This window comes from Acinetobacter sp. 1566109, assembly GCF_000582255.1.
Taxonomy (GTDB): domain Bacteria; phylum Pseudomonadota; class Gammaproteobacteria; order Pseudomonadales; family Moraxellaceae; genus Acinetobacter; species Acinetobacter nosocomialis.
In genome coordinates, this window is the sequence record NZ_JEYB01000016.1 from 1 (window position 1) to 57671 (window position 57671).

Annotated in this window: 55 protein-coding genes and 1 pseudogene (1 of these 56 running past the window's edge); 33 read left to right on the forward strand and 23 right to left on the reverse strand. The window is 39.0% G+C overall.

Features of this window, described 5'->3' with window-relative positions:
- Positions 1-119 (reverse strand): DUF1328 domain-containing protein (locus J582_RS12920; RefSeq protein WP_032048039.1); only part of this gene is annotated, 119 nt, incomplete at its 3' end.
- Positions 120-312: 193 nt separating this feature from the next.
- On the opposite strand from J582_RS12920, the gene J582_RS12925 reads away from it, so the two are divergent.
- The 3 genes from J582_RS12925 (at position 313) to J582_RS12935 (ending at position 3424) form a co-directional block, all read left to right on the forward strand.
- Entirely contained in the window at positions 313-771 is a 459-nt protein-coding gene (locus J582_RS12925; RefSeq protein ID WP_006581539.1) for a YcgN family cysteine cluster protein, read from the forward strand.
- A gap of 109 nt (positions 772-880) precedes the next feature.
- Entirely contained in the window at positions 881-2053 is a 1173-nt protein-coding gene (locus J582_RS12930) for a PQQ-dependent sugar dehydrogenase (RefSeq protein ID WP_032048040.1), read from the forward strand.
- A gap of 105 nt (positions 2054-2158) precedes the next feature.
- Positions 2159-3424: a replication-associated recombination protein A gene (locus J582_RS12935; protein WP_009504337.1), complete on the forward strand. Its 1266-nt coding sequence runs from the start codon at positions 2159-2161 to the stop codon at positions 3422-3424.
- A gap of 17 nt (positions 3425-3441) precedes the next feature.
- Here the strand turns inward: J582_RS12935 and J582_RS12940 are convergent, their stop codons facing one another.
- The 5 genes from J582_RS12940 to dapA form a co-directional block, all read right to left on the reverse strand.
- The gene (locus tag J582_RS12940) at positions 3442-4278 is read right to left on the reverse strand and encodes a formate/nitrite transporter family protein (protein WP_004711340.1); all 837 of its coding nucleotides are present in this window, start codon (positions 4276-4278) and stop codon (positions 3442-3444) included.
- A gap of 298 nt (positions 4279-4576) precedes the next feature.
- Complete coding sequence (locus J582_RS12945) at positions 4577-4780, reverse strand: hypothetical protein (RefSeq protein WP_002053827.1); 204 nt, start codon at positions 4778-4780, stop codon at positions 4577-4579.
- Positions 4781-4973: 193 nt separating this feature from the next.
- Positions 4974-5693 (reverse strand): phosphoribosylaminoimidazolesuccinocarboxamide synthase, encoded by a 720-nt coding sequence (gene purC / locus J582_RS12950; RefSeq protein WP_000917863.1) that lies wholly within the window; start codon positions 5691-5693, stop codon positions 4974-4976.
- A gap of 36 nt (positions 5694-5729) precedes the next feature.
- On the reverse strand, positions 5730-6329 hold the full coding sequence (locus J582_RS12955) for a hypothetical protein (protein WP_002053789.1): 600 nt from the start codon (positions 6327-6329) through the stop codon (positions 5730-5732).
- 15 nt (positions 6330-6344) lie between these two features.
- Entirely contained in the window at positions 6345-7238 is an 894-nt protein-coding gene (gene dapA, locus J582_RS12960) for a 4-hydroxy-tetrahydrodipicolinate synthase (protein ID WP_002054045.1), read from the reverse strand.
- A gap of 329 nt (positions 7239-7567) precedes the next feature.
- Here dapA and pncA point away from each other — a divergent pair, with 329 nt between their 5' ends.
- From pncA to J582_RS12975, 3 genes are all read left to right on the forward strand, one after another.
- Positions 7568-8212, forward strand: coding sequence for a bifunctional nicotinamidase/pyrazinamidase (gene pncA / locus J582_RS12965; protein ID WP_017393104.1), 645 nt, complete (start codon positions 7568-7570; stop codon positions 8210-8212).
- Positions 8213-8266: 54 nt separating this feature from the next.
- On the forward strand, positions 8267-9199 hold the full coding sequence (locus J582_RS12970) for a bile acid:sodium symporter family protein (protein ID WP_031982748.1): 933 nt from the start codon (positions 8267-8269) through the stop codon (positions 9197-9199).
- Positions 9200-9379: 180 nt separating this feature from the next.
- Complete coding sequence (locus tag J582_RS12975) at positions 9380-10723, forward strand: MATE family efflux transporter (protein WP_031982750.1); 1344 nt, start codon at positions 9380-9382, stop codon at positions 10721-10723.
- 20 nt (positions 10724-10743) lie between these two features.
- On the opposite strand, the gene J582_RS12980 is transcribed toward J582_RS12975, so the two are convergent.
- The gene (locus J582_RS12980; protein WP_000924621.1) at positions 10744-11214 is read right to left on the reverse strand and encodes a DUF523 domain-containing protein; all 471 of its coding nucleotides are present in this window, start codon (positions 11212-11214) and stop codon (positions 10744-10746) included.
- Positions 11215-11735: 521 nt separating this feature from the next.
- On the opposite strand from J582_RS12980, the gene hppD reads away from it, so the two are divergent.
- A complete protein-coding gene (gene hppD / locus J582_RS12985) occupies positions 11736-12791 on the forward strand; it encodes a 4-hydroxyphenylpyruvate dioxygenase (protein WP_002053927.1) in 1056 nt (351 codons plus the stop codon).
- 66 nt (positions 12792-12857) lie between these two features.
- On the opposite strand, the gene J582_RS12990 is transcribed toward hppD, so the two are convergent.
- The 4 genes from J582_RS12990 to fahA all read right to left on the reverse strand — a co-directional run bounded on the left by J582_RS12990 (position 12858) and on the right by fahA (position 16427).
- The gene (locus J582_RS12990) at positions 12858-13637 is read right to left on the reverse strand and encodes an IclR family transcriptional regulator (protein WP_002053886.1); all 780 of its coding nucleotides are present in this window, start codon (positions 13635-13637) and stop codon (positions 12858-12860) included.
- A gap of 298 nt (positions 13638-13935) precedes the next feature.
- The gene (locus J582_RS12995) at positions 13936-14484 is read right to left on the reverse strand and encodes a VOC family protein (RefSeq protein ID WP_004711359.1); all 549 of its coding nucleotides are present in this window, start codon (positions 14482-14484) and stop codon (positions 13936-13938) included.
- Positions 14485-14500: 16 nt separating this feature from the next.
- Positions 14501-15133: a maleylacetoacetate isomerase gene (maiA, locus tag J582_RS13000; protein ID WP_002053862.1), complete on the reverse strand. Its 633-nt coding sequence runs from the start codon at positions 15131-15133 to the stop codon at positions 14501-14503.
- Complete coding sequence (gene fahA, locus J582_RS13005; protein WP_031982751.1) at positions 15120-16427, reverse strand: fumarylacetoacetase; 1308 nt, start codon at positions 16425-16427, stop codon at positions 15120-15122. Before fahA ends, maiA begins: the two co-directional genes overlap by 14 nt.
- A gap of 357 nt (positions 16428-16784) precedes the next feature.
- Here fahA and J582_RS13010 point away from each other — a divergent pair, with 357 nt between their 5' ends.
- The 3 genes from J582_RS13010 (at position 16785) to zigA (ending at position 20428) form a co-directional block, all read left to right on the forward strand.
- Positions 16785-18173, forward strand: a complete 1389-nt coding sequence (locus J582_RS13010; RefSeq protein WP_031982752.1) for an amino acid permease — start codon at positions 16785-16787, stop codon at positions 18171-18173.
- Positions 18174-18333: 160 nt separating this feature from the next.
- The gene (locus J582_RS13015; protein WP_031982753.1) at positions 18334-19014 is read left to right on the forward strand and encodes a YcbK family protein; all 681 of its coding nucleotides are present in this window, start codon (positions 18334-18336) and stop codon (positions 19012-19014) included.
- Positions 19015-19162: 148 nt separating this feature from the next.
- Positions 19163-20428 (forward strand): zinc metallochaperone GTPase ZigA, encoded by a 1266-nt coding sequence (zigA, locus tag J582_RS13020; RefSeq protein ID WP_081404911.1) that lies wholly within the window; start codon positions 19163-19165, stop codon positions 20426-20428.
- 34 nt (positions 20429-20462) lie between these two features.
- On the opposite strand, the gene J582_RS13025 is transcribed toward zigA, so the two are convergent.
- Entirely contained in the window at positions 20463-21575 is a 1113-nt protein-coding gene (locus tag J582_RS13025) for an acyltransferase family protein (protein ID WP_031982756.1), read from the reverse strand.
- A 354-nt stretch (positions 21576-21929) separates the two neighbouring features.
- On the opposite strand from J582_RS13025, the gene hutC reads away from it, so the two are divergent.
- The 11 genes and pseudogenes from hutC (at position 21930) to J582_RS13080 (ending at position 35062) form a co-directional block, all read left to right on the forward strand.
- A complete protein-coding gene (gene hutC / locus J582_RS13030; RefSeq protein ID WP_002132315.1) occupies positions 21930-22682 on the forward strand; it encodes a histidine utilization repressor in 753 nt (250 codons plus the stop codon).
- The gene (locus tag J582_RS13035; protein WP_031982757.1) at positions 22679-23254 is read left to right on the forward strand and encodes a HutD family protein; all 576 of its coding nucleotides are present in this window, start codon (positions 22679-22681) and stop codon (positions 23252-23254) included. Before hutC ends, J582_RS13035 begins: the two co-directional genes overlap by 4 nt.
- A gap of 252 nt (positions 23255-23506) precedes the next feature.
- Positions 23507-25183 (forward strand): urocanate hydratase, encoded by a 1677-nt coding sequence (gene hutU, locus J582_RS13040; RefSeq protein WP_006582422.1) that lies wholly within the window; start codon positions 23507-23509, stop codon positions 25181-25183.
- An 87-nt stretch (positions 25184-25270) separates the two neighbouring features.
- Positions 25271-26809 (forward strand): histidine ammonia-lyase, encoded by a 1539-nt coding sequence (gene hutH / locus J582_RS13045; RefSeq protein WP_031982759.1) that lies wholly within the window; start codon positions 25271-25273, stop codon positions 26807-26809.
- A gap of 64 nt (positions 26810-26873) precedes the next feature.
- On the forward strand, positions 26874-28286 hold the full coding sequence (locus tag J582_RS13050; protein WP_004711375.1) for an amino acid permease: 1413 nt from the start codon (positions 26874-26876) through the stop codon (positions 28284-28286).
- A gap of 51 nt (positions 28287-28337) precedes the next feature.
- On the forward strand, positions 28338-29543 hold the full coding sequence (gene hutI / locus J582_RS13055) for an imidazolonepropionase (protein ID WP_031982762.1): 1206 nt from the start codon (positions 28338-28340) through the stop codon (positions 29541-29543).
- A gap of 10 nt (positions 29544-29553) precedes the next feature.
- Positions 29554-30474: a formimidoylglutamase gene (hutG, locus tag J582_RS13060; RefSeq protein ID WP_032048041.1), complete on the forward strand. Its 921-nt coding sequence runs from the start codon at positions 29554-29556 to the stop codon at positions 30472-30474.
- 252 nt (positions 30475-30726) lie between these two features.
- Positions 30727-32553 (forward strand): DUF885 domain-containing protein, encoded by a 1827-nt coding sequence (locus tag J582_RS13065; RefSeq protein WP_031982765.1) that lies wholly within the window; start codon positions 30727-30729, stop codon positions 32551-32553.
- 99 nt (positions 32554-32652) lie between these two features.
- Positions 32653-33291, forward strand: a complete 639-nt coding sequence (locus J582_RS13070; RefSeq protein ID WP_004711385.1) for an HAD family hydrolase — start codon at positions 32653-32655, stop codon at positions 33289-33291.
- Positions 33292-33314: 23 nt separating this feature from the next.
- A complete protein-coding gene (gene murI, locus J582_RS13075) occupies positions 33315-34115 on the forward strand; it encodes a glutamate racemase (protein WP_031982766.1) in 801 nt (266 codons plus the stop codon).
- Between the two features lie 715 nt (positions 34116-34830).
- Positions 34831-35062: pseudogene (locus tag J582_RS13080) on the forward strand (hypothetical protein).
- A gap of 210 nt (positions 35063-35272) precedes the next feature.
- Here the strand turns inward: J582_RS13080 and J582_RS13085 are convergent.
- Positions 35273-36094 carry a DUF4365 domain-containing protein gene (locus J582_RS13085; protein WP_031983190.1) on the reverse strand — a complete coding sequence of 274 codons (822 nt, stop codon included), beginning with the start codon at positions 36092-36094 and terminating at the stop codon, positions 35273-35275.
- A 570-nt stretch (positions 36095-36664) separates the two neighbouring features.
- Here J582_RS13085 and J582_RS0104675 point away from each other — a divergent pair.
- From J582_RS0104675 to J582_RS13110, 6 genes are all read left to right on the forward strand, one after another.
- Entirely contained in the window at positions 36665-36871 is a 207-nt protein-coding gene (locus J582_RS0104675) for a helix-turn-helix domain-containing protein (RefSeq protein WP_371864264.1), read from the forward strand.
- Positions 36872-36942: 71 nt separating this feature from the next.
- Entirely contained in the window at positions 36943-37605 is a 663-nt protein-coding gene (locus tag J582_RS13090) for a dUTP diphosphatase (protein WP_021510243.1), read from the forward strand.
- A 13-nt stretch (positions 37606-37618) separates the two neighbouring features.
- Positions 37619-38539, forward strand: coding sequence for a hypothetical protein (locus J582_RS13095; RefSeq protein ID WP_021510242.1), 921 nt, complete (start codon positions 37619-37621; stop codon positions 38537-38539).
- Positions 38536-40461 carry a hypothetical protein gene (locus J582_RS13100; RefSeq protein ID WP_032048042.1) on the forward strand — a complete coding sequence of 642 codons (1926 nt, stop codon included), beginning with the start codon at positions 38536-38538 and terminating at the stop codon, positions 40459-40461. Before J582_RS13095 ends, J582_RS13100 begins: the two co-directional genes overlap by 4 nt.
- On the forward strand, positions 40454-41449 hold the full coding sequence (locus tag J582_RS13105; protein ID WP_031983186.1) for a hypothetical protein: 996 nt from the start codon (positions 40454-40456) through the stop codon (positions 41447-41449). Before J582_RS13100 ends, J582_RS13105 begins: the two co-directional genes overlap by 8 nt.
- Positions 41449-42522 (forward strand): methyltransferase, encoded by a 1074-nt coding sequence (locus J582_RS13110; protein WP_031983184.1) that lies wholly within the window; start codon positions 41449-41451, stop codon positions 42520-42522. The genes J582_RS13105 and J582_RS13110 overlap by 1 nt, the downstream gene beginning before the upstream one ends.
- Before the next feature lie 134 nt (positions 42523-42656).
- Here J582_RS13110 and J582_RS26970 read toward each other — a convergent pair whose 3' ends face one another.
- From J582_RS26970 to J582_RS13145, 9 genes are all read right to left on the reverse strand, one after another.
- Complete coding sequence (locus tag J582_RS26970) at positions 42657-42797, reverse strand: Tn7-like element transposition protein TnsE (protein WP_371864247.1); 141 nt, start codon at positions 42795-42797, stop codon at positions 42657-42659.
- 189 nt (positions 42798-42986) lie between these two features.
- Positions 42987-44825: a glutamine--fructose-6-phosphate transaminase (isomerizing) gene (glmS, locus tag J582_RS13115; RefSeq protein WP_031983182.1), complete on the reverse strand. Its 1839-nt coding sequence runs from the start codon at positions 44823-44825 to the stop codon at positions 42987-42989.
- 12 nt (positions 44826-44837) lie between these two features.
- Positions 44838-46202: a bifunctional UDP-N-acetylglucosamine diphosphorylase/glucosamine-1-phosphate N-acetyltransferase GlmU gene (glmU, locus tag J582_RS13120; RefSeq protein WP_004884978.1), complete on the reverse strand. Its 1365-nt coding sequence runs from the start codon at positions 46200-46202 to the stop codon at positions 44838-44840.
- Positions 46203-46210: 8 nt separating this feature from the next.
- The gene (locus tag J582_RS0104680) at positions 46211-46744 is read right to left on the reverse strand and encodes a phosphatidylglycerophosphatase A (protein ID WP_004711405.1); all 534 of its coding nucleotides are present in this window, start codon (positions 46742-46744) and stop codon (positions 46211-46213) included.
- Positions 46722-47639: a thiamine-phosphate kinase gene (thiL, locus tag J582_RS13125; RefSeq protein WP_031983181.1), complete on the reverse strand. Its 918-nt coding sequence runs from the start codon at positions 47637-47639 to the stop codon at positions 46722-46724. Before thiL ends, J582_RS0104680 begins: the two co-directional genes overlap by 23 nt.
- A 15-nt stretch (positions 47640-47654) precedes the next feature.
- The gene (gene nusB, locus J582_RS13130; RefSeq protein ID WP_002053850.1) at positions 47655-48104 is read right to left on the reverse strand and encodes a transcription antitermination factor NusB; all 450 of its coding nucleotides are present in this window, start codon (positions 48102-48104) and stop codon (positions 47655-47657) included.
- A 3-nt stretch (positions 48105-48107) separates the two neighbouring features.
- Positions 48108-48578: a 6,7-dimethyl-8-ribityllumazine synthase gene (gene ribE, locus J582_RS13135; RefSeq protein ID WP_001007829.1), complete on the reverse strand. Its 471-nt coding sequence runs from the start codon at positions 48576-48578 to the stop codon at positions 48108-48110.
- Positions 48579-48589: 11 nt separating this feature from the next.
- A complete protein-coding gene (ribBA, locus tag J582_RS13140; RefSeq protein ID WP_002053756.1) occupies positions 48590-49711 on the reverse strand; it encodes a bifunctional 3,4-dihydroxy-2-butanone-4-phosphate synthase/GTP cyclohydrolase II in 1122 nt (373 codons plus the stop codon).
- 239 nt (positions 49712-49950) lie between these two features.
- Complete coding sequence (locus tag J582_RS13145) at positions 49951-51258, reverse strand: hypothetical protein (RefSeq protein ID WP_079377159.1); 1308 nt, start codon at positions 51256-51258, stop codon at positions 49951-49953.
- 59 nt (positions 51259-51317) lie between these two features.
- Here J582_RS13145 and serB point away from each other — a divergent pair, with 59 nt between their 5' ends.
- The 3 genes from serB (at position 51318) to J582_RS13160 (ending at position 54019) form a co-directional block, all read left to right on the forward strand.
- The gene (gene serB / locus J582_RS13150; protein ID WP_031983180.1) at positions 51318-52541 is read left to right on the forward strand and encodes a phosphoserine phosphatase SerB; all 1224 of its coding nucleotides are present in this window, start codon (positions 51318-51320) and stop codon (positions 52539-52541) included.
- 409 nt (positions 52542-52950) lie between these two features.
- Entirely contained in the window at positions 52951-53286 is a 336-nt protein-coding gene (aciT, locus tag J582_RS13155; RefSeq protein WP_002054010.1) for a ciprofloxacin tolerance protein AciT, read from the forward strand.
- Between the two features lie 253 nt (positions 53287-53539).
- Positions 53540-54019, forward strand: a complete 480-nt coding sequence (locus tag J582_RS13160; RefSeq protein WP_002053983.1) for a hypothetical protein — start codon at positions 53540-53542, stop codon at positions 54017-54019.
- A 39-nt stretch (positions 54020-54058) separates the two neighbouring features.
- On the opposite strand, the gene dtd is transcribed toward J582_RS13160, so the two are convergent.
- Entirely contained in the window at positions 54059-54502 is a 444-nt protein-coding gene (gene dtd, locus J582_RS13165; RefSeq protein ID WP_006581428.1) for a D-aminoacyl-tRNA deacylase, read from the reverse strand.
- A gap of 168 nt (positions 54503-54670) precedes the next feature.
- Between dtd and pncB the strand changes: the two genes are divergently transcribed.
- From pncB to asd, 3 genes are all read left to right on the forward strand, one after another.
- Positions 54671-55885 carry a nicotinate phosphoribosyltransferase gene (gene pncB, locus J582_RS13170; protein ID WP_004711411.1) on the forward strand — a complete coding sequence of 405 codons (1215 nt, stop codon included), beginning with the start codon at positions 54671-54673 and terminating at the stop codon, positions 55883-55885.
- Between the two features lie 150 nt (positions 55886-56035).
- Positions 56036-56884: a sulfurtransferase gene (locus J582_RS13175; protein WP_016805735.1), complete on the forward strand. Its 849-nt coding sequence runs from the start codon at positions 56036-56038 to the stop codon at positions 56882-56884.
- On the forward strand, positions 56881-57671 hold the 5' portion of the coding sequence (gene asd / locus J582_RS13180) for an archaetidylserine decarboxylase (protein WP_031983176.1). It continues 61 nt past the right edge of the window; the window shows 791 of its 852 coding nt (coding positions 1-791); its start codon is at positions 56881-56883; the stop codon falls past the right edge of the window. The genes J582_RS13175 and asd overlap by 4 nt, the downstream gene beginning before the upstream one ends.

A 57671-nucleotide genomic window follows, 5' to 3' on the forward strand; every position in this document is an offset into this window, starting at 1 on the left:
ATTACAGCCACAACTAATAAAATCACGGCAAAGTCTTTAGATAACCCTGCAACACCACCAAACCCTAATAGACTGGCAATGAGTGCAATCACTGCAAAAATTATTGCCCAACGGAACATATGCTGTCCTCCTTATTTTTCATTGTGTTTTTACTATATAGCGTGTTTTTTACACGGAATGTGTCGTTTATGTGGTTGAAATGTATATTAAACAATCATTTTGTGATGCTAAAAATACGGTTTCTTTCCTTAAGCAGAGATTACTTCAATGCTATAATCTGAGTTTGCTTTATGTATATAGCTGTTAAAACCTATGTCTACCGAGACCTCACTTCGTCCATTGTTTTGGAAAAATTATACGCTTGAGCAGCTTACACAGCCTGAGTGGGAAGCTTTGTGTGATGGGTGTGGTTTATGTTGTCTGGTCAAGCTAGAAGATGAAGATACACATGAAGTAGCTTACACCAAGGTAGCGTGTAAATTGCTGGATTGCTCTACCGGACGTTGTTCAGACTATTCAAATCGTCAGCAGCAAGTTCCTGACTGTTTACAGTTGACGCCGGAAAGTTTAAAAACTATACACTGGTTACCATCGAGCTGTGCCTATAAACGGTTGAATGAAGGCAAGAATTTACCTTCTTGGCACTATTTAAATACGGGTACGAGACAAAGCGTAGTTAAGGCGAAAAAGTCGGTTGCAGGACGATGTATTCCTGAAACTGATGTACATGAAGATGACCTAGAAGATTATGTGGTGCGTTGGGTGCGTTAATACGCTCCCGATGGGCATTTTTAATTACAGCGTATAATAAAGTAACATTTTAATCGTAAATTTTTTAACTATCTCCGTTATATAAAAAATAAAAGAGAAGGAGATAAAAATGATGAAACGACTAGCAGCCCCCTTATTATGTAGTAGCTTTTTCTTTTTAATGGCCTGCGGGTCTAACAATACTAATTCAAAAAGTCCTGAACAAAATACAACTGCAAAAACAGAGCAAACTAGTGGTGCCAAACAAGTTTATCAGGTCGAGACAGTCGCACATTTTAATGAGCCTTGGGCAATTACCACTTTGCCGGACCAACGTTTATTAGTCACTGAACGGCAAGGTAAATTAAAAATTTTTAATCCCCAAAATAAACAAGTACAAGATGTTCAAGGTGTTCCAGTGGTGAACTATGGTGGCCAAGGTGGTTTAGGAGATGTCGCTTTGCATCCAGATTTTGCCAAAAATCACTGGATATATCTCAGTTATGCGGCCAAAGGGCAGGGTGGATCTGGTGCGGTGATTTCACGTGCAAAATTAGATTTATCTAACCCTAATCAGCCAAAACTTAACCATATAAAACAGATTTGGCAGCAAGTACCTAAAGTTTCAGGACAGGGCCATTATGGGCATCGTATGCTTTTTGGTGCAGATGGTAAGCTTTGGGTCAGTTCAGGTGAGCGCCAAAAGTTTGACCCTGCCCAAGACATGAAAAGTAATTTGGGTAAAATTCTACGTTTAAATGATGACGGTTCAGCAGCTGTAGGTAACCCTTTTTATAAGCAAGGCGGTGTTACTGCTGAAATATGGTCACTTGGACACCGTAATCCCTTAGGCATGGCCTTTGACCGCCAAGGACAGCTATGGGTGGTTGAGATGGGGCCTAAAGGTGGTGATGAGCTTAATATTATTACCAAAGGTGAAAACTATGGTTATCCGGTTGTTTCAAATGGCGACCATTATTCAGGTCAGCCTATTCCAGATCATAACACTCGTCCAGAGTTTAAAGCACCCGAGATAGACTGGACTCCTGTAATTTCCCCGTCGAGCTTGATTATTTATCGCGGGCAACAATTTCCGGCATGGCAAAATAAAGCCTTAATTGGTGGGTTGTCTTCACAAGCCATTATAGTTGTAGATTTAGAGCATAAGCCCGTAAAAGAAGTGCAAAGACTAGAGATGAAGCAACGTATTCGTGGGTTACATGAAGCACAAGACGGTTCAATTTGGGTAATTGAGGATGGCCCCAATGCTCGCTTACTCAAGCTGAGTAAGAAACTCTCTTAAGGCCTTGAGTTAGCCTGTAAATAAAGGATGGGTCTCATAGATTCAAATTGTAGATTTCTGTGAGACACAATAGACTATAGTGAAAAGACGATAAAGCTATTTGAGATGTCAGACACCCATATTCCACTTCCTGAACGCCTGCGCCCGAGAGACTTGTCTGAAATTATTGGGCAAGATCATTTGTTAGGTGAACATGCACCCTTACGTCAAATGATTGATCAGGGACATTTGCCTTCTATTATTTTTTGGGGGCCTCCAGGCGTCGGTAAAACGACAATTGCTTTGCTTTTGGCTCAGGCAATAGATCGTCCGTTTGTGAGCTTATCTGCGCTGAATACGGGCGTAAAAGAATTACGTGAAGTGATTGCAGAAAGTGGTGATTTACTAACACCTGTAGTTTTTATTGACGAAATCCATCGCTTTAATAAATCACAGCAAGATGCATTATTAGGTGCCGTAGAAAAAGGTAAAATCACCTTAATAGGTGCGACCACTGAAAACCCGTCTTTTGAAGTCAATAGTGCGCTTTTATCGCGCTGTCAGGTTTATACTTTAAACAGTTTAGACAGTGAAGCAATTCAGACCTTACTCAACAACGCACTTCAAGCAGATAAATTCTTAAAAGATCGCTATATTCACATTGAAGAGTACGATGCTCTTTTACAGTTTGCGGCAGGTGATGCCCGTAAAGCACTTAATTTACTAGACTTAATTGCAAGTACATTTGAGCCAGAAGTTGAAAATACCATTACCAATGCAGTGGTTGTAAAAGTCGCTCAGCAAAATATTGCGCGTTATGACAAATCGGGTGAACAGCATTACGACCTCGTTTCTGCTTTTATTAAATCGATTCGTGGTAGTGATCCAGATGCAGCTTTGTACTGGATGGCGCGGATGCTTAAAGGCGGGGAAGATCCGGTTTTTATTGCAAGACGTATGTTGATTGCTGCCTCAGAAGATATTGGGAACTCGAATCCAAATGCACTATTGCTTGCAGGTGAATGTTTCCGTTCTGTACAGGCGGTGGGTATGCCTGAGGCGCGAATTATTTTGGGTCAAACTGCGGTTTACCTAGCAACCAGCGCAAAAAGTAATAGTACTTACCTCGCGATTAATAAGGCCTTAGAACTTGCTGAGAAAACGGCAAATTTACCAGTGCCTTTACACTTGAGAAATGCACCGACCAAACTGATGAAACAGCAAGGTTATGGAATTAATTATCTCTATCCTCATGACTACCCAGAGCACTTTGTGCTGCAAGACTACTTACCACCTGAGTTGAAGGGAACCAAACTCTACGAGTCTGCAAGAAACAAGCGTGAGGTTGAAGGCGAGCGCTTACAGCAACGCAGATGGCAACAGGAGCAATAGTTCTCTATTGCTTCTTGCTATTCCAATTCTTCAGTGACCTGACCGTAAATCAGTAGGGTAAACACACCTGTACCACCAATAATATTTCCAATGGTAGTTGGAATCAGGAAATTAAACAGATATTCACCAATAGAAGCCTCTCCTTGCCAGACCAGATAGGACATTTCGGTAGAACCAACCACAACGTGGGTAAAGTCGCCTAGCCCTATTAGATAAGTCATGAAAAAGATGACTAGGAATTTATTGCTGACTGAAGGCAGCATCCACACCAATGCGGCAATTAAAAGTCCCGACATAACCCCTTTAAGCAGGTTCTGGATTGCAGAAAAAGATGCAACATGATGCGCCAGCTCATCTAGTGCTTTATCAATGTCTGGAGTAAACAGGTCTGTGGTCAGGAAAAATAAACTCGCCAAAGCTGTTCCAATGATATTGCATAGAATCACAATTCCCCATAAACGCCCCACAGCTCGTAATTTGTCCAAACTAAAAGGCTTAAATAAGGGCACAACTGTAGTAATGGTATTTTCGGTAAAAAGTTGCATGTGGCCCAAAATAGCAATCAGGAACCCAATGGTATAACCAAAATTGGTGATTAAATCGGTCCAGATGGCATCAGTTGGGATATAAGAAGCAATAATCGCTTTAAATACAAATGAGAAGCTAATGACCAAACCAGCAGCAATTCCTGAAAAGATCAGTGCAGCTGTTGGGCGATCCAGTTCTTCCGCACCATCACGGCGGATAATTTCATAGACTAAACGGGGTGACAGTTTCTCGTGTTCTTCTACTGCCATTTTTTCACGCCAGCTTAAGGTTTGCTCGACCTTTTTTTCCTCTATTTCATGATCCATCAGATTTGCTCCTCACTGAATAAATATTTTTTACTTATTATTTTTATTCATTGTTAAGGCAGCATTCGGGATAAATCCAGTTTATTCCTACCAGCTTTATGTGTCTTTTTATAAATTGAAGAGTACGGCAGTAAGCAAAATAATATACGGATGAACGTAATTAACCAGATAAGACCATTAAGTATAAAAAGAGATTAAGAGTATCGTATGGCAAGACTATTTACCGCCTGAATGAAAGGCGAGCGATCTCTATAAACTAGTTAGGTTTGAGATTGAGCGCTTACAGCAACGCAGAGAATTAAAGTAATGTATATGTTCTCAATGTACGTATAAGCTTCATATAGTCACCTTGAGAAGCTTCAGAAATAACGGTTTCTACTTCAGCTTGGCTCCAACCTTGTTTCAAAGCAGAGTCGCTAAAATTAGATAAAATCACTAATGGGTTTTCACCAAAATGTATCGAGTGATTCATTAATTTCTTTTCAGGCTTAAATAGTTTCATTGGATTCACCATACTTTAAATTTAATTATTGTGATGCAATTAATGTTTTTTTAGATTTTAGTGCTTTGTTTTTAGATTGTGCAAGTCATAATTTAATTAAATATACAAATCTGTCTACTTTCCTTAAATTCTTGGGTGCTGGAAATAAAAAAACCGAGCTGAAATGCCCGGTTTTTTTAATGAAGCTGACGAATTAGATGTCAGATAAATCTACGCCTAAACGAGCAGCAACTTCTTCATAAGCTTCAACAACACCGCCTAAACCTTGACGGAAACGGTCTTTGTCGAGTTTCTTCTTAGTGTCTTTATCCCATAAACGGCAACCGTCTGGAGAGAATTCATCACCAAGTACGATACGGTCATGGAAAACACCAAATTCAAGTTTGAAGTCCACCAAAATCATGTTGCCTTCAGCAAATAATGCTTTTAATACATCATTTACTTTATAAGTTAACACTTTCATTTGTTCTAACTGTTCAGCAGTCGCCCAACCTAAAGCAATCGCTTGAGATTCGTTAACCATTGGATCGCCTAGGCCATCATCTTTGTAGAACAATTCAAATGTAGGAGGAGTAAGCTCTTTACCTTCTTCTACACCTAAACGACGGCATAAAGAACCAGCTGCGTAGTTACGGATTACACATTCAACAGGAATCATTTGAAGTTTTTTAACAAGAACTTCAGTTGGAGAAAGCAATTTTTCAAAATGCGTTTCGATACCCGCTTCAGCAAGCTTTTCCATGATGAAGGCGTTAAAACGGTTGTTCACCTTGCCTTTACGATCTAGTTGTTCGATTTTTTCGCCATTGAACGCAGAGGCATCATCACGAAAGACTAAAATCAGATGGTCGGCATTGTCTGTTTCATATACAGATTTTGCTTTACCAGTATAGAGCAAGGTTTGTTTTAACATGAGGGAACCTTTTAAAAAAAAATGCCTAGTAAACGACTAGGCTGGCCAATTTTGGTAAATCTGGTTTAACACTTCCGCAGCAACATCAGGGCTTGCAAAAGTGTTGTCTGGATTAAAGAGAGCAAGGCTATGACTAGAGCCAACACCAGTCAGTTTAAGCACATAAGTTTTGTCATTTACTTTGATCGTCGCTTGATTACTGCCTTGAGCGATAACATTGTAATTTAACGTGCTTAAGGTTGCTTTGGTGTATTGCCAAATCTCCGCAGTACTTCCATCAATTTTTAACAGTGGATTCTTATTACCATCCGTTACAAGTTGAGGGCGACTAAGCGCGCTACCTGATTGAGCAGATGTATCTGCTGTATCAGCTTGGGTTTGTTCAGGACGTGGCAATGCAAAACGGTTGCCACGTTTGTTTTCAAACTTCGGCGCATGATCGATAGCGAGCTGGTCTACTGTTGGTGCAGGATACAAAGGAGTCGCTGGTCGTACAGTTGCATCGGCAGGGTACTCAAGCGGGGCGAGTTGCTTTGCTTTTTTATAATCTAAAGAGTGATTATTGAGTGCGAAGCGACCACAGCCAGCTAAACTTAAGGCTGAAACTGCAAGGACTAAACCAAGACGTAATTGCATCATAAATTGCTCTTATTAAATAATTCCCGCATCTTTTAGGGCATTGCGGAGAGGTTCGCGATATTGCTCAGCGAGAGGAGTGAGTGGTAAACGAATACCAGTATCAATCAGTCCCATCTCATGTAGTGCCCATTTCACAGGAATTGGGTTTGATTCGCAAAATAGAATATTGTGTAAATTTGCAATCTTATTGTTAAGCGTCTTCGCTTGTGGCTCATCTTTAGCAATTGCAACCGCGCATACTTCACTCATTGCCTTAGGTGCAATATTTGCAGTAACCGAGATATTACCGTCTGCGCCAAGAAGCATAAGTTCCCATGCAGTTTCATCGTCACCTGAGTAAACAGCCATTTTGCCGTTTAAAGCTTCAATTAAGGCTTTACCACGAGGTACGTCACCTGTAGCGTCTTTAATACCCACAATGTTAGGAATCTCTGCTAAACGTACTGCTGTATCATTTGACAAGTCTACGCCTGTACGACCAGGTACGTTATAGAGAATAAGAGGTAATTCAACAGCTTCAGCAACTGCCTTGTAGTGCTGGTAAAGGCCTTCTTGGGTTGGTTTGTTATAGTATGGCGTTACAAGTAAAGCTGCATCAGCACCGAGGTCTTTAGCAGCTTTAGTTAATTCGATTGCTTCACGGGTTGAGTTTGCACCAGTACCGGCAATAATTGGAATACGTTTATTGGCTACACGAATAATTTCTTTAATAACCTGTGTGTGCTCTTCCATGCTCAATGTTGAGGCTTCGCCGGTTGTACCGACGGCTACAATACTGTTTGTACCTTGTTCTATGTGCCACTCAACCAGCTTCTCAAGACCCTTCCAATCTACACCGCCATCTTTCAACATGGGAGTGACAATTGCGACGATTGAGCCTTGAATGGTCTGTGCTTGCTGAGTCATTTTAAAAAATATCCTATTTATCCATCCGAATCTGAGGTAAGAAAAACAAAATGTGGGATGGTTGCAGTATTTTGATTGTCCAGTTCTAACAATAACAGATTGTTGAATGACAATTATGCAAATTATGACTGATCAGACGCATAAGAACAATATGCTTAACTGATAAACCCTATGTAAACTTGAGTGAAACATAGAATGCCAATTTGATCATTTCAAGTAAAAGACAGTAAAGATGACAATATGGTGCAATTCTTCCAGTTTCTACTTAACACAGTCTTTTTTATGGCAAGATAAAATGCATATTTCTCCCGAATGGGACTTAAGATGGCATGAAAATGAATAAACAACCACAAAATGCGGCTTTAGTCGTAGTTGATGTACAAAATGGTTTTACGCCAGGTGGTAACCTAGCAGTTGCCGACGCCGATACAATTATTCCAACTATTAACCAATTGGCGGGTTGTTTTGAAAATGTAATTCTTACACAAGACTGGCATCCAGATAATCATATTTCTTTTGCAGCTAACCACTCGGGTAAGCAGCCATTTGAAACCATTGAACTTGACTATGGACCGCAAGTGCTTTGGCCTAAGCATTGTGTACAAGGCACGCATGATGCCGAGTTTCATCCAGATTTAAATATCCCGTCAGCTCAACTGATTATCCGAAAAGGTTTTCATGCGCATATTGATAGTTACTCGGCTTTTGTGGAAGCAGACCACACCACCATGACGGGTTTAACGGGTTACTTAAAAGAGCGCGGCATTGATACGGTTTATGTGGTCGGTATAGCTACAGACTTTTGTGTCGCATGGACTGCTTTAGATGCCATTCAACTCGGCTTTAAAACTTTAGTGATTGAAGATGCTTGTAAGGGTATTAATCTGAACGGCTCTTTAGAACAGGCATGGCAAGCGATGCAGCAACAGGGTGTTGTCCGTATTCAATCGACTGATTTGTTGAGTGAATGTTAGAGAGAGTGCTCATGTTGTTTGGGCTTTAATTGCGATTTGATATGGATGAACAGCATGTCTGCATTATTACGTTTTACTCAATTTGTTCAGAAAACGTTTGCTTTATGGGTCATCGTTTTTGCGGCTCTAGCGCTATGGCAACCTGAGTTTTTTGTCTGGCTTAAAGCGTACATCCCATGGATCTTAGGGATTATTATGCTCGGTATGGGAATGACCATGACCGTTGATGACTTTAAAGGGGTATTGCAAAGCCCTAAAGCCGTCTTAATTGGGGTGGTTGCCCAGTTTGTGGTGATGCCTGGTTTAGCATATGTTCTATGTAAATTATTTAATTTACCGCCTGAAATTGCAGTCGGCGTTATTTTGGTAGGTTGTTGCCCAGGCGGAACAGCTTCAAACGTAATTACCTATATGGCTAAAGGCAATGTGGCTTTATCGGTCGCCTGTACATCGGTATCAACACTCTTGGCTCCTGTGCTAACTCCTGCGATTTTCTATCTACTTGCCAGTCAATGGTTAAAGATTGACGCGGCTTCGATGTTTATTTCGATTTTGCAGGTTGTACTACTTCCGATTGTGATTGGGCTGATTTTACGAACTTGGCTTAAACGTCAGGTTGAATCCTATATTCAAGTCATGCCATTAGTTTCAGTGATTGCAATTGTTGCGATTGTGGCAGCCATTATTGGTGGCAGTAAAGCAGCTATTTTTCAATCGGGTTTGCTCATTTTGGCGGTAGTGATATTACATAATGGGTTGGGTTATTTATTAGGTTTTACCGCAGCGCGTTTCTTCAAATTGCCTTATGCAGACAGTAAAGCAATTGCGGTAGAAGTAGGAATGCAAAACTCAGGCTTAGGTGTGGCGCTTGCAGCAGTGCATTTTGCGGCTTCTCCGATTACAGCAGTACCGAGTGCTATTTTCAGTCTTTGGCATAATATTTCGGGCCCGGCGCTTGCAACTTATTGGGCAAGTAAACACAAATAGGAATAACTGTATACAACACACATTAAAAAAAGGCCAAACGAATAGTTTGGCCTTTTTATTTAAAGAATATTTTAGGGAGAGCTGAATTTAGAACTGGTATGTCTTTTGCTTTGAATTGATGCACTAAAAATAACGTGAATATCAATATAAATCGCAAAGAAAAAAATAAGGCTTTTTTTGATGAACCAGATTTTTAAATTATTTATACCCATGCTTTCTAGCAATTTAATTGTAGTTTTAAGTGGATTGGTTGATATTGCGTATGTAGGGCATTTTAGCAATGACCATGTCGCCGCATTATCGGTAACCTTATCTTTATATACAGTGATTTATGTCATTGGGATGGGGATTCTGCAAGGTGTGATACTCAAGCTTTCAGAAGCATATGGTTGCCATGATTTATCGCGTATACGTCAGATTTTTATTCAAGGCATTTGGCTAATGTTATGTTCGGCATTGATCAGTATTGGCCTGCTTTACGTATTCCGTGATTTACCAAAATTATTTGGTGCATCTGAACATGTCGTTTCAATTACTAAAAACTGTATTTGGGCTTTGGTATTTATTTTACCTGCGCATTTACTGATGCGTTTATTTACAGCTTTGTCTCAGGTCACTGAAAATGCGCACAAGGTTTTATTATCAGATAGTCTTTTCTTCATTCTTAAAATTATTTTGTCTTATCTTTTAATTTATGGTGTTGCTTCATTTTCAATTCCGCCACTCGGTGCGATAGGAGCTTTATTAGCCACTATTATTGTTCGGTGGTTTATGTTGGCTATTTATTACCTGTTTTTCTTGGAGAAAGGATACATCTTTATTGAACATCCAGAGCGGTCAGTTGAAGATAACCGGCAAAGTCTGCGTATGATTCTAAAAATAGGGATACCTACCGCGATCATGGCGTTGATGGATGTTGTTGCATTTTGTTCGGTTGCTATTTTAATTTTGCCTTTCGGGAGTGTGGTGTCTGCAGCCCATCAAATTGTCGCAAGCACGGGCGGCTTCATGTTTATTTTTCCTTCCTCAATTGCCTCGGCTTATAGCATTTTGGTGTCGAGGTCTATGGGCAGCGGGAACATGGACGAAGCAAACAAAATTGCCAGACAAAGTATATGGGTAATTATGGCAGTGAGTGGCAGTCTGTCCCTGTGTTTATGGTTGGAACGGGACTTGATTGTCACGTTCTATTCAGATGATTTGGCTGTACAGATTTTGGCAGCATCACTGCTGTTGATTGTCTGCATGTCTCATTTTCTAGATGGCTTAATGTCTTTACTAACCTCTTTGCTGCGTTGTTGGGATGTGTCGATTTTACCCATGCTGATTTTTTTAGTCGTGGTGCTATTTTTCGGATTGGGTGGTGGTTGGTGGATGGCTTATAAAGGGCTGCACTGGGGGAGTCACTCGATTTCTGCAATGGGAATTTATGGTTTTTGGAGTATGGCAGTCATAAGCTATTTAGTAGCTTGTGTATTGAGTGCTTTCTGTTTCCGTTTTAGAAAGCAATTAAGAGGTTTTTGATTAGGTAAATCAACACAACCTTAAAGAGGATGTGTTGCTAACCATTCTTCAATCTCATTTTCAGAAATTACTTTAAAGCCATGGCGCTGTAACAGTGCTGTGGTAATCCCCACACCTGTAATTCTCTCACCTTGAAAAGTACCGTTATAAATTTTTTGGCTACCGCAAGACGGACTATTTTCTTTTAAAACCACGCAAGTTGCTTGTATTTGCCGTGCAATTTCTAAAGTACGGTAGGCGCCTTTTAAATATAGCTCGGTTACATCTAAACCAGATGAATCCGCGATTTTTGCCTTGCCATCAAGTACATCTTGACCTGTTCCTCCCACAATTTCTGCGGGTAGACGAGGGGTGCTAAATCCACCTAATAACTCTGGGCAAAGTGCATGGGCTTTTTTATTTAAAAATAACTGCTGAAGCGTAGTGTGCAAGCAAGAGCGCCCATCGTAGCGTACAGGCTCCCCAATTAAACAGGCACTGATTAAAAGCATGGGTTTTCCGTCATTAGAACTTTAAAAGCCATGTGAGTGTACCCAATGATTTATAAAATATGAAATCTAAAACAAGTACAAACAAATGGCGTAATTTGATTAATAAATTACACAATTCATAATTAAATTATGTATTGCATAATTTAATTGTTTTTAGTAGCATCTGTTTTAAGGTAAATGGCCATTGGAGGACCAACAAGGATGTTGGCCTCCATAAATCTAGGAATGACTTTAGGAAAAGACGATTTTTAAAGGTTTATTGAAAAATCTCAATCGTACTTTTAGATAAGAAAGGACAGTGTATATGGAAAATAAACACCATATAGAAGGGAAATTAATCATCGGCTTTGCGCTCACTCAATCTTCGTTTTAGTTATTGGTTTTTTTCTCATAGGATGCGTTGGGCTAAGGCATTTGACGGTTCAAACACTCTCCCAGCAAATGCGTATTCTATAGAGAAAGGAGCTGACCAGATCAGCATGAGAAGTAAACGGATCAGGTAATTACCAGAGGGAAACTAGATGGATATTTTAGAGAACCCATTAGAACTATGCGGTTTTGCATTTATTGAGTTTGTTTCAAAAGAAAATGAATTAGATCCAATTTTTGAAACAATCGGCTTTTCAAAAGTAGCCAAGCATAAATCGAAAAAAGCGTACTTATGGCGTCAAGGAAATATCAATATTATCCTGAATTATCAGCCAGAATCTTATGCTTCATTCTTTTTTAATGAGCATGGTCCATCTGCTTGCGCAATGGGATTCAAAACTCGTGATGCGGCAAAAGCTTTTAAAAAGGCTGTTGAACTTGGTGCAGAACCAATGTATTCGAATGTTGGGCCAATGGAGCTTAACATTCCGGCAATTAAAGGTATTGGTGGCATGCCAATCTTCTTAGTTGACCGCGACATTTATGAAAATGACTTTATTTTCTTTGATGATACCCAGCGTAATCCTGAAGGTGCGGGCTTAAAAGAAATTGACCACTTAACTCATAACGTCTACAAAGGCCGTATGGAGTACTGGGCGAACTTCTACGAGAAGATTTTTAACTTCCAAGAAATTCGTTACTTCGACATTAAAGGTGAATATACAGGTTTAACATCTAAAGCATTAACTGCTCCAGATGGCATGATCCGTATTCCTTTAAATGAAGATTCAGACAAAGGTAACGGCCAAATTGCAGAATTCTTAGCTGATTTTAATGGCGAAGGTATTCAGCATATTGCATTTATTTGTGATGACTTAATTTCGACTTGGGATAAGTTAAAAGGCTTGGGTCTGCAATTTATGACTCCACCGCCAAACACGTATTATGAAATGTTGGAAGATCGCTTACCTGAGCATGGCGAACCGACTGATGAATTAAAACAGCGCGGTATTTTGCTTGATGGTAATACTAAAGATGGTCAGAAGAAGCTTTTATTGCAAATCTTCTCTCAAAATATGATTGGGCCAGTTTTCTTCGAATTTATTCAACGTAAAGATGACGACGGTTTTGGTGAAGGTAACTTCAAGGCATTGTTTGAATCGATTGAACGTGACCAAATTCGCCGTGGTGTTCTCGAAGCAAAATAAGTTTTGCTTTGTCTCTAATCTAAAAAAACCAAGAGCAATGCTCTTGGTTTTTTTATAGCTATTGATTTAGCGGCTTTTAATATATTGATTAATTGAATTAATCTCATTTTTAAGTGTTTCAATAATTTTACTTTGTGGGTCAACGGGTAAAAACATTTCGCTATCAAGCGCCACAATACAAAACTCAATCCCTTGGTTTGAGTTAAATACTGGCAGACCTACAGCGTTAATACCCGTAAGTAAATCACCTTTAGCTGCAGACATTTGTTGCTGGCGAATCTTCTCTTTAAGTTCTAAAAACTCTTCCCAATTATGTGGTGCAATGTTTAGCCCAAGTTCTTGATGTTTTTGCCATTCAGCTTCTAGCAATGGACGAATAAAATGCTCCGGAAGGTAAGAAGCAAATAAACGTCCTGCAGCAGAATTGACTAAAGGCATAATTGAACCGACTTTGGTCACAATCGAAATAGGGTGATTAGATTCAATAGATTGAACCACCACAGGGCCTTTTGGCGACCACTTACTAATTTGAATGCCACAGCCAATTTTGCTTTGTAGGTCGTAAATTAGATGTTGTACCAACTGTAAAGTGTCACTGTGCTGAATGCAGTTTAAGCCTAAACGCCATGCCTGATCGCCTAGAGCATATTGACCGTCTTCAAGCTGTTTGGCGTAATCCATGCGAATTAAGCTCACCAAATAACGGTGTACTTTGGCAGGATGCATCTCAAGCTTACTCGATAAGTCTTTGAGAATAATCGGTTGATTGTGCTCTAAAAGGGCATTTAGTACGGATAAGCCAACTTCAAGTGATTGAACCCCCCCAGATATTTTTTCTTCAATCATTTAAATACCCTTAATCGATTTACTTCAGCAGTTAAGCAGTTACGTATAAACATAAATTGGAATTGATGCGATTTACATCATGCCTGAGCCTATAGAAAAATAGAAATCACCTTTTTCTATTAGCGAAATTCACATGTTTAATAATCAACAATTCTTACAAACACCTTCATCTTTCATTTATAGCGTGAATTGATAGAAGTTTAGTAGATTTAAACAATATAAATCGGCATTGATATAGAACAGTTCATTCAAACTATTCCCACCAATGCCGACTTTTAAAACGATTGCTTTGAAAGAATTATGCGCCTAATTCTTCTTCATGCAAGAAATGAGTATGGTGTGGCGCACGTTTGGTTTTGCTCCATTCATCTAACATTTCAGTTTTCATTTCTTCAGTAATTTTTGCAATTTTCTCTTCAGCATGTACATCGTTATAAGTCAGTTCTAAACGATGGCCATTTGGGTCAAAGAAATAAATTGAATGGAAGATACCATGGTTGGTAATACCTAGCACTTTAACGCCGTTGTCTTCCAAATGTTTTTTGGCAGCTAAAAGGGCATTTAAATCTTCAACTTCAAAGGCAATATGTTGTACCCATTGAGGCGTGTTTTCATCTCGGCCCATTTCTGGTTGGGTTGGTAATTCAAAAAATGCCAAAACGTTGCCCTGACCAGCATCTAGGAATAAATGCATATAAGGGTCGAAAGCTTTCGTTGAAGGTACATGGTCTTCAGCAAAAGCTAAGATAAAGTCCATGTTGAGCATTTTTTTATACCACTCAACAGTTTCTTTCGCATCCTTACAGCGATATGCAACGTGATGTATTTTTTTAATGGCAAATGTCATGTTGAAACTCCTTTTACTATTCCCAATCTGGTTGTTGTTCTGGCGCCGCGTTATAGAAGGCTGGGATAGACAAACAATGTTGATAAATTGATTCAATTTTTGGAAACGCAGATAAATCTATCTTGAAGCGTTTCGCGTTATAGACCTGTGGAATGAGGCAGCAATCGGCAATCGTTGCTTCGTGCCCAAAGCAAAACTGTCCATTTGAATCTTGAAGTTGCTGTTCGAGCGTTTGAAAACCTTCAAGAATCCAGTGCTGATACCAATAATTTTTTTGTTCGTCCGAAACATTTAAGTCATTTTTTAAATATTTCAGCACACGTAAGTTATTTAACGGATGAATATCACAGGCAATTGCCTGTGCAAAAGCACGGATTTTGGCTCTCTCTTTCACATCATTTGGGAGTAATTTGGTTTCCGGATATTGTTCATCTAGATATTCCAAAATACTTAATGACTGTGACAAAGTTAAATCGCCGTCTATTAAAGTTGGCACTAAGGCACTGCGATTTAACTTTAAATAGTCTTCACTTTGCTGCTCATTTTTAACCAAATGAACTGGTGCAGTTTCATAAGCGAGATTTTTAAGGTTGAGGCCAATCCGTACTCTGTAAGCTGCAGAGCTACGAAAGTAACTATACAGCTTCATAGTCTGGCTCCGAAGTTTCTGCAAAATCGAAATTTAATGCAGGAAGTACCGTATTTCGAACTTCACCAAAGCCAACGCGAATACCATTTTTCTCACAGTGTCCTTTCATAATGAGCGTATCCCCATCTTGTAAGAAACCACGAGTTTCACCATTCGCAAGTGTTAACGGTTTGGTGGTGTTCCACGTCAGCTCAAGCAAGCTACCATAAGAGTCAGGTGTAGAACCTGAAATAGTACCTGAACCCATTAAATCGCCGACCTGAACGTTACAACCAGCAATCGTGTGGTGAGTCAGCTGCTGAGCCATAGACCAATACATATATTTGAAATTGGTTTTACAGATCACATCAGTTTGTGCTGAATTTGGGCTTTGAATTTCAACACTCAAATTAATGTCGTAACTATTCGCTATATTTTCTTGTAAGTAAGCGAGAGGCTTCGGTTCTTGTTTTGGTCCTTCAACTTTAAATGGCTCAAGTGCTTCAAGTGTAACCACCCAAGGTGAAATCGAGCTTGCAAATGTTTTAGCGTTGAAAGGTCCAAGTGGAACATATTCCCATTGCTGGATATCGCGTGCTGACCAGTCGTTTAGCAAAACCATGCCAAAAATATGATCCCATGCATCTTCAATTGCGATTGGCTGGCCTAATTGGGTTGGTTTGCCCACAATAAATGCAGTCTCAAGTTCAAAATCGAGTTTGCGAGTTGCTGAGAAAACCGGACGTTCTTCATTTGGAAGCTTAATCTGACCAGAAGGGCGTACGACGTGAGTTCCGCTGACCACAACAGAGCTAGCACGGCCGTTATAACCAACAGGCAACTCGCTCCAGTTTGGAAGCAAAGCATTTTTAGGGTCACGGAACATACAGCCCACATTAGTTGCATGTTCTTTAGAAGAATAAAAATCGGTATAGCCAGGAACTTGGACAGGCAAATGTAAAGTCACGCTGTCTTGCTTAACTAAAACTTCCTGACGTAATGCTTCATTTTCTTGAAGCGTTGAGTTTTCAACTGAAAGAAGAGACTGTAGCGTTTTACGAACTTTAGACCAGTTGGCTTTGCCAGATTCAATAAATTTATTGAGTGTAGATTGATTAAAGTATGTGTCTTGATCTGAAAGTTTTAAAAGACCATGCTTTTCAAGAGCAGCGAGATCAATCACCCAATCACCGATAGCTACACCGACCTGACGCTCGCCTTCGGCTGTTCTACTAAAAATACCATAAGGCAAATTATGAATAGTGAAATCAGATTGAGGTAAAACTTCAATAAAAGAGTTTAGTTTTTGTTCCATTTTCGCTTCCTTGTCTTCATCTCGCGTCTTATACAAATAAAAGTTCGGTCTAGGGACTGAGCTACTCAGTAAGTTTTAACCTTTATTGAGGTCATTTTTTACTTATGAGTTTGATAGAGACCGAGAACAACCAATTACTTCATGGTTCTTATAATACTGAATTCATTAAATTACGCAATACATAATTTGATTACACATTGCATAATAATTGTTATTTCTTGCATTTTCTGTTTTCATGCGCGGTTGTGAGAAAAGTAACGCAATTATTTTTTCATCAATCCCTATGAAAATCTGATCAATTTATGATATACGTAATTTATTGGAAAAAAATTACGTGACAAGGATGAGAATAATCATATGTCAACACAAGAGCAAGGAAACCTGAAACACGGTTTGAGTAATCGTCACATCCAGCTGATTGCATTGGGTGGAGCGATTGGTACAGGGCTGTTTCTTGGTATATCACAATCGATTAAATTGGCAGGTCCATCGGTAATCTTGGGTTATGCGATTGCCGGATTTATTGCTTTTTTAATGATGCGCCAGCTCGGTGAAATGGTGGTCGAAGAGCCAGTAAGTGGTTCTTTTAGTCATTTTGCTTATAAATATTGGGGACCTTTTGCAGGCTTCATGTCAGGATGGAACTACTGGGTACTCAACGTACTGGTATGTATGGCAGAGTTAAGTGCAATTGGTCTTTATATCCAATATTGGTGGCCGCAAATCCCAACGTGGGCATCCGCTCTAACGTTCTTTATTCTCATTAATGGCATTAATTTGCTGCATGTTAAGTTTTTTGGCGAAATGGAATTTTGGTTTTCCATTGTCAAAATCTTAGCTATTTTAGCTATGATCGGTTTCGGTTCGTATTTACTTGCAACCGGTACAGCAGGGCCACAGGCCAGCATTTCAAACCTTTGGGCATTGGGTGGTTTCTTCCCATTTGGCATTAAAGGTTTGGTCATGGCAATGGCGGTCATTATTTTTGCTTTTGGTGGGATCGAGCTTTTTGGTATTACTGCGGCAGAAGCACGAGACCCAGATAAAACTTTACCTAAAGCGGTAAACCAGATTATCTATCGTATTTTGATTTTCTATATTGCGACGCTTCTTGTTTTATTCTCATTATTTCCTTGGAATCAAATGGCACAAGGTGGCAGCCCTTTTGTAATGGTGTTTGCTTCTTTAGACAGCCAAGGTGTTGCAACTTTACTCAACTTCGTGATTTTGACTGCTGCGGTTTCGGTCTATAACGGCACAAGTTATTGCAGTAGCCGTATGTTGCTCGGCCTTGCTCAGCAAGGAAATGCTCCAAAAGTATTTGCTCGTATTAATAAACGCGGTATTCCAACCAATGCAGTGATCCTTTCTGCGGCAGTCACTATTTTATGTGTATTGTTAAATTACATTTTCCCTGAAAAAGCGTTTGGCTTACTCATGATGCTTGTTGTAGCAGCGATTGTGATTAACTGGGTCGTAATTTCATGGACACATTTAAAATTCCGTAAATTCATGACGCGCCAAGGTCAAACCACTAAATTCCCAAGCTTTATGTATCCATTTAGCAACTATCTTTGCATCGTATTCATGCTTGGAATTTTAGTTGTCATGTCTTTAACACCAGATATGCGTGTGGCGGTTATGATGATTCCGGGATGGATTTTGTGTTTGATGGTGGCTTATCAGTTTAAACGCCGTAAGTTAAAAGCTGAGCAGCCTGTACATGCTTTAGAAGCAGATGTGTAATTAGACCTTAATTAGGAACGAAAAGGGACGTATCGCATACGTCCTTTTTTTATTTTTAAAATTTACAACAGAAATTAAAGGACTTTATAATTGTTATATTATAACATTTGTTGAATGAATAACTAAGGCTTCCCGATGTTCAGGGAGGAACAACATATTTATGAAATATTCCTATTTAGGTTTAATCTTACTTTCTCTTACCGCGTGTACGACTCAAACACCTAAGCCAACCGTTTCTAAGCATCCTTACTCTTTGCCTCAGCCATCTAAAACAGTGGTAAGAATAAAACAACAACCCAAAGATTATACTGCTTGGATCGCAACCGCAGATCACGCGCAGTCTGTACAAGCTTATAAGCAATTTCTTAAGCAAAAAGGGCTTGCCAATTTAGTCCCAGATTATGAGTTATTACGTTCAGCACGAGACTGGCAAAAATGTGGTGTCGAGCCTTATGCGGTGCCGCCGAGAGAGGTTTGGTCCAATATTGTTCCGACGCTTAGCATTTTAAAAGCCTTAGTTGATGATGGTGTGATTAACGATTTTGAAGTGACATCGGCTTATCGAGCTTTATCTTTAAACCGCTGTGCGGGTGGGGCTGATGCTTCTCGACATGTCTTTAATGCAGCGCTTGATTTTCGAATTGGGCCAGAACAGCCTAGCGACTTAGACCAGTTTAATATTCAACAAACCAAAACCAAGCTTTGTCAGTTCTGGGAAACCAAAGGGCAAGCACTTAACATGGGGCTGGGTGTTTATGCTTCGGGACAAATCCATATTGATAGTCAAGGATTCCGTTCATGGGGACCTGACCATCACTATAGAACCTCAATTTGTCAGTAACTATAAAAGCAATTTTTTCAAAGACTAAGTGAATTGGCTTAAATAAAACTGGAATAAGAACTTGATCAATAGTTATGTTATAACATAACATTACTGTGGTTTAGAAATAGATTACGCCTGTGATCTGGCCATATTTAAATGGCCAGCCATGATCAGTTTAAATATTATTCGAAGAGATCAAGCCATGCACACTGCAATCGCCAACTCATTTGCCAAGCTTCCAGTCACTGTTTTATCGGGCTTTTTGGGTGCAGGAAAGACCACATTACTCAATCATATTTTAAATAATCGCGAAGGCCGCCGTATTGCCGTGATTGTTAATGATATGTCTGAGGTAAATATTGATGCGGCATTAGTACGTGAAGGTGGGGCAGAGCTTTCAAGAACGGATGAAAAACTGGTTGAAATGAGTAATGGCTGTATTTGCTGTACATTACGAGAAGATTTATTGGTTGAGGTGAGACGCTTAGCCGATGACGGGCGCTTTGATCAATTGGTAATTGAGTCGACGGGTATTTCAGAACCACTGCCTGTTGCAGAAACCTTTACCTTTGAAGATGAAGATGGAAACTCTCTCAATGAATTCGCTCGACTCGACACCATGGTTACGGTAGTCGATGCTTTTAACTTTCTGAAAGATTACAGCTCAGTCGACTCACTGCAACAACGTGGTGAGTCATTAGGCGAGCAAGATGAGCGAACTGTAGTTGACTTGCTTATCGATCAGATCGAGTTTTGTGATGTGATTGTGCTGAACAAAATTGACTTGATTGATCAGGCGCAGCAAGACCAGCTTATCGCCATTTTAAAAACTCTAAACCCGCGTGCTCGAATTGAGATTGCTCAATTTGGAAAGATTGCCTTAGATAAAATTTTAAATACACAGTTATTTGACTTTGATGAAGCCGCGCAAGCACCGGGTTGGTTAAAAGAGTTACGCGGCGAGCATACACCTGAAACTGAAGAGTATGGCATTAGTAGCTTTGTTTATCGTGCCCGCCGACCTTTCCATCCAGAACGTTTTTATGATTTGGTACAGGCTGAATGGCCGGGAGTTGTGCGTTCCAAAGGCTTTTTCTGGTTGGCTGCCGAACCGACATTGGCTTATTCATGGTCACAAGCGGGAGCAATGGCTCGACACGGTTTAGCTGGTTATTGGTGGGCAGCCGTTGCAGAAGAAGACTGGCCGAGTGACCTAGCCAGTATTGAAGAAATTAAGAAAAACTGGGATGCCCGCACAGGTGATGCGCGTCAGGAGCTGGTTTTAATTGGTATGCAAATGGATGAGCAAGCTTTAATACAACGCTTGGATAGCTGCTTGTTAAGCGATGAAGAAATGGCTTTAGGCCCGCAAGTTTGGCAGAGCTGGTCTAATCCTTTTAAGCAAGATGATGAAACGATGTTGATTGCTTAATAAAAAAGCCCCTATTTTCAAGGGGCTTATTTTTTTAAGATTTATCTTTAATAAAAACCTTTCGAATGTAGCTGTTAAGCGGGGTGGAATAATATTTTTCAATCGCAGCGCTAATAACAAAAGTTAGAACTAGATAGCCAATTAAAAGCATAATTTTGATGCTAGCGTCGGTTTGAGCCGGAACAAAAGCAACTTTCATAAGACCTAGTACTACCAGATGAAACAAATAAGTTTCGTAACTTCGTTGCCCCAACCAGACCATCACCTTGGTCAATAGGTTATGCGCCTGTGTTTCGGAAGGATGCTGAAAACACAAAATCAGTAAGCCTGTGGCAAAAGCAAATAAGCTAATACCCCATGTGCTGACTTCTTTAATTGGAGCATATAAATATAGAGCGGTCATACTTAAAATGATTAGCCATGAAAGAAGTTTTTTATAGGGCCAATTTGGCTGATATTTATGAGAAAAAATGGCAGTTAAACAACCAACTGCTATGCCATCAAAGCTCGAAAAATAGTGATATAAATAGGCACCGCTTTCTTCTCCAAAATGCAGGGACCTAAAATAAGGCCCGTAAACAATTACCCCAATCAATACAGCAATAAAGACCTTATTACTACGCGTAAGCAAGCACAATAATGGGAAAACAAAATAGAAAACCTCTTCCACAGAGAGTGACCACAACACGCCCAAGGCGTAGTTTACCCAACCGAATTTAATAATCAGGATATTCATCCAGAAGGTTAAAGCTGCAAATATGGTTAAAGGATAAGAGACCTCAATACCATTCGGAGCTTGGTTCATAAAGGGTTTTAAGTCAAATGAACCAAGTATGCTTACCCCTAAAATGAGTAATACCAAACACGGCAAAATACGCGCTGCCCGTCGGATATAAAAATGCTTGAGGTTAATTGCAGAAAATTGTTTATCTCTTTTTAAAGTGTGGTGGGTAATTAAAAAACCCGAAATCACAAAAAACATGGTGACACCATAGTTTCCATTTCTTGCGATGACTGTGCTAAATGCTTCACCTAAAAAATCAAAACCTAACCATGTATCTTTGAGTTTATAGGGAATATTAAAATGATGTAAAAGAACCAAAAGGATAGACATTCCTCGAAGAATATCTATTTTATAATTACGCATTCGATATGCTTCCAGCTTTATTAATATACTGTGTGGCAGCAGAATACTATTGATCAGTTATTTTAAATAAAAATTTTACGCATCATTTCGTAAACTAAAAAAGACTACATTTTTGCTTCTTTGAATTGAGCTAAGGCATAGCAGAAATAATTATTAAATAAATATTTATAAAGCATTTATATATTTGAATTTTTCTACATAAAACTTTAAATTAGCTTTTACCGAACTATGTTTGTTTTTTAGACTTATTAAAATATATTTAATTCATAAATTAACATGTTGTATGTGGTTGTATATACATAGCATGTCAACTAAAATACCTTTTTGCCTGCTGCCTTTTTTGAGTAATTAGTTATGCCCAGAACATCAAAACAAGAACATACTGAGCTTTCGATTGAAGCTGATAGTCCAGTTCCTTTATATCAACGCGTAAAACAGCTGATTTCACAAAAGATTTATGAAGGTACTTGGGCTGTAAATAAAAAAATTCCTTCGGAAAGTGAACTGGTTAATCAACTTGGCTGTAGCCGTATGACGGTAAACCGTGCGCTACGTGAGCTAACGACTGAGGGTTTGCTCGTTCGAATTCAGGGCGTTGGTTCTTTCGTTGCTGAAGGGCAAGGCCGAACTGCACTTTTTCAAATTAATAATATCGCCGATGAGATTATTGCACGAAACCATAAGCACCATGCTGAAGTTTTAGTCTTAGAACAAATTTATGCAAATGCAGAGCAAAGCGTGTTAATGCAAACTCGCGAAGGGCAAAGATTATTTCACTCGATTATTGTGCATTATGAAAATGATGTACCTGTTCAGGTCGAAGATCGTTTAGTCGATGCAGCGCTGATTCCAGATTATTTAGAACAAGATTTTAAAACCATTACCCCAAATGCTTATCTCATGGCGAAAGCGCCAGTGACGGAAGGTGAACACATTGTTGAGGCGGTTTTAGCATCTGCTCAAGAGTGTAAATGGTTGAAGATTACTAAAGCTGAACCGTGTTTACTCATTCGTCGCCGTACATGGTCAAACAAACAGCTCATTTCAAGTGCACGTCTGATTTATCCGGGTAGTCGTTATTATCTCGAAGGGAAATTTAATCCATGATTGAATTGATCAGGGCCGATCAATATACAAAAATGCTTTGGAAAAACGGTGCGGGTTTCACTTTAGAAATTGCCAGAAGCCAAGGTGAAGCCGATTTCGATTGGCGCATTTCGATGGCAGATGTGACCACTTCCGGACCATTTTCGTTATTTCCCAACAAGCAGCGCATTATTAGCGTACTCGATGGGCAGGGCATGGTATTGCATGTCGATGAGCTTCCTGCCAAAACGCTAAACCAAGGCGATATTTTTGCTTTTCATGGTGAGAGTCAGGTTCAAAGTGAACTTGTAAATGGGGCAATTCGAGATTTAAATTTAATTTATGATCCTGCAAAGTTTCATGCTCGTTTTCAGTGGTTGAATGATGCAGCGGAGCAGGTATTTATAAGTTCGGCAGATCTGATTTTCATTTTTAATCAGGGTAGTGAAACACAAGTAAATGTGGATGATCATTCCGTTCAGATTGCTGCTCATGAGACACTAAAAATTGAGAAAAAATCTGGCGTGACATCGATCAACTTTCCTAAAAAACAACTTAAAAGCTGCTATGTCATTGAGTTAATTCAACGTTAAAAAGACATCATTTACGACTTAAAAAGCACATGTCTTGTTAGAAGATATGTGCTTTTTTTTATGCCAGATATAAAAATAAATTAATTTAATTCATAAGCTTATTCAATTTTTCTAAAAAAATATGAGTCACCCTCTTCACGCCGAAAAATATTTGTGTAGTATATGGATGTATATACAAGTTAATACATTACTATACAAATGCAGAAACAAGTGATGTTCTGCTGATGTAAGCTCAAAGGAAGGAGTCCGACTGTGACAACAACGACAACAAAATTTCGTGATGTAGAAATTCGTGCACCACGCGGCACTGAATTAACGGCTAAGAGTTGGTTAACTGAAGCCCCATTACGTATGTTGATGAATAACCTTGATCCGGACGTTGCAGAAAACCCGAAAGAGTTAGTTGTATACGGTGGTATTGGTCGTGCAGCACGAAACTGGGAATGTTTCGACAAAATTGTAGATACGCTAAAAAATCTTGAAACTGACGAAACTTTATTGGTTCAATCAGGCAAACCAGTTGGTGTGTTTAAAACTCATAAAGATGCACCACGCGTTTTAATTGCAAACTCAAACCTTGTACCGCACTGGGCAAACTGGGAACACTTTAACGAATTAGACGCTAAAGCTTTGGCAATGTATGGTCAAATGACAGCAGGTTCATGGATCTACATTGGTAGCCAAGGCATTGTGCAGGGTACTTATGAAACTTTCGTTGAGGCAGGCCGCCAACACTACAACGGTGACTTAAAAGGTCGTTGGGTTCTTACTGCTGGTTTAGGTGGTATGGGTGGTGCTCAGCCTCTAGCTGCAACACTTGCAGGTGCGTGTTCTTTAAACATTGAATGCCAACAAGCAAGTATCGATTTCCGTTTACGTACCCGTTATGTAGACGAACAAGCAACTGATTTAGACGACGCTTTAGCGCGTATTGACCGCTATACAAAAGAAGGTAAAGCAATTTCCATTGCGCTTCATGGTAATGCTGCTGAAATTTTACCTGAGCTTGTTCGTCGTGGTGTGCGTCCAGACATGGTGACAGACCAAACAAGTGCACACGATCCACTTAATGGCTACTTACCAGTAGGTTGGACTTGGGACGAATATCGTGCACGTGCGAAAACTGAACCAGAAGCTGTGGTAAAAGCTGCAAAACAGTCGATGGCGAAGCACGTACAAGCGATGCTTGATTTCCAGAAAATGGGTGTTCCAACATTTGACTATGGCAATAACATCCGTCAAATGGCGAAAGATGAAGGTGTAGCAAACGCTTTTGATTTCCCAGGCTTCGTACCTGCGTACATCCGTCCATTGTTCTGCCGTGGTATTGGTCCATTCCGTTGGGCAGCACTTTCTGGTGACCCAGAAGACATTTATAAAACAGATGCCAAAGTTAAAGAGTTAATTCCTGATGATGAACATTTACATCACTGGTTAGACATGGCTCGTGAACGCATTAGCTTCCAAGGCTTACCAGCGCGTATTTGCTGGGTAGGTTTGGGCTTACGTGCAAAACTTGGTTTGGCATTTAACGAAATGGTTCGTAGCGGTGAATTGTCTGCACCAGTTGTGATTGGTCGTGACCACTTGGACTCAGGTTCGGTTGCAAGTCCTAACCGTGAAACTGAAGCAATGCAAGACGGTTCAGACGCAGTATCAGACTGGCCTTTATTAAACGCGTTGCTCAATACAGCAGGCGGCGCAACTTGGGTGTCTTTACATCACGGTGGTGGTGTAGGTATGGGCTTCTCTCAACACTCAGGCGTTGTGATTGTGTGTGATGGTACAGATGAAGCTGCTGCACGTATTGCTCGCGTACTGACTAATGACCCTGCAACAGGTGTTATGCGTCATGCCGATGCAGGTTATGAAATTGCGATTAACTGTGCCAAAGAGCAAGGCTTACACTTGCCAATGATCACGCAATAAAAATACATGGAAGAACTAGCGGTGCTTTTTGCAATTGTGAAAAGCACCGTCTCAGCAGAATATAGTGCAAAAAATTAGGAAGCCAACATGGAATTACTTATCCAACCAGGAAAACTGACCTTAGCCGATTTACGTCAAGCGTACCTCAACCCGATCAAAGTTAAATTGGATGAAAGTGCTTCATCTGCAATTGATGCAAGTGTGGCTTGCGTTGAGAAAATTGTAAATGAAGGGCGTACAGCTTACGGTATTAACACAGGCTTTGGCTTACTCGCGTCAACCAAAATTGCTCCTGAAGATTTAGAAAAGTTACAACGTTCATTGGTTCTGTCACATGCAGCAGGTGTAGGTGAAGCACTTGATGATGCAATGGTTCGTTTAATTATTCTGTTAAAAGCAAATAGCTTGGCGCGTGGTTTCTCAGGTATTCGTCGTAAAGTAATTGATGCTTTGTTGGCTTTAATTAATGCCGAAGTTTACCCACACATTCCACTTAAAGGTTCAGTAGGTGCTTCAGGTGACTTGGCACCACTTGCACACATGTCTTTAGTTTTACTTGGTGAAGGTAAGGCACGTTATAAGGGTGAATGGTTAACAGCTGTTGAAGCTTTAAAAGTTGCAGGTTTAGAACCAATTTCTTTAGCTGCTAAAGAAGGTTTGGCACTTTTAAACGGTACACAAGTGTCAACTGCTTATGCGTTACGTGGCTTGTTTGAAGCTGAAGACTTGTTTGCTGCTGCAACGGTTTGTGGTGGCTTAAGTGTTGAAGCAATGTTGGGTTCACGTGCACCATTTGATGCGCGTATTCACGAAGTACGTGGCCAACGTGGTCAAATTGATGTAGCTGCGGCTTATCGTGACCTATTAACAGACTCAAGTGAAATTGCACATTCACATGAAGACTGTAGCAAAGTTCAAGACCCATACTCTTTACGTTGCCAGCCACAGGTCATGGGTGCATGTTTAACCCAAATCCGTCAGGCTGCTGAAGTATTAGAAATTGAAGCAAATGCTGTATCGGATAACCCGCTTGTTTTTGCTGAACAAGGTGACGTGATTTCTGGTGGTAACTTCCACGCAGAACCTGTTGCAATGGCGGCAGATAATTTAGCATTGGCGATCGCTGAAATTGGCTCACTGTCAGAACGTCGTATTTCGATGATGATGGACCGCCACATGTCACAACTTCCACCATTCTTGGTTGCAAATGGTGGTGTTAACTCAGGCTTTATGATTGCACAAGTGACAGCTGCTGCACTTGCGAGCGATAATAAAGCACTTGCACATCCTGCAAGCGTTGATAGTTTACCAACGTCTGCCAATCAGGAAGACCACGTATCGATGGCTCCGAATGCCGGTAAGCGTCTTTGGTACATGGCTGACAACGTTCGTGGCATTTTAGCTGTTGAATGGTTAGGCGCTTGTCAGGGTTTAGACTTCCGTGAAGGTTTAAAAAGCTCGCCTAAACTTGAACAAGCTCGTAAAATCTTGCGCGATCAAGTTCCTTACTACAGCGAAGATCGTTTCTTTGCTCCGGATATCGAACAGGCTAGTGAATTGCTTGCGAGTGGTTGCCTAAACAAGTTACTCATTCCAAAACTACTCCCTAGTTTATCTGAAGTGTGATTGATAAAACGGTCACATGGAGTGGCCGAATCCAACTAAATTTCCTCAAGGATTGGAGATTATAATGTCACAAAACTCCACACTACAGCGGGGTTTAAACACCCGCCATATTCGTTTCTTGGCATTGGGCTCAGCAATTGGAACTGGGCTTTTCTATGGTTCGGCGACTGCCATCAAAATGGCAGGGCCTTCAGTATTACTCGCGTATATCGTTGCAGGGATTGCAATTTATATCGTTATGCGCGCACTGGGTGAGATGGCTGTCCATAACCCTGTCTCTGGCTCATTCAGCCACTATGCGTCTCAGTACATTGGTCCATTGGCGGGTTTTACCACAGGTTGGACCTATGTTTTTGAGATGGTGATTGTTGCAATTGCCGATGTCACTGCATTTGGTATTTATATGGGGTTCTGGTATCCCGATGTACCACGGTGGATCTGGATTTTGTCTCTCATCATGTTCCTAGGCGCAATTAACCTTATTCATGTAAAAGTCTTTGGTGAACTCGAATTTTGGCTTTCTATTGTGAAAGTCAGTGCCATTGTTGCCATGATTTTAGGTGGCTTGGGTTTAATGTTCTACGGTTTCCATGTTGACCACAGCAATGTTGTACCGGGGCTTCAAAACCTATGGATTTATGATGGTTTCATGCCGCATGGTATTGCAGGTTTAGTGGCATGTTTATCTGTAGTGGTATTCGCTTTTGGCGGGATCGAAATTATTGGTTTAACCGCAGGTGAGTCACAAGACCCGAAAACGACTCTACCAAAAGCAATTAATGCCGTTCCAGTCCGTATCTTACTGTTCTATGTACTCACTATTTTTGTACTTATGTCGATTTTCCCATGGAACCAGATTGGTAGCCAAGGCAGCCCGTTTGTACAAATTTTTGAAAACTTAGGCATTAAATCTGCTGCAAATATTTTAAATATTGTGGTGGTGACAGCAGCAATTTCAGCAATTAATAGTGATGTATTTGGTGCAGGCCGTATGTTGTACGGTATGGCAAATCGTGGTCAAGCACCGCAAGTGTTTAAGAAACTTTCACGTAATGGTGTGCCTTGGATGACTGTTGTGGTTATGGCTGGCGTGCTGTTAATTGGTGTGGTGCTGAACTACCTGATTCCTGAAAATGTATTTGTCATCATTGCTTCAATTGCAACGTTTGCAACTGTTTGGGTATGGCTCATGATCTTGCTTTCGCAAGTGGCGATGCGCCGTAAATTATCTACTGCTGAAATTAAGGCACTAGATTTCCCTGTATTTGGCTGGCCATATGCACCTGCTTTTGCAATCGGTTTTATGGTGTTCATTTTAGTCATGATGGGCTACTTCCCAGACTCGCGTCCTGCAATTTATGTAGGAATCACTTGGCTTGCTCTCTTAACCATTGCGTATCGCATTTGGGTAAAACCGGAGCAAAGCTTGGGAAAGGAAAGTGAGCCTGTCCAGCAAAATATAGAAATGGAAAGCTAACAAATCAACTGCCCAATAGTTTTACTGTTGGGCAGTTTCGAGGATAGGCTAATGAAAAAACTTTGGCAAAACTGCCATATTGCGACCATGCAAAATGGGCAATATTCTTATATCGAAGATGCTGCAATTGTCACAGAAGGGCATCTCATCCACTGGATTGGAAAACAACAACAACTTCCTACCGACACTTATTCCGAAACAGTTGACTTAAATGGTGCTTGGGTAACTCCAGGTTTCATCGACTGTCATACGCACAGTGTTTTTGGTGGCAACCGTAGTGTTGAGTTTGAAAAGCGCTTACAAGGCGTGAGCTATGCTGAAATTGCAGCAAGTGGTGGCGGCATTGCTAGCACAGTGCGTGCAACCCGTGAAGCAAGTGAAGAACAATTATTAAATTCGGCACTTAAACGTATTCGCTCTATGCAGCAAGACGGTGTCACCACCATTGAAATTAAGTCTGGCTACGGACTCAATTACGAAAACGAGCGCAAGATGCTGCGTGTGATCCGTCAAATTGGTGAAAAATTACCGATGACGGTCAAAAGTACCTGTTTGGCTGCCCATGCGTTACCGCCAGAGTATAAAGACCAAAGCGATGCTTATATCGAGCATATCTGTACAGAAATGTTGCCTAAACTACATGCTGAAGGTTTAGTCGATGCAGTAGATGCGTTTTGCGAGCATTTAGCCTTTTCACCTGCTCAGGTTGAACGTGTTTTTAAAACGGCACAATCATTGGGTCTACCCGTTAAGCTTCATGCTGAACAGCTTTCATCACTAGGCGGCTCAAGCTTGGCAGCACGTTATCATGCTTTGTCGGCTGACCATTTAGAGTACATGACCGAAGATGATGTCAAAGCCATGGCAGAGTCGGGTACGGTTGCTGTGTTATTGCCGGGTGCCTTTTATTTATTGCGTGAAACACAATACCCACCAATTGAAAGTCTGATTAAGCATGGCGTGCGTATTGCGTTGTCGAGTGATTTAAATCCGGGTACATCTCCAGCACTTTCTGTACGTTTAATGCTGAATATGGGCAGTACGTTATTCCGTTTAACACCTGAGCAAGCTTTAGCGGGTGTCACCATTCATGCCGCACAAGCGCTCGGTTTAGAGCAAACACACGGTAGTTTGGAGCAGGGTAAAGTCGCTGATTTTGTGGCTTGGGATATTGAACATCCATCTGAAATTGTTTACTGGCTTGGCGGAGATTTGCCTAAGCGAGTCGTTCAGCATGGACAAGAAGTTATTTTTTAAACGGTGTCACATGAATCACACATTTAAATGGCAAGGCCGACATGATGGCGAGGGTGAGGCACATCAACGTATCCACCATATTGTGAACAAAACTCAACATGCCGAATTTGCCCTGATTGGTTTTAGCTCTGATGAAGGCGTGAAACGTAACAAAGGCCGCGTCGGTGCTGCCGACGCACCAGATGCAATCCGCACGCAACTTGCTAACTTACCGATTCATCGTCCAGTGAGTCTGGTCGATTTGGGTACGGTGACTTGTGAATATGAGAATTTAGAGCAAGCACAAAGCGAGTTAGCTGAACAAGTCCTAAACAGCCTACAAAATGGTTTAAAACCGATTGTATTGGGCGGTGGACATGAAGTTGCATTTGGCAGCTTTAGCGGTTTATTTCAATATATACAAGCGCATGCGCCAGATAAAAAAATAGGCATTATTAATTTCGATGCCCATTTCGATTTGCGTGAAGCAGAGCATGCCACCTCTGGAACACCTTTTTTACAAGCAGCAAGGCTTTCAGAACAGCATCAAAAACAATTTAATTATTTATGTATTGGAGTTGCCAACCATGCCAATACTAAAGTTTTGTTTGATACAGCCGATGCGTTAAATTGTTCATATTTACGCGATCATGAGGTTAATATTTTTAACCTACCAAACGTGCTCGCGGCGGTTGACGCTTTTATTGAAAAAGTAGACTGCTTGTACGTTACGATTGATTTAGATGTCTTCGCGGCTGCGGTTGCACCGGGGGTCAGTGCGCCAGCCGTAAAAGGAATTGATTTAGCCACTTTTGAAGCAATTTTTAAGCATATTCAAGAGACTGGAAAAATCAAACTTTTGGATATTGCCGAGTGCAATCCAAAATTTGATTTGGACAATAGAACAGCAAAACTGGCTGCCTATATTGTTTATCAATATTTGTTTTCTTGAGAAGCAATTTTTAATGTAGAAATGAAAAAGTGCACTGAGATCGCTCATGTGCGCTTTTTTTGACTTTCTGGTAAATTAAAGTCAGATTCGGAATATAGATAGCAACTATAAATAATTTAATTAAAAAGAAAATTAATTTATAAAATCATTGAGTTAAAAAATACTCGATTTTTACACTATTTTATAGGCTGCTTGGCACGTAATTTGTTTTGTCTATATTTTAAACTTCGTTAAATATTTCTGGATAATTAAATGAAAAACAAAACCTTACATTATGCTTGTATCAGTGTTTTATTTTGGATGTCTCATTCCTCTAATGCTACACCCCCCGAAATAAATACAAATACCACCGAAAAATCACAAGCTAAACAAAACAGTGATGTCTCTGTTCGGGTGAAAGCTTTAAATCAGCTTTTACAAGAACAATGGGAATATACTTTGAAAAATAACCCTGAAACTGCAACGACTTTAGGCGATTTACGCTACAACGATCGATGGACCGAGTTTTCAAAAAATCAGATCGAGAAAGATAAAAAAACTACTCAAAAATTTTTAAAACGTTTTGAAGCGATTGATAGCACAGGGTTTTCAGCAACTGATCAATTAAATAAAGATTTAATGATTTATCAGTTGAAAGAGACGCTTAAAAATTATGATTTGAAACTCTATGAGATGCCTTTCAATCAAATGTGGGGACTACATTTACAATTTCCGGGATTTATTAGTTCGATTTCCTTTGATAATGCTAAACAATATCAAGACTATATTGCTCGTTTAAAACAAATTCCTCTTATTCTTGATCAAGGTATTCAGTTAGCGAAACAAGGACAAAAAGATGGTTTGATACCACCGAAATATTTACTTGAAAAAGTGGCAAAGCAGATTGATAGCATTGCAACTCCAGCAGGGAAAGACAGTGTGTTTGCTTCTCCATTAAAGCAATTTCCAAAAAACATTTCGAAAGCAGAACAAGAGCGTCTAAGCCGTGAAATACTACAGGCCATAGATCAGAATGTTCGGCCTGCTTATCAAAAACTCGGTACGTTTATTCAGAAAGATTACTTACCCTATGGACGACAACACGAGGGTATCTGGAGCTTGCCAAACGGTGACGAACTCTATCGCTTTTATGTAGAAAACAATACGACAACCTCGGAAAACCCTGAAACTATTCATCAGCTTGGGTTAAAAGAAGTTGCTCGTATAGAAGCGGAAATGCTGAAAATTGCTAAAGCACAAGGTTTCAATGACTTAAAAAGTTTCCAACAATCTCTAAAAACAAATCCTACGGTTTTCCCAAAATCTCGTGAAGAAATTTTAGAAATTTATCGCGGGTATATTGCCCAAATGCAACCGGAGTTGCCGAAGCTATTTGGTTTATTACCTAAAAATAAAGTCGAAGTTTTACCTGTAGAGCAATATCGAGAAAAAGAAGCGGCAGGTGCCGAGTATCACCAAGGTACGCCTGATGGTTCACGCCCCGGACAAGTATATGTAAATACAGGGGACTTCTCTGAACGTTCCAAAATATCCATGGAAGCGACTGCTTACCATGAGGCAATTCCCGGCCATCATATGCAGATTGATATTGCCCAAAACCTGCCAAATTTGCCGATGTTCCGAAAGCAGCCTAACCATACTGCCTATATAGAAGGATGGGCACTTTATGCAGAGCAATTGGGCAAAGATGTTGGTTTCTATAAAGACCCGCTTTCAGACTATGGAAGACTCTCGAGTGAGTTGTTCCGTGCTTGTCGTTTAGTGGTGGACACTGGCGTACATTATAAAAAGTGGACGCGCCAACAAATGATTGATTTTATGCGCGAACACTCAGCTTTAGATGAACCTGATATTCAGGCAGAGGCAGACCGCTATATTGCTATTCCTGCCCAAGCATTGGCATACAAAATGGGCCAACTCAAAATTTTAGAGCTACGGGAGCTTGCGAAACAGGAGCTTGGAGATCGTTTTGATATCAAAGCCTTTCATGACATGGTTTTAAATGCAGGAACACTGCCTCTAAATATACTCGATGCCCGTATTAAAAATTGGATAAAGGAACAAAAAGCGGCAGCTTAAAATAAAATCCGAAATTTAGGTCAGGTCCTCGTTGGGCCTGATTTAAAAATATATAAAAAACATAATATAATAATGAAAAATATACTTTTGAAATTAGAAATGGAAAAAAACCTAAAACAATATCAGGCTATTATTTTTGATTTAGATGGCACTTTAGCCGACTCCTTTCATTTTTTTCTAAGCGTTTTAAATCAACTTTCCGCAAAGTATAAGTTTAAATCGGTAAGCCTTCACGAAGTCGAGTACTACAAACAACTTACGCCTAGAGAAATTATGAAAGAGATGAATGTTTCTAGGTGGAAACTGCCTTGGATTGCGAAAGATTTTATTCAGTTAATGAAAGAAAGAGATGAAGAAATTCATTTGTTTGAAGGTATGCGGGACCACTTAATTGAACTGCATAAGCGTGGATATACGCTCGCAATTATTACTTCAAACTCTAAAGAAAACTGTCAAAATGTACTGGGTAAAGAACTCTGTGAGCTTTTTAGTCATATTGATGGCGGCTCGTCTATATTTGGCAAAGCGAAGCGGATAACGCGTGTTCTCAACATTTTGGATGTAAGTAAAAACCATGCCATTTATGTCGGCGACCAAACCACCGATGGCGAAGCTGCACATAAAGCAGGCATTGATTTTGCTGCGGTAGGTTGGGGTTATACATCGGCCGAAAAATTAAAAACCATTCAACCCAAAGTCGTGCTAACAGACTTGGCAACCATGAAAGAATTTTTCTAAATATATGAAATGCAGGACAAACCATGAATAACAATAACAACCCGATTGGAATGATTGACTCTGGTTTAGGTGGGTTGTCTCTCTTTAAGCATATTCGGCAGGCTCTTCCGAATGAAGACATTATCTATTTCGCCGACTCGAAATATGTCCCTTATGGAGACAGAGAAAGTGACTGGATTGTTTCACGAACTACGCATTTAATTTCAAACCTAGTTGCTCAAGGTAAATGCAAAGCGATCGTGATTGCTTGTAACACCATGACGGCCGTAGCAGTTGAAACGATTAGAGCGCAAATTAATGTGCCGCTTATTGCGATAGAACCAGCGGTAAAACCCGCAGTAGCAATCACTCAAAGTAAGTATATTGCTGTCTTGGCAACTGCCACCACGGTGAAGGGCAAAAACTTAAAAAGTTTGATTGAAACGTATGCGCAAGATATTAAAGTGTCTTTAGTACCATGTATTGGTCTGGCCGAAAAAATCGAAACGGGCAAAGCCCATACCGCGGAGGTTAAGGATTATTTAAAAAATATTTTGGCACCGTTGGTCGAGCAAAAAGTCGATACGATTATTTTAGGATGCACGCACTATCCATTTGTCTCAGACACGATTCAGGAAATTGTAGGGCGTGATATTCAAATTATTGAGCCTTCCGAAGCTGTAACAGCGCAATTAATTCGGCAGCTCAATCAATATCATTTAAGTTCTGAAAGTCCAAATGAAGGGAACCATATTATTTGGACCAGTTCAGACCCGTTGGAAGTTGCGGACGTTACTTTTTCTTTGTTAGGTACGCGTTTACCCGTAAAAGCTATAGAAAATTAAACTCTAGAAAAGATGATAAGAGGTGTTTGCTTATCATCTTATATTTTTATATAGACTATTAAATTAAAATTAACGATTAGTCTATTTTATTAACTAAATATATAACCCAAGTTTATATTTTAAATTTAATTAAAAGCCATAAATATAATAAGAGGGGTAATATTATTTAAATATGAATAAAATAATTATATTTAAACTTTTTTATTAAAATAAATTGACGTAATTAAAATCACCGATTATTATCTCGTTGCTGGCCTACATTGCCAGCCGGTTTTGACAGACCGAGTCTAGCGTATGGGTTATACTTCCTCAGTATTACCCGTGTGGAACCTTTGTGCCCCCTTTTTCTCTATGGTAGGGCGGAAGGGGGACGCGTACGCGCGTGCTGATCGCTAGACCAGTCTGTCAACCCTCTTTCGTTCTACCACCCTAAATTAGTTCGCGGTGATTTGGTGGTAGAACTCCATTTTAAGGAGTTGGCCATGCCATTATTCAAACTCATTTTCTCTCTTATTTAATTATTTTATTTATTTAAAATATGGGTTTTTTTGTGACCTGTTTTTTTAAATTTATAAATTGTTTCTATTCTAAAATTTTAATTATTTTATTTTTCTATATTGATGGGAGGGTTAATTATTATTTGAAAAATTATTTTAATATTTATTCGAATCATATTTTTATTTTATTTAAATTTATAAATAATCATGAGAATAATATGAAACTTTATAAATTTACATTGATTTTAAGCCTTTTGGTCGGTGCTTACAGTATTACAAATGATAACGCCAATGCTCAGCAGGAATTTAAAAGAATTTGTTCACCTCAAACCGTACAACGTTTAAAACGTACCAGTTTGCAAAGTCCTGTTCTCCCACAGGACTTTGCCCCTAACTTGTTTAGCAGCATTCAACGCTGCGACAAAACTGAAATGGGCTAAGTTCGCTTAGCTCTTTTATCTCTGTGTCGCAATGATCTCTCAAACTTTAAATCAGCGCAAAAGTAAAAGACTGTTGTGGCACGGGGGCCTAGGGGAGTGTCCTTTATGTTCTGGTATGAACGCAATAAAAAAGCCCGATAGGCAACTAATGCATATCGGGCTTTCTAATCAACAGAAGCGATCTACGTTTTTATTATAGCGAAATAGTATAAAACTAAAATTAATAAGAATGATAGTCGGTAGTATTTTCCATCAAAACATCAGCAATTTGATCTTGATTTAAGAAGTTGAACTTAATTTCCTCAAGAAAAGACATTGCAGAAGTAATAGTTTCTTCATCGGCAGAATCAATTTCTGATGTATTTGCAATGTTGTCGTAAGCAGCATGAAAAGTGTTGAAGTCTTTATAATTTCCGTTAAAAACTAGATCTTTATATTCATTAATGAATGAAGACAACTTTTGTAGCTTTCTTGCTTCTATCGCACATCCTATTGCAACAGCAGTTTGTCCTAATAACACTGATTCTGAATGAAACTTTAATGACTCATAAATTGCTAAGAACTTGACTCCCATTTTCTTTAGCTTATCATTTTTAATGATGTCGGTAATTTTAGAATCATTAGCTTGCAGATCATTTTCTTTAGGAAAATAGATGGTTACACTTTTTTGGTTTTTCCAATGCGGATTATCTTTTTCAAGCCGCGTTTCCACGTAGTTTTGCAACCATACATACTTTGTCTGCTGGGAAGTATTCGAGGTGTGGAAGATAAAAAAAGGTACGTCAAACATTAAGGCATATTTTATTGTATCAACAGGAAAACTAGAAAGTTTTACCGTCTTCTGGAACTTCTTGTCAGTACCTTTAACCTGAACAAAGATAAAATCGCCAGTCGCATCATTCAAATCAAATCTTTCTAATTGTAGATCGACTCCATAATCTCTCTCCTCAAGATTACGGACAAGCCAGTTTTCATTTAAGTGAGTAAAAATAGTTCTGATCGCCTTAGTATCAATACGATGTGTCTCTATTCTTTTTGGCATGGTAATGGCTTCCTCTCTTATCAGCTATTTTACAGATAATTTTCCATTCGATTATGAAAAACTCACAAAAAGATTCTTCTATGTGTCTAGAATTTGCGGGTTAATCAAACAATGAAATTAAAAATCATTAAAAATCTTTATTACTTCAATATTTTGAAGTAATTAGTTTTTTTTTTAAATTTCTGTTTTAGCTCTGGAAATACCGCAAGCGTTTGGTCAGATGGTTTGGTTTTTATATATCTTTTGCTTTTTAAAGATATACATACTTTAAATTTCAACAAATGCTGAAAGTCGTAGATTGTATGAAGGAATATGTTTGACTAAGTGACCTTATTGTACAATTTTGCTGAAAAGACTATAAAGTTGTTGTTTGTTTTTACTTTTCTTTTATATAAAGATTTAATTTATTCCCAATCATTGAATATCCATTCAACGATTTGTCCTTGATATAAGGAAAGATTGGTGAAACGATTTATTCCATAATGAAAAACTAGAAAAAGAAGAATATAATCCGTAGGTATTACATTCCTCAAGCAGTGATCCTTCTGTTTTTTAAGCATTTGAATGTTTATGTTAGAATTTACTATTCAATTTAGTCAATTAGTTTGTAAATACAGAGAAGAAAAAAATATGTCACAAAAGCAATTAGTACTGGTCTGTAATATGGATAGATATTACCTAGGGCGAATTGAAAGAGGTAAGGTCAATCCTACCTTAGAAAACGTTTACGATTTAGCAAAAAATTTTAAAGTATTGCCAGTGCAATTATTGTCATAAATTTAGGTGAATTAAATTTAGATAATTTGTAAAGTAGTATAGCAACAATAATTTATACCTTAAGAGTTTTTATGAAAAATCAATATGCTGAAATTATGGAAGAAATGTTAGAATTGCAGAATTCTACTAATAGTTTAATCAATAAAGAATGGAGAAATGCAAATAATCCTTGGTATAGGGCTATATGGACTGAATGTGCAGAATTAATGGATCATGTCGGTTGGAAATGGTGGAAAAAACAAGAAATTGATATTGAACAAGCTCAAATAGAGTTAATAGACATTTGGCATTTTGGTCTTAGTGATATTCTTCAAAGAAGACTCAAAATCGATGATCTTTTGAAGGGGTTAGAAAATGTTAACTTAGATCCTTTAGTAGAAATTCATCGTAAAACTATCAATAAAGCTGAAATATTAGAAAAAATTGAAGATTTCATGGCTTTTACAATACAACATAAGAAATTTGATATTGAAAGTTTCATGAACCTTTCTCTTCTGTTATCGCTTGATATAGTCGAAATCCACAAACTATATATTGCAAAGAATGTATTAAATAATTTTAGACAGCATAATGGATATAAATCTGGAGAATATATAAAGATTTGGAATAATCGTGAAGATAATGAACACTTATATGAGATTCTGAATACATATTATGAAGGTAATCTTGATACTCAATTATCAACTTATTTATATAATCAATTAGAAAAAAGATATAAGCAATTAGATAAATAAGTTGGATATAGCAATGTTTCAGAGCGATGATCAGTGGAAGTATTTTGTAGAGACAGGAGTTTGGCCAAGAAGAAATCAATTTGCTCCACAAGAATGGATGAGCAATTTTGATTCAGACGAGTCACGTTTTGCAAAAAGGTTATTAGAAAAATTCACATATTTTTCAGAAGATATGGTTAAACAATTATTTAAAAGTAGTTTTGTATCACTTTCAAAATATATTCTGACAAATAAGACGGATTCTATTTTATCAGCTAGAGAGTGGTCAGTTTTTTTAGATAATCTTTATATAATGAGGGTTACGGGAGAGGATCCAAGTGATGCGGATAGTGGTTACATATTCACAAGAAGCTCTAGAGATGTGCTAGGTATACCAGAAACACAAATAATTACCTCACAAAAGTTTATTGAAGTAATTCAATCTAATTCTGAAGCAAGCTTTGTTTTTGTCGATGATTTTGTTGGTTCTGGTAATCAATTTATTAGTTTCTGGCATCATCAAGAAATTTTACCGAATATAACTTTTCAAAAAATATATGAGCACTTCCCGAATAGGAAATTTTTTTATTGTCCAGCAATATGTACTCAGATGGGATATAACTTAATTAGCAAATTTTGTCCTGTAAAAGTACTACCTGCTCATTTATATACTGAACTTCATAGTGCATTGAATTCAGAATCCTATATATGGAGAGATTTCTCTAAAGATGGTCCAGATTTTATTAAAGAAATGAGTATGAAAGTTGGTATACCTGAATTAGAAAATGCTGGGGTGATTGTAAATGCGGATGGGACAAAGATTGTTAGTTGGCAAGGATATTTAGAATTGGGGTTAGCATTAAGTTTTTCCCACGGTTGGCCAGATGCAACACTGCCTTTATTTTATCATAATGAAGGAGGGTTTAAGCCTCTTTTGAAAAAGGGAGAGTTATGAATAATTATTTACTGAGATTAACACAAGCTCAAAATTTATTAGGTTTATATAGGGCTGAATGGTTAAGTTCAAAGCTGTTCGACCACTTCAATGAACCAGGATATTTTTCTGAATTAAAAACAAATAGACCATGTGTTTTAATTGGGGGCAGAGGAACTGGGAAAACTACTGTACTAAAGGGGCTCTCTTATGATGGACAATTCACTCTTAATCAATTGTTTACGAAAAGAGAAAAAATTAAAGATTGGCAGTTTATCGGTATTTATTATCGTGCAAATACTAATCGAGTAACTACATTCGGTGGCAATGATGTTTCTTTAGAAAAGTGGATAAGATATTTTAGCCATTATATAAACTTATGTTTTTGTAAAGAATTAGTGAGATTTTCGTTATGGTATGAGCAAACTACAGGTGAGAAAATAGAAATATCTTCAAGAAAATGGAGAAATATAAATAAAGTATTTCAATTTGACCAATCAATAGAGTCTTTAGACTATTTAGATGAAGAAATTGAAATCTCTTTATTAGAGTTTGAATCATCTATAAACCAAGTAATTGATAATCCACCTACTAAAATTACCATGTTGGGCCTCCCAATTGATATTTTAAGTGAAGCCTTAATATCAAACACTGTACTAGAAGGTAAACAGTTTTTCTTCTTAATTGATGAGTTTGAAAATTTTCAAGATTATCAGCAACAGATTTTGAATACGCTTGTTAAGCATAATAATAGCTTTTATACTTTTAAAATTGGTGTAAGAGAACTGGGTTTTAGACAAAAAGCTACTTTAAATCAGAATGAGCAGTTAACATCACCTGCGGATTATGTGCGTATAGATTTAACTGAAAAATTTCAGAATGCTAGTGGAAAAGATGCTAATAAATTTAAGGAATTTGCTGAAGCAGTAATTGATAGCCGTTTAAATGATCCGAGTTTTCTTGGAAATGAGCAAGAGCTTAGAATTACTGATCTTTTACCTGCACTTACTCAACTGGAAGAGGCAAATTTACTTCTAAGAGATAGTCATCTTGAGTGGTTAAAAGAGCTAGAAAATAAATTAGATAAAGATAGCTTTAAAAAAGCAAAAGAGATTGAACCTGGGTATCTATATTTTATAAAGTATTGGAGTGAAAAGGAAAAAGATAAAAGTTTTCCTGAATTAGTTGTAGATTGGATATCAAATGGTAGAGATATTTGGAATACCAGATTAAATAATCACTTTTACGCATCACTGTTTGCCATTCGATCAGGTAAAGTAGGAATACGTAAATATTATACAGGCTGGGATACATATTTAAATCTAGCTAATGGAAACATAAGATATTTATTAGAATTGGTACATGCAGCATTACTTGAACACTTAACAGCTTTAGAAGGAAAAGAAATCAATAGCTTTATTCCTATTTCTTTTGAATTACAAACTAATGCAGCAATTCAAATTGGAAAAAAGAATCTTTCTGAATTAGAGGGACTCAGTGTTGAAGGTGCCAAACTTACAAAATTATTATTAAGTCTAGGGCGAGTTTTTGGAGTTTTGGCTGCTTCACCTTTGGGGCATACGCCAGAAGCAAATCAATTTCAGTTGATTCCTGATTCTGATGTAGCAACTGAAGATAAGGTAAAAATGATTTTAGACCAAGCAGTGATGCATTTGGCAATAACTAGAACCCCAGGTAATAAGCTTACAGATAGAGCTGATACTAAAGCTTATGAATATATGATTCATCCAATTTTTGCTCCTTTCTTTGAATTTTCACATAGAAAAAAACGCAAAATTGCATTGTCATCTAGCAGTCTTTTAAAGTTAATACATCAGCCAAAAGCAGGGATTAAAGAAGTTCTTGATAATTCTAACCGTAGTGAGAGTTTAGGAATACAGTTGCCAGATCAGCTTCAACTTTTCGGAAGCTACTATGAATAAATTAAAAAATATTCCTATTTTTACAGATACTTACAATGATGTGGCTGAATTTAAACCACTTGATAATAGTGTGTATGTTTTTGGGTTTACAGATGAAGCTAGAAGCCAACACATTGCTGAATGGAAAAGTTCTACTACTAATGTTAGTTTCATTGAAATTTCAGAGCAAACAATGAGTTCATTTATCATTAATGGAGATAAATCGAATGAAATTTTCTTAAGAAGCGATAAAAATATTGCAAGTCTTTGGCAAGGAATCCAAAAAAGTACAAATATTTATATAGATATTACAGGTCTGTCTCATTCAACTTGGGCCAGTATTTTAAAATCCTCAATTGATAATGGTTTTAAAGTCTTAGTTGTATATGTTGAACCTAGTTTATATAGTCGAAGTTCAGCCCCTTTAGAAGGTCAAATATATGATTTAAGTGATAAAATTACTGAAATTTCTCCTTTGCCAGGTTTTGCTGTTCTAGCTCCTAAGAAAGCTGAGACATTATTTATCCCACTACTTGGTTTTGAAGGAGCTCGATTAAAATATATTATTGAGCAAACTCAGCCAGCAAATGAGCATATTTTTCCTATCATAGGCCTACCAGGATTTAAACCTTGGTATGTTTTTGAAACTTTGAAAGGTAATAAAGCTTCATTAAGTGAGACTCATTCATGGCAATCAATTCGATATGCACCTGGAGATTGTCCATTTAGCTGTTATTACTTATTAACTGACTTATATAGCAGGTTTAAAGATCAACATATCAAAATAGCTCCAATTGGAACGAAACCTCATGCTTTAGCAGCAGTTATGTTTGTGTTGAATCATCCCCAAATAGAGATAATCTATGATCATCCAGTTAGAAAACCTGGAAGGACTGATGGGTCTTCAAAGCTGCATGTTTATCATGTTTCTAGTATAGTTAAGCCTAATCCAACCAGGACACAAGATTTCATCAGAAGTTTGAGAACACGTAGGGCAAGTTTAACTTAATGATAGATCAACACTTTACTCCTCCTCTTTTAGCAAGTCTTTTGGTGGATTCCTTGCCAACTGCATTTCAGCCTTCTTATATTGCAGACTTTGCAGTTGGTGAGGGGAGTTTAATTTATGCTGCTTTAAAAAAGTGGCCTAGAGGATTAAATGTTGTTGCAAATGATTTATCTATAAATACTCTAAATTTATTAAATAATGACTGGGATAAGTTCAATGTTGATTTTTTAGATAGAAGAGCTATTGCTAACTCTGAACTAAAGAAATTCGAAAATAAAATTGATTTAATTTTATTAAATCCACCATTTAGTCAAAGAGGAATTAAACCAATATTATGGGAGAATACAGAAGCGAAAATCAAATCTGGTGTGGCCCTTAATTTTATTTATAACTCCCTTAATTTTTTAAAATCAGGTGGCTTTTTAGTTGCTGTTGTTCCTAATGGCTGCTTAACAAGCCAAAGAGATAAAAAAGCACTAACCTACTTAAAAGAAAATTATAAATTTAAAATTATTACACATAATAGAGAAGCTACTTTCGATAAAGTAAGAGTAAAGACATCAATCATTATGATTGAAAATATAAAACCAACTAATTATCAGGAGGATATTCAATTATCTATTGATAGATTAAATCCAAGAGTGTTTAGAGGAAAATTTCAGATGCATACGGCATCAATTAATAGCTTCGACAAAGGTTATCCATTAGTTCATACCTCTTCATTAAAAAACAATACTATCGATTTTTTAAATTGTTTTAAAGTTGCTAATAAAAACTCTATAGTAAGGGGGCCTGCAGTTCTATTTCCTAGAGTAGGTAATTTTACTCAGGAAAAAATTTGTATCTTATCTTCAGGACTAGAAATAGTAATTTCTGACTGTATTTTTTCCATAAAATGTAAAAATTTAGCAGAAGCAGAATGTTTGAAAAAAGCTATATACATGTATTGGGACGATTTTAAAAAAAATTACTCGGGGACAGGGGCTCTGTATAGCTCCTTAGATAAAATAGAGTATTTTATAAATAGTTTGTATTTAAGCAAGTGTGCTCAATTAAAAGAAATTGCTGCTTAAATAGTATTTAGCAATCACTTGGACGATCACGCCTTTTTTTAAATCTTTATTTGTTAATATCTGATTATTTGTAGTTCCATTGCTGATATTCGAAGCTTTATTTTTTATAGCAGGTTTTTAAAGATTTCTTTTGGCTAACATAAACATCGAGTAACTACTAGCTCAAGTACTTTGGCATGATTAGTAGTATTGCAATGATTTCTATCTTTAAGTGATAAAACACGAGTTGAAAGTAGTTTCTTATTATCAGAAGTATCAGCCTCTAAGATGATAATGTTTTGTTTATTAAGCTGGAAACTAACTTCGGCTACCCATCTAGGATTGCCATCAGTTTTTACATTTTTATATCTGTTTTATATGAATCCTTTGAATCAGGCAATAAAAAAGCCCGATATGCGTTACATATCGGGCTTAATCAATCAGTTATTAAAGCAAGTGATGCCTTAATAATGATCTTTTTTGAATTACTCTACAGTTACTGATTTCGCCAAGTTACGTGGCTGGTCAACGTCTGTACCACGTAATACAGCAACGTGATAAGACAACAACTGAACTGGTACGCTATAAATGATTGGAGCGAGCCATTCGTTTACTGCCGGAATTTGTACAACGTGTTGACGATCTTTTTCTACTACGCCGCTATTTTCATCAGCGAATACGAATAATTCACCGCCACGCGCCTGAACTTCTTCCATATTTGACTTAAGCTTATCAAGCATTTCATCGTTTGGCGCAAGAATCACGATTGGCATTTCAGTATCAACAAGTGCCAATGGCCCATGTTTTAACTCACCAGCCGCATAACCTTCTGCATGAATATATGAAATTTCTTTGAGCTTTAACGCACCTTCCAAAGCGATTGGATAGTGTGTGCCGCGGCCTAAGAATAAACAGTGTTGTTTTTCAACAAACAATTCTGATAAACGTAAAATTTCAGCATCATTCTTAAGCGTATCAAGAATTACTTTCGGGCTGTGCCACAATTCGCGAGCAATCTCTTCAATCATGGCATTGCTAATACGCTGTTTTACTTGTCCAATTTTTAAGACGAGTAGCATAAGTGCAGCAAGCTGAGTCGTGAACGCTTTAGTTGATGCAACACCAATTTCAGGCCCAGCAAGGGTCAATAAGTGGTGATCAGTTTCACGTACCATTGAAGACGTCGCAACGTTACAGATAGTCAAAGTTTGAATATCGATATTGTTTGCTTTGGCACGTTTTTGAGTTTCACGTAATGCAGCTAAAGTATCGGCTGTTTCACCTGATTGAGAAATACAGATATAGAGCGTATTTTCAACAATCACAGGTGTGCGATAGCGGAATTCACTTGCGATTTCAACTTGGCAAGGCACGCCAATCAGTTGTTCAAACCAATATTTCGCGATCATACCTGAATGATAACTTGTACCACATGCAATAATCTGTACGCTTTGAACTTTGCTAAAGTCTGCTTCAGCATTTTGCAAGAAGTCTTCGCGTAAGCTGTTGCCATCCAGTGCTTGAGAAATCGTTTGTTTAATTGCTTCTGGTTGCTCATAAATCTCTTTGAGCATGTAGTGCTTGTATTCACCTTTTGAAGCATTGCTTACCGTTGCGTCAAGCTCTTTCACTGGACGTTCAACAAGTTCACCGTTTGCAAATACTTCAATTGAAGTACGAGTCAGGCGAGCAATATCACCTTCTTCTAAATACATAAAACGGTTAGTCACAGGTAAAAGCGCAAGTTGGTCTGAACTAATAAAGTTCTCACCAATACCTACACCAATCACAAGTGGTGAACCTTCGCGTACAGTGATTAACTCATCTGGGTAATCGCTATGAATAATACCCAGTGCATATGCACCTTTAAGCTGAGGAACAACAGATTGTACTGCTTCAAGTAAGCTGTCAGTGCTTTTTAGTGCTTCTGCAACTAAGTGAGCGACAACTTCTGTATCTGTTTGAGAGGTAAATACATATCCTAAAGCTTGAAGGTCATCTTTAAGCTCTTGATAGTTTTCGATAATACCGTTGTGTACGACTGCCACTTTACCCGACATGTGCGGGTGAGCATTATTTTCAGTTGGTTTACCATGTGTTGCCCAACGTGTATGAGCAATACCAACTACCCCAGTGAGCTGCTGATCAGCAACTGCATCGGCAAGATTAATCACCTTACCTACACGACGCTCACGTAAAACTTCTTCATTATTCAGTACAGCAACGCCTGCTGAATCATAACCGCGATATTCAAGACGTTTTAAACCTTCAATTAAAATTTCGGTTACACAACGCTCTGCAACGCCTCCGACGATACCACACATAATTCAATCCTCTTATTTTTCACGCTTTTGGGGACGTTGATAATTTGCCTTAGAAATTTGTTGAGCACGTTCAAAGGAGAGACTTTGTTCAGCCACATCTTTCGTAATCACAGAACCCGCACCGACTGTTGCTCCATTTCCAATAGTCACAGGCGCAACCAGCGAGCTATTAGAACCGATAAAGACTGCATCGCCAATAGTGGTTTTGTGTTTATTTGCACCATCATAATTGCAGGTAATTGTACCTGCCCCAATATTTGAGTCAGCACCGATCTCGGCATCACCTAAGTAGGTGAAATGATTGGCTTTACTTCCAAGACCAATGGTTGTGTTTTTGACTTCAACGAAGTTACCAATGTGTACTTCGTTTGCCAATTTAGCGCCTGGGCGTAAGCGTGCAAATGGACCAATTTGGGTGTTTTCACCAACAATTGCACCATCAAAAACACTATAAGGCTGAACTTTAGTTCCCGCTGCAATTTTTGTATTTTTCAAAATACAACCAGCACCGATTTCTACAAAGTCACCGAGTTCACAGTCACCTTCAATAATGACATTTACGTCAATACGGACATCGTGTCCAACTTTCACAGAACCACGTAAATCGAAACGAGCAGGGTCGGCAAAAGTTACGCCTTGTTGCATAAGTTCTTTTGCTTGCTGTTGCTGAAAATCGCGCTCAAGTGCCGCAAGTTGTAAGCGGTCATTAACCCCTTCAACTTCAAAAGCAAGTTCTGGTTGAATGGAGGCAATTTCTAAGCCATCTGCAACTGCCATCGCAACGATGTCAGTTAAATAGTATTCGCCTTGCGCGTTTTCATTAGAAAGCTTAGGCAACCATTCATGAAGTTTTGCATTGCTGACACAGTAAATACCTGTGTTGATTTCTTGAATTTGGCGCTGAGCATCAGTTGCATCTTTATGTTCAACAATCGCTTGAATTTTTCCGTCTTGGCGAACAATACGGCCATAACCTGTTGGGTTATCGACATGTAAAGTAATCATGCCAATACCGGTTTTACTTGATACTTCAACAAGTTGCTCTAGCGTTGTTTGACGAACTAAAGGAACATCACCGTATAAAATTAATGAAATACCGTCTTTAGGAAGTACCGGTAAAGTCATTTGTACAGCATGACCTGTACCTAATTGTTCTGCTTGTTCAACCCATTGAATGTTTTCTTGTGCAAACGTCTGTTTTACGTGATCGCCGCCATGTCCATAAATGGTAATGATATTTTTTGCTAATAGTTGTTTTGCTGTCTTAATAACATGTCCTAGGAGTGGGCGACCAGCTAAAGGTTGCAATACTTTAGGTAGTTGTGAACGCATTCGCGTTCCTTTGCCTGCAGCTAGGATAATGACGGTAGTTGACATGAGTAAACCTACTTAAATGGCGTTACGCCCCAGAAAGTAATAAATATGATGATACAGAGTGCCGCCCAAAGCCCTGCAATGATGTCATCCAGCATAATTCCGAAACCGCCAGCAACTTTCTGGTCGGCAACACGGATTGGCCAAGGTTTCCAAACATCAAACAGGCGGAATAAGCAAAAACCAATTAGTGCCCATTGTAACGACATTATATTAAAAAATATTAAAGGCAGAAGAGTAATTGATTGTCCTGCAAATTCATCCCAAACAATTCGCCCATCATCATGAACATCAAGGACTTTTGCCGTTTGACCACAAATATAAATTCCCACCAAGGACATGATGAGAATAGCGATTAAACTTAAGGTAAATCCGAGAGATAACCAGATAGGAATGAAAAGTAAGGCAAAAGCAGAACCAAAAGTACCGGGTGCTTTAGGAGCGAGACCAGATCCAAAACCAACCCCACAGAAAACGATGCAGCGGTTGAACCAAGACATGTTCTTAAAATGAATCGGCGGTTTATGCAAAGTGTTGGTATCCATGAATTTGCAATGGGTAATCTGAACCCAAATGCTCAAAAGTTAGTTTTGTTTGCTCAACGATCTGTCCGATCATTGTAATCTTAACGTCCAGTTGTTTTTGCAAAAGTTTTCCATAATTTTGCGGTGTTATTGTAAAACATAATTCGTAGTCATCACCACCTGCAAGTGCATACTGCCAACGTTGTTGTTCTTTTAATTGTTGCAATACAGGGTCAACAGGTAATTTTTCCAAGACGAGTCGGGCTCCAACCTTGGATGCTTTTAAAATATGTCCTAAATCTTGCGCTAAGCCATCTGACACATCAATCATGCTAGAGGCAAGGCCTTTTAGCTCTTGTCCAAGCTGACAGCGTGGTGTCGGATAGTCGAGTCTTTGCTGTAGAGGATGGCCCAAGTGCTGTAAACCGTAGGCTGCATCACCTACCTGTCCGCTCACACATACATAATCACCAACTTTTGCGCCTGAACGTAACACGGCTTTTCCGGTTTCAATCCAGCCCATTGCGGTAACGGTAATGGTGAGATGTGGGCCTTGAGTGGTATCTCCACCAATTAAGGCAACACCAAATTGATTACAACAGTCATAGATTCCCTGACTAAACCCTTTAAGCCACTCATGGTCAACTTGAGGCAAGCTGATTGCTAGTAAAATACTGTGCGGTTTGGCACCCATTGCGGCAATATCTGAAAGATTTACAGCAACACTTTTCCAGCCAATCGCATGAGGTGAGGTTTCAAGAGGGAAATGACGTCCGGCAACAAGTGTATCTGCACAGATCACCAGTTGTTGATTTGGAGGAGGAGTGATTAAGGCTGAGTCATCACCAATACCAAGCGCGACATCGGGGTTTGACTGCCGATTAAAGTACTGGTCAATAATTGAAAACTCAGCCATAGAACACCAAGCCTATTAGTTTGCTTGTTGTTTTTCTGCGCTACGCAGTGTCGAACTTAGGCGGTCTAATACACCATTGATGTATTTATGACTGTCTGCTCCGCCAAAATGTTTAGCGAGTTCGATTGCTTCATCAAGTACCACACGGTATGGAATTTCTAAATGATCACGTAACTCGTAAGCACCTAAACGTAAAGTCGCAAGCTCTACACCATCAAGTGCGTCAATTTCACGGTCAAGTACCGGAATAAGTAACGCATCAAGGTCTTCGTGCTGAGCGATGACTTGAGTAAGTAGTTCGTGATAATAGCTTAAGTCGACCTTGTGCATTGCATTTTCAGCACGGGTACGTGCTTCAATTTCGTGTACAGGGTTGTGACTCATTTGCCATTCATAAATACCTTGTACAGCAAAACGACGTGCTTTGCGTTTTGCTGCATAAGCGGCTTGCAGTGTTTGAGACATGCTTTAAATTGCCTTTAATAAATTAACCATTTCAATTGCAGTTAAAGCAGCTTCGCTACCTTTGTTTCCTGCTTTTGTACCTGAGCGTTCGATTGCTTGCTCGATGCTGTCAGTAGTTAATACACCATTGATAACAGGCAAGCTGCTTTCTAACGCAACTACACCTAAACCTTTTGCACATTCACCAGCAACAAAGTCAAAGTGAGGTGTGCTGCCACGAATCACTGCACCAAGAGCAATGATGGCGTCAAACTGGTTTGATGTAGCTAATTTTTTAGCAACGATCGGGAGTTCCCAAGCGCCAGGAGCGTGAATAACAGTAATGTTATCTTCATTTACGCCGTGACGTTTTAATGTGTCGATCGCGCCTTCCAATAAGTGTTCAACAACAAAGCTGTTGAAACGACCCACTAAAATCGCATAACGACCTTCGCTTGCGAGATGTAATAAACCTTCAATACGGCGAATTGCCATAGCAACCTCGATTATTTCGTTGTGATTTGATCAGCAGTGACATATTCCACTACTTCTAAATTAAAGCCAGATAAGGCATTGAAACGTAATGGTGAGCTCAGAAGCTTCATTTTTTCAACACCTAAATCACGCAAAATTTGAGCACCTACACCAATCGTTTGATATTGATGTGAAAGTGCTGCATTGGATTTCACCGGTTTTGGCTTGTTTAAATCATCCAACGCTGGTCCCAAGTCTTGCAAATGATCTTGTCCGATCCAGACTAAAACGCCGCGGTCACTTGCTGCGATCGTCTGTAGTGCACGGTCAAGATTCCAAGCAGGTTCGCCGTCAGCCTTATTCAGCTTAAGCAAATCACGAATTGGGCTGAAACCGTGTACACGTACCGTTGTAACACCTTCTTTTGGCTCGCCTTTAACTAAAGCCAAATGAATGTCCGGGTTACCGATCTCGCGATAGCGATAGAGCTCAAATGATCCGTATTCTGTTTGAATCGTTTTTTGATCCAGACGTTCTACAGTTTGCTCATTCGTCATACGGTAGTGAATTAAGTCGGCAATTGTACCAATTTTTAGGCCATGCTTCTCGGCAAAAATTTCTAAATCTGCACGGCGTGCCATTGTGCCATCTTCATTGATGATTTCACAAATCACAGATGCAGGTTCAAAGCCCGCTAGACGTGTTAAATCACAGCCTGCTTCGGTATGACCTGCACGATGTAAAACACCACCTGGCTGAGCCATGAGTGGGAAAATGTGGCCCGGTTGTACGATATCGCTTGGTTTTGCATGCGCTGCGACAGCCGTTTGAATTGTATGTGCACGCTCTGCTGCTGAAATACCCGTTGTAATACCTTCAGCTGCTTCGATCGATAACGTAAAGTTTGTACTATGCTGAGCACCATTCTGATCAACCATCAAAGGAAGATTTAACTGTTTACAGCGCTCACGGCTTAACGTTAGGCAAACTAGACCACGTGCATGTGTAATCATGAAGTTAATATCTTCAGGACGAACATGCGTTGCTGCCATGACAAGATCACCTTCATTTTCGCGATCTTCGTCATCCATCAAAATAACCATTTTGCCTGCACGAATATCGGCGACAAGATCTTCAACACGACTCAGCGGCATTCGCTTTCACCTTTTTTTGTCGTAAGACAATTTCTATTGAATAAATTTCGCATAGTTTACGCTGTTTATAGAATTTTGCCTATGATTCTGATTTATCCAAATTTATAACGAGACATAATAGATCTGGATTTATTTATCTGAATAAATCATAAGAGAATAAAATTATTTAAACTAAATACCATGAATTTAAATAAAAAAAACCTAGCCTTTTGGCTAGGTTTAAATGCGCACAATGACTTTTAAGAAGCTGCACTACTTGGGCTATCATTTTGTGGAATTGATTTTTTGCCCATCAAAATTTCAGTTCGAATATTTTGCGCAAGCTCTGCACATTCAGCATTCATGCCGTTAATCATAAATGCATGGCGAGTCATGACATTACTTGGGTTTGGCATAGCAACAAGCTGATAGCTGTCTTGAATCGCTTTAAGCTGATCATTATCAAGATAAAGTGCAGACTCTTTCGCATGAAGATGTTGTGCTAAACGCTGAGCAGCTTCTTTGGCATCAATTTGCATTGCTTCTACAGCATGACACACGGCACTACGGGTTTGCAGTGCAAAGCGTTTATCTTCACGGTAACGCTTATATAAAACGTCTGACAGTAATTGGAACACTGTACCTACCATAAGTAGGCACTCTACAGCGTGTGCATGTGAAGTTGAGATTGCGAGTGTTGCGCCTTCGGCATGGAACTCATCTACTACCTCAATATCTGTAGACTTTAAATGATAATGCTTCGTGCATAGCTCAATACTTTTATTTAAAAAGAGCTGACAAAGTTTAAAGTAAGGAACAGAAACAGACTGGTTAACGCTACTTAACAACTGTTTAGGGTCATAAAACTGAATATTAAGTGCCAAGGTATCTTGATCTGGAGACTCAGCGCTTTTTTCTGGTTGTGTACGAACCAGTGGTTTAGCTTTAGCTTGCTGCTGAGCTTGTGCGACCAAGGTCACTGTATTTTGCTTTTCTAGTGCGAGTGCTTGAGTTAACTCTTGAATCTCATGTTTTAAACGATTTTCTTCGTTAATACGGGCCAAGTATTCGCTACGGGTTGGACGAGCGATAGCACGGTAAGCAAGCCATAATAAAATATGTAGGAACAGTGAAGCTAAAATCGCAAGCCATTGGGTACGAAGAATTTCCCCAATACTTGGTTGAATAAGCGTAATTTCAATAGAACCGACTTTCTTCTCGTTTTGAAGAGCATCACGAACAAAAATTTCACCTTCGCGAGTTTTTGACATGCCGCTTGTTGCCAAAACTTGTTTATTGGCATCAAGAATACGGATAGATGCCACACTTGGATTGGTCGCATAGCGATTGGCAATAAGCGCCAAAGATACCGTATTGGCAGGTTCAAGCTCAGATAAGCTGTCTGCTACGAGTTGACTGGTCATGAGCTGACCTTGACTCGCACGGTTTTCATTGAGCTGGTGTGTCGTTGCAATCACCAATAAAAAGGTATGCAATGCAAAACTAATGATCAGTAGGCTAGCAAATAGCCCTTGTCTAGGCGCAATCAAGTTAAACTTCCAAGGCAATTATATTGAAATTCGATTATGATTCTTACAATAGTTGTCACTCAGACTAGAGTCAATTCATGCGAGAAATCATTCTTATATCCTTTTTAGGACCGGACCAACCAAACCAGTTTACCCGATTAATGCAAGTACTATCCGTACATTCATTGCAAATACTGGATGTAGGTCAGGCCGTTATTCATAATCAACTGACATTGGGCATCGTGGTCGCCTCTGAAAATGAAACTGCGACAGCGTTGGCAATGAAAGAGATTTTGATTTTAGCACATGATATTGGCTTAACAGTGCGCTTTAAACCAATCTCGGGCACAGAATACGATCAATGGGTAAGCGAAGGTGGACGAACCCGTTATATCGTCACTGCTTTAGCGCCTGAACTGACTGCTGCACATTTACAAGCAGTTACACAAATTGTGTCTACACAAGGCTTTAACATTGAAACTGTCACCCGTTTATCTGGCCGTGTAGACCTTGAAAAAGACAGTACCTTGCCTCGTCGTGCCTGTGTTCAGTTTGGTTTAAGTAGTGGTCCAACTTTAGATGCACAAGCGATGCGTGCTGCTTGTTTACTTCTTTCAAGCGAATTAAATATTGATGTCGCTGTTCAAGAAGATAACGCTTATCGACGTAATCGCCGTTTAGTGTGTTTCGATATGGATTCAACTTTAATTGAACAAGAAGTGATTGATGAATTGGCGCTTGAAGCAGGGGTAGGCGCGCAAGTAGCTGAAATTACTGAAAGAGCAATGCAAGGTGAGTTGGACTTCCAACAAAGTTTCCGTGCACGTGTTGCATTATTAAAAGGTCTTGATGCATCTGTTTTACCTAAAATTGCTGAGCGTTTGACCATTACCGAAGGTGCGGAACGCCTTATTTCGACTTTAAAAGCACTTGGATATAAAACGGCAATTTTATCTGGTGGTTTCCAGTATTTTGCTGAATATTTACAAGCTAAATTAGGTATTGATGAAGTTCATGCCAACGTTTTAGATGTACAAGATGGCGTTGTAACAGGTGAAGTAAAAGGTATAATTGTTGATGGTGCGCGTAAAGCAGAGTTGCTGCGTGAGCTTGCCAACAAACTTGGTATTTCACTAGAGCAAGCGATGGCTGTTGGTGATGGCGCAAATGATTTACCAATGCTTGCGATTGCGGGTCTTGGTGTCGCATATCGTGCTAAACCGCTTGTTCGTCAAAATGCCAATCAGGCGATTTCAAGCGTTGGTTTAGATGGTGTCTTGTATTTACTCGGTATGCATGACAAAGATTTAAGCCGTGCCTAAATAATACTGAACAATCATTAAGCGCTGCTCAAGAGTAGCGCTTTTTTTATGCAGAATAGTCATAAAAACAAGCAAGTTATGACAAAATGATGCACAGAAAAAAGGCAATAAAAAAAACTGAAAAAAACTTATTTTGAGGCAAAAAAACAGCATAGTTTTTTGTAATGACACGCCAGAATTGACGCCATATAGGAAGTAGAACTTTTTTAAATTTGCAAAAATGTAATGACAAAAGAATGTTGCGACAAAGTATGTCGCTTCGACAAATAACAGGTCTTTTTTTCTAAAAAAAAACATCCATAATGCTTTCTAAGCTTCAACACAAATCATGAATTAAAGTTGTTTTTGGAATGAGGTCTGGTGTTCAGACCGAATGTTTTTAGACGTTTTCATTAAGACGGAGGTTTCTATGGTAACAGCGAATTTTGCCGCTATCGCCGGACTCAGCTTAATTGCTGTCGCGCTTGTTGCTGTGTTCTTTTCTCCTTACCGTCGTTGGCTTGGTTTTATGCTTGCAGGGATGTTTTTTTGGGGGCTATTGGAAGTGGTCCGTTTTGGAGTTCAAGTCACTTTTGAAATGCCAGTCACATATAGTTATTTAACTGCACTAAGTCTAGCGATGGTAATGGTCACATTTATTTTATTACGTGAGGATAAACAGGCACAGAAGGCTTTGGCAAATCGCCAATATATAGAACATACGCCAGTATATGAAGATGATCAGCAGCAATGTTCTAGCCGATAATTAAATTGTTATCTAACGGTAAAAAGGTATGCACAGCATGCCTTTTTTATTTACGAAAACATGATTTTTATTATACAAAGCATTTATTAAAAAATAGCCAGTTATGCTACGATAGGCTGGTCTGTTGACGTTTCATATATAGATTGCGTTGCCAATTAGAATATCATCAGTCGATGCACAAAACAGGCAATGGGGAGCCCTTGCTGAGTTTTGCCCCAAGGTTTTCATAAAAATACAATAGGCGTGAATGTTCATGAAACTTTCTTCTATACCTGTAGTCAAGTTACCACTTGTTGATGTCAGTACAGACCCGTTAGATTTATTGGTAGCAGGTTTGGCACTGCGTATGAAACAGTTGGCACGTACAAGTCCTAAGTTTATTGAGCTAGTGCATGACCGCGCATTCCGCATTCAAATTGGTACTGATTTAGGTGTGGCTCGCCAAATTATTATTAATCATGGCCATATCGATACAGTCGCTGGCTCACCTGAAAAAGCTGACTTTATTTTGCAGTTTGCAGATAGTGAACAAGGTGTAAAAACCTTACTCAAAGGCGACCCAACTGCATTCATGACGGGTATGCAAGAGGGTAGTATCAAAATGGAAGGCGATTTCAGCCTACTTGTTTGGTTTAACCAGGCAGCTAAATTGATTCCACCAAAATTACCAAAACCAGTAAAAGATAAAGTACGTCAGGCGCGTGCTTTTATTAAAGAAAAGACTGGTCGTTAGGACTTAAAAAAAAACTCCCGATCGGGAGTTTTTTTATATCTATGCTTCAACTTCTAAATTGAAAGTAACTGGTCCATCATTAATGAGGTGTACTTTCATATCAGCAGCAAAAATACCTGTTTGAACATTTTCAAACTGTGAACGGGTATATTCAACCAACTGTTCATAAAGTGCTTTTGCGTCGCTCGGTGGCATGGCTGGACCAAAGTCTGGACGTAAGCCTTTTTGGGTTTGTGCCATGAGCGTGAACTGAGAGACAAGCAGGACTCCGCCATTTGCTTGAGATACATTCCAGCCCATTTTGCCTTGCTCATCATCAAAAATACGATATTTCAAAATCTTATCGATAAGCTTCTGACCTGTGGCTAAAGTATCGTCTCGGCCAATTCCTAAAAAAACCAATAAGCCATTCTGGATTTCACCGGTCGTTTCACCGTCTACCACCACTTTAGCTTCAAGAACTCGTTGTATTAAAGCGCGCATTGTTAGAGAGAGTTTCTGCAATTATTTGAATTGATGCAGTTTAGCAGAAATTAATTTAAATGATTTTTAAAAGGAAATTTCATGGAGTTGCAACAATGGTATAAAAGCTCATAATTCATCTATAAAAATATGCTTTAATGCTAAGAAGCAAGCGAATAATCATTGACTATGTCTCCAATTATCCATTCTTTACTTGATACAGACTTGTACAAATTTACGATGCTACAAGTGGTTTTGCATAAATTCCCGCAAACACATAGTGTCTACCATTTTCGTTGCAGAAATTTAGAAGATACTGTTTATCCATTAGTGGATATTTTGGATGACTTAAACGAGCAACTCGACCATTTATGTAATCTCAAATATAAAGAAGACGAACTACAATATTTAAGAAAATTACGCTTTATTAAAAGCGACTTTGTCGATTATTTAGAATTATTCCAACTTAAACGACGTTTTATTCAGGCCAGTATTGATAATGAAGGTCGACTAGATATTCGGATTGAAGGGCCAATGGTTCAGGCCATGATGTTCGAGATTTTTGTTTTAGCGATTGTAAATGAATTATATTTTAGCCGCATTAAAACAGACGAAGTTTGGGCGGAAGGCGAACGACGTTTACAAGCAAAGCTTGAATTGATTCAGCAGTACGAAAAATCTCAACAGCCGAATGACCCTCCATTTTTAGTTTCTGATTTTGGTACACGCCGTCGGTATAGTTTTGAATGGCAAAAACATGTAGTTGCTGCATTTCATAAAACTGTGCCAAATGTATTTCGTGGAACAAGTAATGTTTTGCTGGCTAAAGAATTAAATATCACGCCAATTGGAACCATGGCACATGAATTCTTGCAGGCGTTTCAGGCGCTTGATGTCCGTTTACGTGATTTTCAAAAAGCTGCTTTAGAAACATGGGTTCAAGAATATCGTGGAGACTTGGGAATTGCTTTGACTGACGTTGTTGGGATGGACGCTTTCTTACGTGATTTTGACCTGTATTTTGCCAAACTATTTGATGGCTTACGTCATGACAGTGGTGACCCATATGAATGGGGTGATAAGGCTTATGCGCACTACCGTAAATTAAAAATTGACACCAAAACTAAAATGTTGACCTTTAGTGATGGCCTTAATTTGCCAAAGGCTTGGGAGCTACATCAATATTTCAAAGACCGTTTTCAGGTGAGTTTCGGTATTGGTACGAATTTGACTAATGACATGGGCCAAACACCGCTCAATATTGTATTGAAACTGGTTGAGTGTAATGGCCAGTCGGTTGCTAAAATTTCGGATAGCCCTGGCAAAACCATGACTGATAACGATACGTTCTTGGCTTATTTACGTCAGGTTTTCCAAATTGAAGAACTTGATGAAGCTGTTTAATCACAATGTAGTCTGACAGTTTGGCAGCTACTTAATGCTTGTGAATGTTTATATCTGATTTTCTGCTAAACGGTAGCAGAAAATCAGAGTTTGATAGATATAAGCTTATGCTAAGATGAAATTAAGCTGGTATAAAAAGTAACCATGACGATGACACTCCCTGATTTTAAACTCGATTTATTAATAGAAGCAGAAGAGTTAGTGCCTTATTTAGGCAATGAATATATCCGTATTGTAGATTTGAGTCGTGCATCAGTTTATGAGCAGCTCCATATTCCACATGCAATTCATTTACAGCCTAAATGGTTGGTCGCTCAGCATGAAGAAGCCACTGGTATTTTGCCAGATGAAGCAGGTTTACAAGCCCTCATTGAAAAATTGAATATTTCACCAAATCACCATGTAGTGGTCTACGATGATGAAGGTGGAGCATGGGCAGGACGTTTAATCTGGAATTTGCATTGCTTAGGATTTACACGTACGAGTTTAATTAATGGCGGTATTCATGCATGGCTTGGGGCAGGTTTACCGACTACAGCTGAGGTTGAAGAACTGCCTCGAGTTGATGATTTAATCCAGATTGATTTATCACATGCTGCACAGTTCCGAGTGAACTATGAAGAATTACGTAAACAGGTTGAACAAGAAAGCATTCAATTGTGGGATTGCAGAACGATTGATGAGTACAGCGGTGTTCGTTTAGCAGCGCGACGCGGTGGTCACATCCCAAATGCACTCCATTTTGAATGGAGTACTGCACTTAATCGACAAAATCATCTAAAATTGCATCCGCTTGAACGCACGCGGCAGCGTCTTGAACAACTTGGGTTCGATTTAAAACAACCTGTAGTCGTATACTGCCAGTCACATCACCGTTCTGGTTTGGCCTATATTTTGGCTAGACTTTTGGGTTGGGAAGCAAAAGCCTATGATGGTGCGTGGAGTGAATGGGGCAATCGCCTCGATAGTCCTATCATTACTGGAGAATCGCCGTCTTGAGTTTTACATCTCGCTTAAAAAAAGAATTATTTATTAAGGCACAAAATCTTGTTCCTCAGCATCAGTTAAGCCGTGTGGTGGGTAAAGTTGCTGCAAGTGAAAATCCGGTATTAAAAGCTGCGGTTATTCATGCATTTAAAACCAAATACGGTATTGACTTGTCGATTGCTGAACAAGGCAATGCACTTAAATATAAATCTTTTAATGATTTCTTTACTCGTGCATTGAAAGATGGCGTACGACTGGTTGATGAAAACCCAGTTAGTATTGTTTCACCAGCAGATGGCGCAATTTCTCAAATTGGTAAAATTACTGCTGGCGAAGTTTTTCAGGCAAAAGGCCAAAGTTTCTCTGTAGAAAAATTAATTGGTGACCCACAACTTGCTCAACCTTTCCAAGAAGGTGAGTTTGCAACGGTTTATTTGTCTCCACGCGATTATCACCGTGTTCATATGCCATTTTCAGGCACATTAACTGAAACTTTATATGTACCGGGTGAGTTATTTTCAGTAAATCAGGTGACTGCTGAAAATGTACCGGGTTTATTTGCCCGTAATGAGCGTATGGTTTGCTTGTTTGATACTGAACTTGGTCGTATGGCTGTTGTTTTAGTCGGCGCTATGATTGTTGCAGGTATTGAAACTGTGGCAACAGGTAAAGTAAAACCATCGGGTCGTATCGAATTACAGCATCATCAGTTGAAGCTAGAGAAAGGTGCGGAGCTTGGTCGTTTTTATTTAGGTTCTACTGCTATTATTTTATTTGAAAAAGATAAAATCGAGTGGGA

Excerpts from the sequence above, each read along its gene's own strand:
- J582_RS12925 (WP_006581539.1), top strand. The coding sequence starts at position 313 with ATGTCTACCGAGACCTCACTTCGTCCATTGTTTTGGAAAAATTATACG.
- J582_RS12930 (WP_032048040.1), top strand. The coding sequence starts at position 881 with ATGATGAAACGACTAGCAGCCCCCTTATTATGTAGTAGCTTTTTCTTT.
- J582_RS12935 (WP_009504337.1), top strand. The coding sequence starts at position 2,159 with ATGTCAGACACCCATATTCCACTTCCTGAACGCCTGCGCCCGAGAGAC.
- J582_RS12940 (WP_004711340.1), bottom strand. The coding sequence starts at position 4,278 with ATGGATCATGAAATAGAGGAAAAAAAGGTCGAGCAAACCTTAAGCTGG.
- J582_RS12945 (WP_002053827.1), bottom strand. The coding sequence starts at position 4,780 with ATGAAACTATTTAAGCCTGAAAAGAAATTAATGAATCACTCGATACAT.
- purC (WP_000917863.1), bottom strand. The coding sequence starts at position 5,693 with ATGTTAAAACAAACCTTGCTCTATACTGGTAAAGCAAAATCTGTATAT.
- J582_RS12955 (WP_002053789.1), bottom strand. The coding sequence starts at position 6,329 with ATGCAATTACGTCTTGGTTTAGTCCTTGCAGTTTCAGCCTTAAGTTTA.
- dapA (WP_002054045.1), bottom strand. The coding sequence starts at position 7,238 with ATGACTCAGCAAGCACAGACCATTCAAGGCTCAATCGTCGCAATTGTC.
- pncA (WP_017393104.1), top strand. The coding sequence starts at position 7,568 with ATGAAAATGAATAAACAACCACAAAATGCGGCTTTAGTCGTAGTTGAT.
- J582_RS12970 (WP_031982748.1), top strand. The coding sequence starts at position 8,267 with ATGTCTGCATTATTACGTTTTACTCAATTTGTTCAGAAAACGTTTGCT.
- J582_RS12975 (WP_031982750.1), top strand. The coding sequence starts at position 9,380 with ATGAACCAGATTTTTAAATTATTTATACCCATGCTTTCTAGCAATTTA.
- J582_RS12980 (WP_000924621.1), bottom strand. The coding sequence starts at position 11,214 with ATGCTTTTAATCAGTGCCTGTTTAATTGGGGAGCCTGTACGCTACGAT.
- hppD (WP_002053927.1), top strand. The coding sequence starts at position 11,736 with ATGGATATTTTAGAGAACCCATTAGAACTATGCGGTTTTGCATTTATT.
- J582_RS12990 (WP_002053886.1), bottom strand. The coding sequence starts at position 13,637 with ATGATTGAAGAAAAAATATCTGGGGGGGTTCAATCACTTGAAGTTGGC.
- J582_RS12995 (WP_004711359.1), bottom strand. The coding sequence starts at position 14,484 with ATGACATTTGCCATTAAAAAAATACATCACGTTGCATATCGCTGTAAG.
- maiA (WP_002053862.1), bottom strand. The coding sequence starts at position 15,133 with ATGAAGCTGTATAGTTACTTTCGTAGCTCTGCAGCTTACAGAGTACGG.
- fahA (WP_031982751.1), bottom strand. The coding sequence starts at position 16,427 with ATGGAACAAAAACTAAACTCTTTTATTGAAGTTTTACCTCAATCTGAT.
- J582_RS13010 (WP_031982752.1), top strand. The coding sequence starts at position 16,785 with ATGTCAACACAAGAGCAAGGAAACCTGAAACACGGTTTGAGTAATCGT.
- J582_RS13015 (WP_031982753.1), top strand. The coding sequence starts at position 18,334 with ATGAAATATTCCTATTTAGGTTTAATCTTACTTTCTCTTACCGCGTGT.
- zigA (WP_081404911.1), top strand. The coding sequence starts at position 19,163 with ATGATCAGTTTAAATATTATTCGAAGAGATCAAGCCATGCACACTGCA.
- J582_RS13025 (WP_031982756.1), bottom strand. The coding sequence starts at position 21,575 with ATGCGTAATTATAAAATAGATATTCTTCGAGGAATGTCTATCCTTTTG.
- hutC (WP_002132315.1), top strand. The coding sequence starts at position 21,930 with ATGCCCAGAACATCAAAACAAGAACATACTGAGCTTTCGATTGAAGCT.
- J582_RS13035 (WP_031982757.1), top strand. The coding sequence starts at position 22,679 with ATGATTGAATTGATCAGGGCCGATCAATATACAAAAATGCTTTGGAAA.
- hutH (WP_031982759.1), top strand. The coding sequence starts at position 25,271 with ATGGAATTACTTATCCAACCAGGAAAACTGACCTTAGCCGATTTACGT.
- J582_RS13050 (WP_004711375.1), top strand. The coding sequence starts at position 26,874 with ATGTCACAAAACTCCACACTACAGCGGGGTTTAAACACCCGCCATATT.
- hutI (WP_031982762.1), top strand. The coding sequence starts at position 28,338 with ATGAAAAAACTTTGGCAAAACTGCCATATTGCGACCATGCAAAATGGG.
- hutG (WP_032048041.1), top strand. The coding sequence starts at position 29,554 with ATGAATCACACATTTAAATGGCAAGGCCGACATGATGGCGAGGGTGAG.
- J582_RS13065 (WP_031982765.1), top strand. The coding sequence starts at position 30,727 with ATGAAAAACAAAACCTTACATTATGCTTGTATCAGTGTTTTATTTTGG.
- J582_RS13070 (WP_004711385.1), top strand. The coding sequence starts at position 32,653 with ATGGAAAAAAACCTAAAACAATATCAGGCTATTATTTTTGATTTAGAT.
- murI (WP_031982766.1), top strand. The coding sequence starts at position 33,315 with ATGAATAACAATAACAACCCGATTGGAATGATTGACTCTGGTTTAGGT.
- J582_RS13085 (WP_031983190.1), bottom strand. The coding sequence starts at position 36,094 with ATGCCAAAAAGAATAGAGACACATCGTATTGATACTAAGGCGATCAGA.
- J582_RS0104675 (WP_371864264.1), top strand. The coding sequence starts at position 36,665 with ATGTTAGAATTTACTATTCAATTTAGTCAATTAGTTTGTAAATACAGA.
- J582_RS13090 (WP_021510243.1), top strand. The coding sequence starts at position 36,943 with ATGAAAAATCAATATGCTGAAATTATGGAAGAAATGTTAGAATTGCAG.
- J582_RS13095 (WP_021510242.1), top strand. The coding sequence starts at position 37,619 with ATGTTTCAGAGCGATGATCAGTGGAAGTATTTTGTAGAGACAGGAGTT.
- J582_RS13100 (WP_032048042.1), top strand. The coding sequence starts at position 38,536 with ATGAATAATTATTTACTGAGATTAACACAAGCTCAAAATTTATTAGGT.
- J582_RS13105 (WP_031983186.1), top strand. The coding sequence starts at position 40,454 with ATGAATAAATTAAAAAATATTCCTATTTTTACAGATACTTACAATGAT.
- J582_RS13110 (WP_031983184.1), top strand. The coding sequence starts at position 41,449 with ATGATAGATCAACACTTTACTCCTCCTCTTTTAGCAAGTCTTTTGGTG.
- glmS (WP_031983182.1), bottom strand. The coding sequence starts at position 44,825 with ATGTGTGGTATCGTCGGAGGCGTTGCAGAGCGTTGTGTAACCGAAATT.
- glmU (WP_004884978.1), bottom strand. The coding sequence starts at position 46,202 with ATGTCAACTACCGTCATTATCCTAGCTGCAGGCAAAGGAACGCGAATG.
- J582_RS0104680 (WP_004711405.1), bottom strand. The coding sequence starts at position 46,744 with ATGGATACCAACACTTTGCATAAACCGCCGATTCATTTTAAGAACATG.
- thiL (WP_031983181.1), bottom strand. The coding sequence starts at position 47,639 with ATGGCTGAGTTTTCAATTATTGACCAGTACTTTAATCGGCAGTCAAAC.
- nusB (WP_002053850.1), bottom strand. The coding sequence starts at position 48,104 with ATGTCTCAAACACTGCAAGCCGCTTATGCAGCAAAACGCAAAGCACGT.
- ribE (WP_001007829.1), bottom strand. The coding sequence starts at position 48,578 with ATGGCAATTCGCCGTATTGAAGGTTTATTACATCTCGCAAGCGAAGGT.
- ribBA (WP_002053756.1), bottom strand. The coding sequence starts at position 49,711 with ATGCCGCTGAGTCGTGTTGAAGATCTTGTCGCCGATATTCGTGCAGGC.
- serB (WP_031983180.1), top strand. The coding sequence starts at position 51,318 with ATGCGAGAAATCATTCTTATATCCTTTTTAGGACCGGACCAACCAAAC.
- aciT (WP_002054010.1), top strand. The coding sequence starts at position 52,951 with ATGGTAACAGCGAATTTTGCCGCTATCGCCGGACTCAGCTTAATTGCT.
- J582_RS13160 (WP_002053983.1), top strand. The coding sequence starts at position 53,540 with ATGAAACTTTCTTCTATACCTGTAGTCAAGTTACCACTTGTTGATGTC.
- dtd (WP_006581428.1), bottom strand. The coding sequence starts at position 54,502 with ATGCGCGCTTTAATACAACGAGTTCTTGAAGCTAAAGTGGTGGTAGAC.
- pncB (WP_004711411.1), top strand. The coding sequence starts at position 54,671 with ATGTCTCCAATTATCCATTCTTTACTTGATACAGACTTGTACAAATTT.
- J582_RS13175 (WP_016805735.1), top strand. The coding sequence starts at position 56,036 with ATGACACTCCCTGATTTTAAACTCGATTTATTAATAGAAGCAGAAGAG.